The sequence below is a fragment of the Reella acinonychis genome (assembly GCF_052384575.1).
Classification (GTDB): Bacteria; Pseudomonadota; Gammaproteobacteria; order Enterobacterales; family Pasteurellaceae; genus JBQSUQ01.
In genome coordinates, this window is record NZ_JBQSUQ010000004.1 from 57,672 (window position 1) to 115,342 (window position 57,671).

At 38.6% G+C, this 57,671-nt stretch carries 55 protein-coding genes (2 of these 55 cut by a window edge); 27 read left to right on the forward strand and 28 right to left on the reverse strand.

All coding sequences use genetic code 11. From position 1 onward, the window contains the following. From lpxM to ACT2CV_RS01780, 5 genes are all read left to right on the forward strand, one after another. Positions 1-532, forward strand: the 3' portion of a protein-coding gene (gene lpxM, locus ACT2CV_RS01760) for a lauroyl-Kdo(2)-lipid IV(A) myristoyltransferase (protein WP_464972733.1). Its footprint begins 425 nt before the window's first position; only the last 532 of its 957 coding nucleotides appear in the window; the start codon falls outside the window, past its left edge; its stop codon occupies positions 530-532. A 120-nt stretch (positions 533-652) separates the two neighbouring features. Then, a complete protein-coding gene (gene apt / locus ACT2CV_RS01765; RefSeq protein ID WP_464972732.1) occupies positions 653-1,195 on the forward strand; it encodes an adenine phosphoribosyltransferase in 543 nt (180 codons plus the stop codon). Positions 1,196-1,213: 18 nt separating this feature from the next. Then, a complete protein-coding gene (gene dnaX, locus ACT2CV_RS01770; RefSeq protein ID WP_464972731.1) occupies positions 1,214-3,298 on the forward strand; it encodes a DNA polymerase III subunit gamma/tau in 2,085 nt (694 codons plus the stop codon). 208 nt (positions 3,299-3,506) lie between these two features. Continuing rightward, the gene (locus ACT2CV_RS01775; protein ID WP_464972730.1) at positions 3,507-4,436 is read left to right on the forward strand and encodes a porin; all 930 of its coding nucleotides are present in this window, start codon (positions 3,507-3,509) and stop codon (positions 4,434-4,436) included. 183 nt (positions 4,437-4,619) lie between these two features. Further along, the gene (locus ACT2CV_RS01780) at positions 4,620-5,627 is read left to right on the forward strand and encodes a porin (protein WP_464972729.1); all 1,008 of its coding nucleotides are present in this window, start codon (positions 4,620-4,622) and stop codon (positions 5,625-5,627) included. A gap of 90 nt (positions 5,628-5,717) precedes the next feature. On the opposite strand, the gene mtgA is transcribed toward ACT2CV_RS01780, so the two are convergent. From mtgA to ACT2CV_RS01810, 6 genes are all read right to left on the reverse strand, one after another. Next, the gene (gene mtgA / locus ACT2CV_RS01785) at positions 5,718-6,440 is read right to left on the reverse strand and encodes a monofunctional biosynthetic peptidoglycan transglycosylase (RefSeq protein ID WP_464974020.1); all 723 of its coding nucleotides are present in this window, start codon (positions 6,438-6,440) and stop codon (positions 5,718-5,720) included. After that, positions 6,424-6,732, reverse strand: coding sequence for a trp operon repressor (gene trpR / locus ACT2CV_RS01790; protein ID WP_464972728.1), 309 nt, complete (start codon positions 6,730-6,732; stop codon positions 6,424-6,426). Before trpR ends, mtgA begins: the two co-directional genes overlap by 17 nt. Positions 6,733-6,771: 39 nt before the next feature. Beyond that, a complete protein-coding gene (locus ACT2CV_RS01795; protein ID WP_464972727.1) occupies positions 6,772-8,781 on the reverse strand; it encodes a transglycosylase SLT domain-containing protein in 2,010 nt (669 codons plus the stop codon). After that, positions 8,762-10,918 carry a YccS family putative transporter gene (yccS, locus tag ACT2CV_RS01800; protein ID WP_464972726.1) on the reverse strand — a complete coding sequence of 719 codons (2,157 nt, stop codon included), beginning with the start codon at positions 10,916-10,918 and terminating at the stop codon, positions 8,762-8,764. The genes ACT2CV_RS01795 and yccS overlap by 20 nt, the downstream gene beginning before the upstream one ends. A gap of 91 nt (positions 10,919-11,009) precedes the next feature. Beyond that, on the reverse strand, positions 11,010-11,468 hold the full coding sequence (locus ACT2CV_RS01805) for a methylglyoxal synthase (protein ID WP_464972725.1): 459 nt from the start codon (positions 11,466-11,468) through the stop codon (positions 11,010-11,012). An 86-nt stretch (positions 11,469-11,554) separates the two neighbouring features. Next, entirely contained in the window at positions 11,555-12,220 is a 666-nt protein-coding gene (locus tag ACT2CV_RS01810) for a curli polymerization inhibitor CsgI-related protein (RefSeq protein ID WP_464972724.1), read from the reverse strand. A 168-nt stretch (positions 12,221-12,388) separates the two neighbouring features. Between ACT2CV_RS01810 and ACT2CV_RS01815 the strand changes: the two genes are divergently transcribed. From ACT2CV_RS01815 to hypE, 4 genes are all read left to right on the forward strand, one after another. After that, the gene (locus tag ACT2CV_RS01815; protein ID WP_464972723.1) at positions 12,389-12,661 is read left to right on the forward strand and encodes an acylphosphatase; all 273 of its coding nucleotides are present in this window, start codon (positions 12,389-12,391) and stop codon (positions 12,659-12,661) included. Between the two features lie 107 nt (positions 12,662-12,768). Beyond that, positions 12,769-13,560 (forward strand): hydrogenase nickel incorporation protein HypB, encoded by a 792-nt coding sequence (hypB, locus tag ACT2CV_RS01820; protein ID WP_464972722.1) that lies wholly within the window; start codon positions 12,769-12,771, stop codon positions 13,558-13,560. A gap of 12 nt (positions 13,561-13,572) precedes the next feature. After that, positions 13,573-14,685: a hydrogenase formation protein HypD gene (gene hypD, locus ACT2CV_RS01825; protein ID WP_464972721.1), complete on the forward strand. Its 1,113-nt coding sequence runs from the start codon at positions 13,573-13,575 to the stop codon at positions 14,683-14,685. 1 nt (position 14,686) lies between these two features. Continuing rightward, positions 14,687-15,700, forward strand: a complete 1,014-nt coding sequence (gene hypE / locus ACT2CV_RS01830; RefSeq protein ID WP_464972720.1) for a hydrogenase expression/formation protein HypE — start codon at positions 14,687-14,689, stop codon at positions 15,698-15,700. A gap of 37 nt (positions 15,701-15,737) precedes the next feature. Here the strand turns inward: hypE and cmoA are convergent, their stop codons facing one another. Next, positions 15,738-16,463: a carboxy-S-adenosyl-L-methionine synthase CmoA gene (gene cmoA / locus ACT2CV_RS01835; protein ID WP_464972719.1), complete on the reverse strand. Its 726-nt coding sequence runs from the start codon at positions 16,461-16,463 to the stop codon at positions 15,738-15,740. Between the two features lie 107 nt (positions 16,464-16,570). Here cmoA and aspS point away from each other — a divergent pair, with 107 nt between their 5' ends. From aspS to ruvB, 8 genes are all read left to right on the forward strand, one after another. Next, entirely contained in the window at positions 16,571-18,337 is a 1,767-nt protein-coding gene (gene aspS / locus ACT2CV_RS01840; protein ID WP_464972718.1) for an aspartate--tRNA ligase, read from the forward strand. A gap of 3 nt (positions 18,338-18,340) precedes the next feature. Then, positions 18,341-18,799 (forward strand): dihydroneopterin triphosphate diphosphatase, encoded by a 459-nt coding sequence (gene nudB / locus ACT2CV_RS01845; RefSeq protein ID WP_464972717.1) that lies wholly within the window; start codon positions 18,341-18,343, stop codon positions 18,797-18,799. Between the two features lie 78 nt (positions 18,800-18,877). Beyond that, positions 18,878-19,618, forward strand: a complete 741-nt coding sequence (locus ACT2CV_RS01850; RefSeq protein WP_464972716.1) for a YebC/PmpR family DNA-binding transcriptional regulator — start codon at positions 18,878-18,880, stop codon at positions 19,616-19,618. An 87-nt stretch (positions 19,619-19,705) separates the two neighbouring features. Continuing rightward, complete coding sequence (locus ACT2CV_RS01855; protein ID WP_464972715.1) at positions 19,706-20,170, forward strand: hypothetical protein; 465 nt, start codon at positions 19,706-19,708, stop codon at positions 20,168-20,170. Positions 20,171-20,240: 70 nt separating this feature from the next. Beyond that, positions 20,241-20,810 carry a crossover junction endodeoxyribonuclease RuvC gene (ruvC, locus tag ACT2CV_RS01860; RefSeq protein ID WP_464972714.1) on the forward strand — a complete coding sequence of 190 codons (570 nt, stop codon included), beginning with the start codon at positions 20,241-20,243 and terminating at the stop codon, positions 20,808-20,810. Between the two features lie 61 nt (positions 20,811-20,871). Beyond that, positions 20,872-21,483, forward strand: coding sequence for a Holliday junction branch migration protein RuvA (gene ruvA, locus ACT2CV_RS01865; RefSeq protein WP_464972713.1), 612 nt, complete (start codon positions 20,872-20,874; stop codon positions 21,481-21,483). 9 nt (positions 21,484-21,492) lie between these two features. After that, a complete protein-coding gene (locus ACT2CV_RS01870) occupies positions 21,493-22,965 on the forward strand; it encodes a protein adenylyltransferase SelO (RefSeq protein WP_464972712.1) in 1,473 nt (490 codons plus the stop codon). A gap of 24 nt (positions 22,966-22,989) precedes the next feature. After that, on the forward strand, positions 22,990-23,997 hold the full coding sequence (gene ruvB, locus ACT2CV_RS01875) for a Holliday junction branch migration DNA helicase RuvB (RefSeq protein WP_464972711.1): 1,008 nt from the start codon (positions 22,990-22,992) through the stop codon (positions 23,995-23,997). A 58-nt stretch (positions 23,998-24,055) separates the two neighbouring features. Here ruvB and apbC read toward each other — a convergent pair whose 3' ends face one another. Then, positions 24,056-25,168: an iron-sulfur cluster carrier protein ApbC gene (gene apbC / locus ACT2CV_RS01880; protein WP_464972710.1), complete on the reverse strand. Its 1,113-nt coding sequence runs from the start codon at positions 25,166-25,168 to the stop codon at positions 24,056-24,058. Between the two features lie 241 nt (positions 25,169-25,409). On the opposite strand from apbC, the gene metG reads away from it, so the two are divergent. Beyond that, the gene (gene metG / locus ACT2CV_RS01885; RefSeq protein ID WP_464972709.1) at positions 25,410-27,455 is read left to right on the forward strand and encodes a methionine--tRNA ligase; all 2,046 of its coding nucleotides are present in this window, start codon (positions 25,410-25,412) and stop codon (positions 27,453-27,455) included. Positions 27,456-27,529: 74 nt separating this feature from the next. Here metG and ACT2CV_RS01890 read toward each other — a convergent pair whose 3' ends face one another. Continuing rightward, positions 27,530-28,576 carry an extracellular solute-binding protein gene (locus ACT2CV_RS01890; protein WP_464972708.1) on the reverse strand — a complete coding sequence of 349 codons (1,047 nt, stop codon included), beginning with the start codon at positions 28,574-28,576 and terminating at the stop codon, positions 27,530-27,532. A 261-nt stretch (positions 28,577-28,837) separates the two neighbouring features. Here ACT2CV_RS01890 and deoD point away from each other — a divergent pair, with 261 nt between their 5' ends. Further along, on the forward strand, positions 28,838-29,548 hold the full coding sequence (gene deoD / locus ACT2CV_RS01895) for a purine-nucleoside phosphorylase (RefSeq protein WP_464972707.1): 711 nt from the start codon (positions 28,838-28,840) through the stop codon (positions 29,546-29,548). Positions 29,549-29,590: 42 nt separating this feature from the next. On the opposite strand, the gene ACT2CV_RS01900 is transcribed toward deoD, so the two are convergent. Next, positions 29,591-29,926, reverse strand: a complete 336-nt coding sequence (locus ACT2CV_RS01900) for a zinc ribbon domain-containing protein YjdM (RefSeq protein WP_464972706.1) — start codon at positions 29,924-29,926, stop codon at positions 29,591-29,593. A gap of 141 nt (positions 29,927-30,067) precedes the next feature. Here ACT2CV_RS01900 and ACT2CV_RS01905 point away from each other — a divergent pair, with 141 nt between their 5' ends. Next, positions 30,068-30,628 carry a YtfJ family protein gene (locus tag ACT2CV_RS01905; protein ID WP_464972705.1) on the forward strand — a complete coding sequence of 187 codons (561 nt, stop codon included), beginning with the start codon at positions 30,068-30,070 and terminating at the stop codon, positions 30,626-30,628. A gap of 58 nt (positions 30,629-30,686) precedes the next feature. Here ACT2CV_RS01905 and ACT2CV_RS01910 read toward each other — a convergent pair whose 3' ends face one another. After that, positions 30,687-31,415, reverse strand: coding sequence for a nitroreductase family protein (locus ACT2CV_RS01910; RefSeq protein ID WP_464972704.1), 729 nt, complete (start codon positions 31,413-31,415; stop codon positions 30,687-30,689). A gap of 93 nt (positions 31,416-31,508) precedes the next feature. Then, on the reverse strand, positions 31,509-32,810 hold the full coding sequence (locus ACT2CV_RS01915) for a nucleobase:cation symporter-2 family protein (RefSeq protein WP_464972703.1): 1,302 nt from the start codon (positions 32,808-32,810) through the stop codon (positions 31,509-31,511). A 233-nt stretch (positions 32,811-33,043) separates the two neighbouring features. On the opposite strand from ACT2CV_RS01915, the gene ACT2CV_RS01920 reads away from it, so the two are divergent. Further along, positions 33,044-33,631: a hypothetical protein gene (locus ACT2CV_RS01920; protein WP_464972702.1), complete on the forward strand. Its 588-nt coding sequence runs from the start codon at positions 33,044-33,046 to the stop codon at positions 33,629-33,631. A gap of 142 nt (positions 33,632-33,773) precedes the next feature. Here the strand turns inward: ACT2CV_RS01920 and ACT2CV_RS01925 are convergent, their stop codons facing one another. From ACT2CV_RS01925 to glnA, 11 genes are all read right to left on the reverse strand, one after another. Then, a complete protein-coding gene (locus ACT2CV_RS01925; RefSeq protein WP_464972701.1) occupies positions 33,774-34,205 on the reverse strand; it encodes a methyltransferase family protein in 432 nt (143 codons plus the stop codon). A 54-nt stretch (positions 34,206-34,259) separates the two neighbouring features. Continuing rightward, positions 34,260-35,351 (reverse strand): redox-regulated ATPase YchF, encoded by a 1,092-nt coding sequence (gene ychF, locus ACT2CV_RS01930; protein WP_464972700.1) that lies wholly within the window; start codon positions 35,349-35,351, stop codon positions 34,260-34,262. 24 nt (positions 35,352-35,375) lie between these two features. Then, positions 35,376-35,960 carry an aminoacyl-tRNA hydrolase gene (pth, locus tag ACT2CV_RS01935; RefSeq protein WP_464972699.1) on the reverse strand — a complete coding sequence of 195 codons (585 nt, stop codon included), beginning with the start codon at positions 35,958-35,960 and terminating at the stop codon, positions 35,376-35,378. Between the two features lie 123 nt (positions 35,961-36,083). Continuing rightward, positions 36,084-36,770, reverse strand: a complete 687-nt coding sequence (artM, locus tag ACT2CV_RS01940) for an arginine ABC transporter permease ArtM (RefSeq protein ID WP_464972698.1) — start codon at positions 36,768-36,770, stop codon at positions 36,084-36,086. Next, complete coding sequence (gene artQ / locus ACT2CV_RS01945; RefSeq protein ID WP_464972697.1) at positions 36,770-37,441, reverse strand: arginine ABC transporter permease ArtQ; 672 nt, start codon at positions 37,439-37,441, stop codon at positions 36,770-36,772. The genes artM and artQ overlap by 1 nt, the downstream gene beginning before the upstream one ends. A 3-nt stretch (positions 37,442-37,444) precedes the next feature. Then, positions 37,445-38,167, reverse strand: coding sequence for an arginine ABC transporter substrate-binding protein (locus tag ACT2CV_RS01950; protein WP_464972696.1), 723 nt, complete (start codon positions 38,165-38,167; stop codon positions 37,445-37,447). 11 nt (positions 38,168-38,178) lie between these two features. Further along, a complete protein-coding gene (gene artP, locus ACT2CV_RS01955; RefSeq protein WP_464972695.1) occupies positions 38,179-38,913 on the reverse strand; it encodes an arginine ABC transporter ATP-binding protein ArtP in 735 nt (244 codons plus the stop codon). A gap of 130 nt (positions 38,914-39,043) precedes the next feature. After that, positions 39,044-39,628 (reverse strand): D-sedoheptulose 7-phosphate isomerase, encoded by a 585-nt coding sequence (gene lpcA, locus ACT2CV_RS01960; protein ID WP_464972694.1) that lies wholly within the window; start codon positions 39,626-39,628, stop codon positions 39,044-39,046. Positions 39,629-39,682: 54 nt separating this feature from the next. Then, positions 39,683-43,138 (reverse strand): transcription-repair coupling factor, encoded by a 3,456-nt coding sequence (mfd, locus tag ACT2CV_RS01965; RefSeq protein ID WP_464972693.1) that lies wholly within the window; start codon positions 43,136-43,138, stop codon positions 39,683-39,685. 123 nt (positions 43,139-43,261) lie between these two features. Further along, on the reverse strand, positions 43,262-43,633 hold the full coding sequence (locus tag ACT2CV_RS01970) for an MliC family protein (RefSeq protein WP_464972692.1): 372 nt from the start codon (positions 43,631-43,633) through the stop codon (positions 43,262-43,264). Between the two features lie 89 nt (positions 43,634-43,722). Beyond that, entirely contained in the window at positions 43,723-45,150 is a 1,428-nt protein-coding gene (glnA, locus tag ACT2CV_RS01975) for a type I glutamate--ammonia ligase (protein ID WP_464972691.1), read from the reverse strand. A gap of 208 nt (positions 45,151-45,358) precedes the next feature. On the opposite strand from glnA, the gene typA reads away from it, so the two are divergent. After that, positions 45,359-47,206: a translational GTPase TypA gene (typA, locus tag ACT2CV_RS01980; RefSeq protein ID WP_464972690.1), complete on the forward strand. Its 1,848-nt coding sequence runs from the start codon at positions 45,359-45,361 to the stop codon at positions 47,204-47,206. A gap of 45 nt (positions 47,207-47,251) precedes the next feature. On the opposite strand, the gene ACT2CV_RS01985 is transcribed toward typA, so the two are convergent. From ACT2CV_RS01985 to ACT2CV_RS02000, 4 genes are all read right to left on the reverse strand, one after another. Beyond that, on the reverse strand, positions 47,252-48,262 hold the full coding sequence (locus ACT2CV_RS01985; RefSeq protein ID WP_464972689.1) for an ABC transporter ATP-binding protein: 1,011 nt from the start codon (positions 48,260-48,262) through the stop codon (positions 47,252-47,254). 1 nt (position 48,263) lies between these two features. After that, positions 48,264-49,916 (reverse strand): ABC transporter permease, encoded by a 1,653-nt coding sequence (locus ACT2CV_RS01990; RefSeq protein WP_464972688.1) that lies wholly within the window; start codon positions 49,914-49,916, stop codon positions 48,264-48,266. Between the two features lie 113 nt (positions 49,917-50,029). Continuing rightward, positions 50,030-51,040, reverse strand: a complete 1,011-nt coding sequence (locus ACT2CV_RS01995) for a Fe(3+) ABC transporter substrate-binding protein (protein ID WP_464972687.1) — start codon at positions 51,038-51,040, stop codon at positions 50,030-50,032. 188 nt (positions 51,041-51,228) lie between these two features. Continuing rightward, positions 51,229-51,573 (reverse strand): DUF496 family protein, encoded by a 345-nt coding sequence (locus tag ACT2CV_RS02000; RefSeq protein ID WP_464972686.1) that lies wholly within the window; start codon positions 51,571-51,573, stop codon positions 51,229-51,231. 201 nt (positions 51,574-51,774) lie between these two features. On the opposite strand from ACT2CV_RS02000, the gene serC reads away from it, so the two are divergent. From serC to recR, 5 genes are all read left to right on the forward strand, one after another. Then, positions 51,775-52,857, forward strand: a complete 1,083-nt coding sequence (gene serC / locus ACT2CV_RS02005) for a 3-phosphoserine/phosphohydroxythreonine transaminase (RefSeq protein ID WP_464972685.1) — start codon at positions 51,775-51,777, stop codon at positions 52,855-52,857. A gap of 114 nt (positions 52,858-52,971) precedes the next feature. After that, a complete protein-coding gene (gene hisC, locus ACT2CV_RS02010) occupies positions 52,972-54,072 on the forward strand; it encodes a histidinol-phosphate transaminase (protein WP_464972684.1) in 1,101 nt (366 codons plus the stop codon). Between the two features lie 17 nt (positions 54,073-54,089). Then, positions 54,090-55,391 (forward strand): 3-phosphoshikimate 1-carboxyvinyltransferase, encoded by a 1,302-nt coding sequence (gene aroA, locus ACT2CV_RS02015; protein ID WP_464972683.1) that lies wholly within the window; start codon positions 54,090-54,092, stop codon positions 55,389-55,391. Positions 55,392-55,468: 77 nt separating this feature from the next. Then, entirely contained in the window at positions 55,469-55,798 is a 330-nt protein-coding gene (locus ACT2CV_RS02020; protein ID WP_464972682.1) for a YbaB/EbfC family nucleoid-associated protein, read from the forward strand. Between the two features lie 374 nt (positions 55,799-56,172). Continuing rightward, complete coding sequence (recR, locus tag ACT2CV_RS02025; protein ID WP_464972681.1) at positions 56,173-56,775, forward strand: recombination mediator RecR; 603 nt, start codon at positions 56,173-56,175, stop codon at positions 56,773-56,775. 31 nt (positions 56,776-56,806) lie between these two features. On the opposite strand, the gene ACT2CV_RS02030 is transcribed toward recR, so the two are convergent. Beyond that, positions 56,807-57,671, reverse strand: partial view of a leucyl aminopeptidase gene (locus ACT2CV_RS02030; RefSeq protein WP_464972680.1) — the 3' portion only. The gene runs 590 nt beyond the window's last position; 865 of the gene's 1,455 nt are visible here — the last part of the coding sequence; its start codon lies beyond the right edge, outside the window; the stop codon is at positions 56,807-56,809.

Below are 57,671 nucleotides of genomic sequence, written 5' to 3' on the forward strand. Positions count from 1 at the left end.
GCCACACAGTTGGGCAATTGATGCATCGGGTATTATTCTGCATACCCATGGTATGCCAATGACCTCTATGTATAATCCCCATCGTAATCCGTTGGTGGATTGGTTATGGACTGCGGTTCGTGAGCGTTTTGGCGGCAAAATGCACGCAAGACAAAATGGCATTAAACCTTTTCTTGCTGCGATTAAAAAAGGCGAAATGGGTTATTATTTGCCTGATGAAGATTTTGGTGCTGAAGCCAGCGAATTTGTGGACTTTTTTGCCACCTATAAGGCGACTTTGCCGGGTTTAAATAAAATGGCGAAGTTAAGTAAATCTGTGGTTATTCCAATGTTTCCACGCTACAACGCGCAGCTCGGCAAATATCAAATGGAAATTCATCCTTGCATGGAACTGAGTGATGATCCTCAGCAATCCGCTCGTGCCATGAATGAAGAAATTGAACGTTTTGTTACGCCAAGTCCTGAACAATATGCATGGATTTTGCAACTATTAAGAACGCGTAAAAACGACGAGAATATTTATAAATCATAATAACAATAAATCGTAAAATTTATCCGCATTTTTTGTTTTTTCTATGATACTATTTCTCCGCTGATTAATCCTAAGTTAAAATTCGCTTAATTTTAACCGCACTTTTTAAGATGACTAGTTATGAACGAATTACAACAACTCATTAAATCTTCCATTAAATCAATTCCCAACTATCCAAAAGAAGGAATTATTTTCCGCGATATCACCAGTTTAACCGAAGTGCCTGCTGCATTTTCTGCCACAATTAATTTAATTGCAGAAAAATTTAAACAGAGTGGTATTACTAAAATTATCGGCACTGAATCGCGAGGTTTTATTTTTGGTGCGCCTGTTGCTGTGGCTTTAGGATTACCTTTTATTTTAGTGCGCAAGCCAGGCAAATTACCACGTGAAGTGATCTCACAAAACTATCAATTAGAATATGGTGAAGATACGCTAGAAATCCATTCCGATTCGATCCAAGCAGGCGATAAAGTATTAATTATCGATGATTTATTAGCCACAGGCGGCACAGTAGAAGCTTGCGTTAAATTGGTACAACGCTTAGGTGGCGAAGTGAAGCATGCCGCTTTTGTGATTAGCTTGCCAGATTTAGGCGGAGAAGAACGCTTACGCCAATTGGGTGTTGAGCCTTTCACTTTAGTGGATTTTGAAGGTCATTAATTTTTATCAGGAATAAGCATGAGTTACCAAGTTTTAGCACGTAAGTGGCGACCAAAAACATTTAGTGAAGTGGTTGGGCAACAGCACGTTTTGGCTGCGCTGTCCAATGGTTTGCAACAAAACCGCTTACATCATGCTTATTTATTTTCTGGTACGCGTGGTGTGGGTAAAACCTCCATTGCTCGCTTATTTGCAAAGGGGTTAAATTGCATTAAAGGCGTAAGCGCGGATCCTTGTGGCGAATGTGAACATTGTAAAGCCATTGAAGAAGGGCATTTTATCGATTTAATTGAAATTGATGCCGCTTCTCGTACTAAAGTCGAAGATACTCGCGAGCTTCTTGATAATGTGCAATACAAACCAGTACAAGGCAAGTATAAAGTCTATCTTATCGACGAAGTGCATATGCTCTCGCGCCATTCCTTTAATGCCTTATTGAAAACTTTAGAAGAACCGCCAGAATATGTGAAATTTCTACTGGCGACGACGGATCCGCAAAAATTGCCTGTAACGATTTTATCCCGTTGTATGCAATTTCATTTAAAAGCATTAGAGCCGCAGCAAATTAGTCATCATTTAGCTGAAATTTTAGAGGCGGAAAAAATTCCTTATGAATTAACCGCACTTGATAAGCTCGGCAAAGCAGCGCAGGGCAGTATTCGTGATAGTTTAAGTTTGACTGACCAAGCAATTGCGTTATCCAATGGCAATGTGAGCGTTGATGTAGTTAATGCGATGTTAGGTTTGCTTGATGACAACCAACCTATTGAATTGTTATATGCTTTGCAGCAAGGCAATGGCGAACGCTTAATGCAAGTGGTACAAGCGGTGGCTGAAAAAGGGGCGGATTGGGAACAATTGCTTATTGAGCTAGCCGATTTGTTACATCAAATCGCAATGAAACAATTGCTACCAAATCAAGCCAATGATGAAAGCCAAATAAGCTTTTTAGCCAAACATATTGCGCCAGAAGATGTACAATTTTTCTATCAAACCATATTAATGGGACGCAAAGAACTCGCTCTTGCGCCAAATCGTCGTGTTGGCGTGGAAATGACTTTGTTACGAGCCCTTGCTTTTCATCCTAAATTAAGTGTTAGCCAAGCTTCTGCTTCAACACAAAACGAAGTATCTCAAAGTGCGGTGCAAAAAACAGAAAAATTGGTTGATATGCCAGTGGTGTCGCAATCGATTAAATCAAGTTATGTGGCACAGCATCAGCAACATAGCTCAACATCTGATGTGGCGAATAATGTGCCAACGAGCCCTGCGTTGAAAGCTTTACAACAAATGGGCAAATTAAAAGCTAATACTCATTCCTCGCAAGAAATCGAAAAAAAAAACAATAGCGTAGTAGCGCCCGAAAAACCTGCATTAGAATTACCTGTGGTGGATCTTGCAGCAAAAAAGCCATTACAGGCGGCAGCTAAATCAGAAACAATTGTTGAAAAATCTGCTAATTATATAACACCAAAGGAACCACAGCCCCAACGCATACAACCAACTTCATCAAATGAAACCACAAGTGCGGTGCAAAATCAGCAAGATTTTTCTGATAATAATGAGGCAACGCAAGAGGACGAAGAATATCGTTGGACTTGGCTCAACCCTGATCTTGAAGAACAAAACAATATTGTTCGTCCTTCCGAAATTAAGCAAGCGATTTTAGCCAACCGAACCGAAGAATTAGATCGCAAAATTACCCAACTTGCCGCAGAACGCGATCCTTGGGCGAAATTAATTGAACAATTAGATTTAAACGGTTCTCATTTAACCAAATTGTTCGCTTTAAATACGACAATTTTGGAGCAAACAGAAAATAAGCTTGTTTTAGCATTAGATAATACTCACCAACATTTAGCACGTGATAATGCCGTTAAGCTTTTAGCTGAGCGCTTAAGCCAATATTTTCAACAAACAATGAAATTACACATTGAGTTGAAGGATACACACTCCGAACTCACTCCATTTGCTCATCAGCAGCAAATTTATCATCAATTAGCGCAACAAGCACAACAAGATTTATTGGAAGATCAACAACTTAATATGTTAAAAGACAGCTTTCATGCGCATTTAGATTTAGACAGTATCCGTCCCGTTTAACAAATGTTTGGTTAAAAAATAGTCATCTTTGTTGAAAAAATGTGATCTACATCATCATTTCGAAAATTTCTTATCTTTTGTATTTGACCGTTCTCTTTTTCTTTGGCAATATTGCCTTGCTTTTAGTAAAGCGAGCTTTGACTATTCATTTTACGAATAGTTCAATTCTTGATTGTTATAATAATAGATTTCTAATAAGGAATTAACTATGAAAAAGACATTAGTAGCATTAGCAGTTGCAGCAGTAGCAGCAACTTCAGCAAACGCGGCAGTGGTTTATAACCAAGACGGTACTAAAGTAGAAGTGGGTGGTTCAGCACGCTTAACTTTAACTAAATATACAGATGAAAGAACAGATTTAAAAGATCAAGGTTCTCGTTTAGTAGTTAGAGGTACTCAAGACTTAGGCGAAGGTTTAAGTGCACTTGCGAATTTAGAAGTTCGTTTTACCAAAGGTGGTAACGTAGGTAATGAAATTCATACTAAGCGTTTATTCGCAGGGTTCAATTTAGAAGATGTTGGTATGTTAACATTTGGTCGCCAATTAACTGTTGGTGATGAAGTGGGCTTAGCTAACTACACTTATGAATTAAATGGCATTAACAAAATGGTTGATGCTGGTGACAAAGTAGTTCATTTCCGTTCTGCAACTTGGAATGGTTTCGGTTTTGGTGTTGACTATGTATTCGGTTCTGCTGATAAAGATATGGTTAACCAAAATGCTTGGGTTGTTGGCGCATTCTATGCACAACAATTTGGCGATGTAGGTTTCAAAGCTGAAGCTGGTTATAGCCAATTAAAAATTGTAGATAACGTACATCGTAAAGCATTTACAGTAGCTGGTGAATTAAGCTATGGTCCAGTAGCATTCGCGGTAGATTATTCACAAGCTAAAACAGCTTCAATTAAAGAAAAAGCTGTATTATTCGGTTTGAAATACCAAGCAACAGATGCTACTAAACTATATGCAACTTATGAGCTTCATAAAGTAGGTGATCTTAAAGCTAACGCGTTTGCATTAGGTGTTGGTCACCAAGTACATAAAAATGTTGAAGTATTCTTAGAAGGCGAAAGAGCGCGTATTAAAGGTGGCGATAAAGGATATCGTACACACTTAGGTTTCCGCGTACACTTCTAATCTAACGATATAGAATATTGATATAAAACCAGTATTTCGTCAGAAATACTGGTTTTTTATTGACAGCCAGTTCTTTTTTTGTCAATATCAGGCTGTTTCTTAAAGAAACTGAGTTTGGACAAATTGTTTTTAACAAAGTTCAAGTTACATTACATAATAATTAATTCTGAAAGGAATGAAACTATGAAAAAGACATTAGTAGCATTAGCAGTAGCGGTAGCCGCTACTTCAGCAAGCGCAGCAACAGTTTATAACCAAAACGGTGCAAAAGTTGATATCGACGGTTCTGTTCGTGTTTTCTTAGGTAAAGAAGGTAAAGAACAACGTGGTGATTTACGTAACGACGGTTCTCGTCTTATCGTAAATGCAAGCCAAGACTTAGGTAATGGCTTCGGCGCATTAGCAGGTTTACAACTTCGTTTTGATGAAACAAAAGACAAAAACAAAAATACTTTCGGTGATGTACGTGTAGAAGATTTATTCGCTGGTTTCAGCTATGAAAATCTCGGTACATTAACTTTCGGTCGCCAAGCAACTAATAGCGATGATGTTCAATTAGTTGACTATACTTATCGTTTCGGTGGCAATAATAACTTAACAGACCATGCTGATAAATCAGTGAAATTCCGTTCTGCAGAATGGAGTGGCTTCAGCTTCGGTGTTGACTATTTATTTGGTAACGCTGATAAGAAAGCAGAAGGTGGCAAATATGGTTATGGTGTAGCAGCATTCTATACTCGTGATTTAGCAGAAGGTTTAACATTCAATCTTAACGCTGGTTACACAGTAGATAGAGAAGAATCAGTTGGCTCATCAAAAACAACAGCTAAAACTGAAGGCTGGCGTGTAGCTTCAGAAGTGGTTTATGGTCCATTCTCTTTCGGTGCAGAATATGGTCAATCTCGTGAGAAAGAAGGTCATGATGTTGTTGGTAAATCACGCTTCGTTGAAGTGGGTGCGAAATACCAAGTTACTGAGCCATCTGCAGTTTACTTACAATGGCAACGTAATGAAGATGTGAAAGACTCAGTTCAAAATGTTTACATTGCAGGCGTAGATTACAAATTCAACAAAAACGTTGTAACCTATGTTGAATATGCTCATGCAAAAACTCATGAATATGTACCGAATGCAGAACCAAACAAATCTAAAGAAAATAAATTTGGTGTTGGTTTACGCGTATTCTTCTAATCTTTGGATTAGTTAATAAAAACCCGAACGATTGTTCGGGTTTTTTCTTTGTGGATATTTAAAAAACTGCGGTAGAAAATACCGCAGTTTTTATAGTTTGGTTAAATAATTCAAACCTAAATTATCCATTTGATCCATAATCCAAGCTTGCTTTTTTCGCGTGTGTAAATTGGGTTTGTCAACCTTATAAATAAGCGGATTCGGTAACACTGAAGTTAATAAGGCAGCTTCGCTTTTGCTCAGTTGTTTTGCTGATTTTTTAAAGTAATGTTGGCTTGCGGCTTCCACGCCAAAAATTCCCTCGCCAAATTCCGCAATATTGAGATAGACCTCTAAAATACGTTGTTTCGACCATAATAATTCCAAGCTGAAAGTAACGGGAATTTCTATGCCTTTGCGAAGCCAACTTTGTCCATGCCATAAATAGAGGTTTTTTGCGGTTTGCTGCGTAATGGTTGATGCACCACGAATTCGTTTGGATTTTTGATTATGTTCCAAGGCTTTCTCAATGGCATCTAAATCAAGCCCATAATGTTGTGCGAAACGTTGGTCTTCACTAGCAATAACCGCAAGCTGCATATATGGTGAGATTTTATCTAAACTCACCCATTGATATTTTGTGTCGTAAGCAAAATCAAGCTGAAACAAATGCGCTATTTTCTCTTGTACCATATAAGCAGAGAAGGGCACAGGAATAAATCGAAGAGATAGGGTTACTAAGAAATATATCAGTAAAAAAACACGAAAAAATCGACCGCACTTTTTGAGCAAAGTGCGGTTGAATTTGGGGAAGTATTTATTTATTTTGTTGATGTTCATCTACTTGTGATTTTACCCAACCTAAAAATTCAGGATCCATCAATTTCAACATATTTGATCCCCTTGTAATTGTCGCAGCACTGGTATTTAAGTTCTGCTGAATTTCTCGTTGAGGGATATTTTTATTAAGTAGCTGAGCCACAATTTGTAGGCGTAAACCTAAGGCATCTCGTTCATCTGCAGTGAGCAATAACATGAGGTAATCTTGCTCTTTACCTTGTTCAAAGGCGACACGTAAGGTATCAACAAATTGAGTCCATTGCGCCATATCACGACTAATATACATATCGGCTCCCTATGTGAAATACTATTAAACTAGTGTTATCTAGTATAAACGATCTTTTTCCGATTTTGAAAATAAAAGTTGGGGTTGTTGCTGCAAAATTTGGTAATAAGCGTCGTAAGCCAATACATTTTGCACATAATTACGGGTTTCATAAAATGGAATACTGGCAATAAATTCCGCCATATTTAGCTTACCTTGGCTTTTAGCAAGCCATTTATCCACACGATGAGGCCCCGCATTATAAGCCGCTGCAATTAGAATACGATTATCACCATATTTATCATAAAGTTGCTGTAAATGCGCTGTGCCTAACATAATGTTGTAGAACGGATCAAACAATTGGCTTTCGTTGCGATAGGGAAGCTTGGCTTGAGTGGCCGTTTGTTGCGCTGTTTGTGGTAATAATTGCATTAAACCACGCGCATTGGCATGGGATTTCACGTTAGCTCGCCATGCACTTTCTTGACGTGCGATTGCCATTGCAAAAGTGCGGTTAATTTTGAGATTGTTTAGGTGCAAATCAAACCATCGTGGATAGGCATTAGGCAAGCGTAATCTGACATAGCTCCAGGCTTTCGCTTGAATAGTCGCTTCTACAGCTAAATCGTACCAATTTTGTTTTAAAGCATAATCAGCAAGCACGAGCTTTTGCCCAAAATCTACTTGTTTGAGCACATTAAACCATTCGCTATTTGCATAATCCGTTGCATTGAGCGCCTTTAATTCGTGAATTCTTGCTAACGGTTGTGCAAAAACTTCTTCAACTTTTGCTTCTGGTATTTTTTCTTTGCTATCGCTGGCAATAGGCGTTTCTGCTTTATTCTCCAAATCATCCATTATGGGTTGATAAGGCACATTTAATTGGCTAGCCGCTAATAAACCATAAAAGCTTCGCGTTTGGCTTAACTGCTTTAATTTGCCTTGGGCGATTTCCTTTTTTTCATATTGCGCTGTCCAATATTGCCATTCTTCTTTTTGTAAGGCTTTTTCGGACAACAAGGCTAACCAAGGTTGTAAAGGTTGTTTTTCTCGGATTGCCATGCGAATTCGGCGTTCTGTTAATTTATCTGATTTAAGCAGTTGTAATTGCTGATCACGCCAATGTTGAAAATCGCTATTTTCCACATCAAAAAAATGGCTTAGATAATCCTGTTTCCATTGATTGAGTTGCTCAGACGACGATTTCCACTCTGTTGCCCATTGTTCAAATTGGGCAATATCTTCCATGAATTTCCAGTTATCACCTGCTTTAAGCGTTTTTATGTAGGCTGGCATAATATGATGGAGAATTCGCCCTTCTAATAAGTTTTTCTCGGTTTCTGAGGTTGATTGTTCTGAAATATAATCCGTTAATTTTTGCGGTGAATTCAATAGCTCAATTAACATTTGCGTGAGCTTAAGGGATTGTTGTTCTAACGGATATTGCAACAAATCATTCAGCGCCGAGCGGTTATTTTGCTCAAAGGCAAGAATAGCCCGTTGTTGCATTAATTCAGCACTGATTCCAGTTTGTTCTTGCCAAATGTTGAATAGCTGATTACAGGCTGGAGCAAAATTATTGCCCGTTAACCAAAGTTGTTCAAGCTGTTGTTGCGGTAAAAGTGCGGTGGATTTTTGCGTTGTTTTTTCTTGTTCCCATTGCGCTAATAAAAGTAAGCACTGATTCGCTTTTGTATTGGGAATCTGGTTTGCCTGTTGCAAAATGGCTTGCCAATTCTGTTGATTAAATTGTAGGCGTAACCAATTTTCTTTGAGGCGTTCGGCAAAGGGCAAATCCGCATTTTGTTGTTGATAATTTAAAATTTGTTCAAAGCTAAGATTGGCAATATCCTGATTAAGCACCCAATATTGCGCATAAGGATAAAGTGGATAGCCTTCAATCTGCGCTAACATTTGCTTTGCAAGTTTTGTTGTGGCTTCGGACTGAGAAAGCACAGTGATCTCTTGTATTTTCTGATAAGTGGTGCGTTGTGCTGGCAAATCCAAGCTATAACTAGAAAAGCTGCACAACAGACCAAGCAATGCAATTTTAAGCCGATGTAATCTCATTTTTGTGTTCCATTTTTTGTTGGCTTGCAACATAAAGTGCAGGCAGCAATTGACTGATTAAAAAGAGTTGCTGCATTGGCATATAGAATGTCGCATTGCTTTCATTTTTGTCATCATTTTGCTGAAGGCGTTGTTTAATTTGTTGGAAAATATGGTTGAATTCTGTTTCACTCAGCTGGTGAATATGCTCTAACAAATACACCATTTTTTTCGCAATTGGATAGAATTCAGCTAGGGAATGATGTTCTTTGATTGCATCTTGAATATGGTGGCGATAAGCGCCCAGCGCGGAAATATAGCCTAAAAGTGCGGTGTTTAATCGTAATAATTCAAATCCTTGCTGCAAGTAAGGTGCGTATTTGACTGGTTCATTATTCATATTGGTCATGGTTGAGCAAAGTGCTGTGGCACTGTCTTGTGCATTATTGCGTGCAATACGGTATTTGAAATTATCCCCTTTCCCAAATTCAATGTAGGCGATGATATGCAATAAATAACGAGCGTCATGTGCAATGGCTCTGCGAATTACTTTGCTAAGCTGCAAATATTTCCAATCAGGCCATAAGAAACTAACAGCAAACCATGCAAGAATAATGCCAATTATGGTGTCCATTAAACGCGGTAAGGTCGCATCATAAATATTGAAGCCCATAATATCGAAAGTGGCAAGCACTTGGATAGTAATGAAAAAAGTAGAGAAGCTATAATTGTTGACGCGGAAGAAATAAAACAATGTACTTGTGATGACCACCACTCCTAATTTCATTTCTACTGTAGGAGCGATATAAGGCAGGCATGAGCCGACCAACACGCCAAGTACGGTGCCAATCATTCGTTGTTTTAATCGTTGTTTAGTAGCGGAATAGTTAGGCTGACAAACAAAGATGACAGTTAATAAAATCCAATAGCCACGTTCTGATTGAAGCTGGAAAATCTCAACCATGCAACAACAAATAAACACCATAATTGATAAGCGTACAGCATGGCGGAATAATTGCGATTGTAAGGTGAAATTGCTAGTAATGGCTTCAATTATGCGTTTAATACCTTTGGTATCCTCAAGGTTATTTTCTAACTGATCAACCTGTTGTGGTAAGGTGGACTGTTGCGACAGGGATTGCAATTGCCAATGGGTGTTTTTCAAATTATCAATCAGTGTTTTGACATTTGAACGCACTCTGGCGTTATGGTTGTGCTGACAAAATAACTCGAAAGATTGCGTAATGCCGCTGATGGCGCGCTCTAAGCGACTATTGGTTTGGAAATCACGCTTTTGTTGCAAACATTGGGCAATATCTCGGCAAGCTTGGGCTTGCAATTCTAATAGACGTAACACGCGGAAAATTAAATCGGTATTTTTTAGATGTGAATTTAATAATTGATAGTCAAAATGGCTTGAATTGGCGCGTTCGTGAATATCTTGTGCAGCAAAAAAATAGCGGCTCATTTGTGTGGTGTAAGAATGACGATTATTGCCTCGCATACGATAAAATAATGCGGTGCGACAATCATTAAATGCGCTGATTAATTGCCCACTTTTGAGGGCTAAATTGAGTTGTTTTTGTTCAATTTGTTCAACATCATCAGGATCAAAGAATGCAGCTTTGGCATCTAAATAATCCGCTAATAGCATAAAAGAACGGCTAACACGTTCTTGTACTGGGCGATTAGGGAAAAATAAATGCACAATGATGGTTACAAAGCTATATAGCAAGGTGCCTGATAAAATCATCAATGGATTGAAAAACCAAGGCATTGATGGGAAATAGGTCAGGGTGGTATACAGGGATACTGTCAGCGCACCGAAAGCAATAGTGCTATAACGTTGCCCAATCGCACCAATCATAGTAAAGAGGAAGGTCATTCCTGTCATTGACAAGATGAAAAGTGCTCCCCGTTCCAGAAAATATTGTGTGGTAATGGAAGAAATAGAAAAAGCAATTAAGGTATAGAAAATATGTTTTAACCGTCCTGATAGGCGATTATCTTGGTCCACTAATCCCGCAGCAATAATACCCAAAAATAAAGGGGTGCTTTCTACGACAATATTGAGTAACCAAACCAACACCGCGGCAATATTCATCGCAATGAAGATAGGCAACGCAGTAAGAATTTTTTCATTGAGCTTAATTAACATTGGCTTTTTTGCTTCCTTCCAAATCTGTTTTTCAGTCAAATGTAAATATGGCTACTGCGTATTATCCCTAAAAGTGCGGTGTAAAAAAACATTATTTTAGTCGTTCACGTAAATAGCCTTGGTAATCGGGAATTTCAATGGATACTTCTTGGTTAAATGATGGCGAGGAAATTAAAAAGTCAGCGCTCGCGGTATTCATTGCGATAGGAATATTCCAGACGGTTGCAATGCGTAATAAGGCTTTGACATCAGGATCATGAGGGGCCGCATTCATTGGATCCCACAAAAAAATCATTAAATCAATTTTTCCTTCAGCAATCATTGCGCCTAGTTGTTGATCACCGCCCATTGGGCCGCTTAATAAAGGCTGAACCTGTAATCCCGTTTCTTTTTGTAGAAGATTTCCTGTGGTGCCTGTCCCATATAAATCGTGATTTTCTAATAAAGTGCGGTGATTTTTAACCCAGTTTATTAAATCTTGTTTGCGGTGATCATGAGCCACTAACGCAATTTTTTTGCTTTTGTTTAACATTCTGCTGGTGGTTTGCATTGTTTGTCCTTGAACGAGGTTGTTTCAAAAGAGAGACAAAATAAAAGTGAGCAATGCTCACTTTTATATTTGAATAGATTATGGGATTATTTTTGCGATTTTGCCCAATTTAAGAAACGTTGTTGTGTTTCTTTATCTGCTTGTTGGAACCAATATTGCAACATTTGCTCCGCTGCATTTTCACCTTGAACAGTCACTTTGTTTTTCGATACTTTACCGCTCGCATCACGTGTTGCCATTGTTGCTGGTAAGGTAACTGAAGCTAAGCCAGCAACAGAAGCTGCTGCACCAGATGAATTATAGTCAGATAAATTATCAATTAAGTTAAGACCAGGGAAAAAGCCTTCTTGTTTTAACACATCTTGTTTAGTTTCAACTGCTTGACCTGAAGCGGATTTCACCACAATGGTTGGATTTTTCTTGAATTGTTCAACATCATTTTGGCTACTTAAGCGAGGTGCTGAAATTTGGATATCTTCATTCGAGCCTTTGAATGTAATAATGATGGGATCACTTTCGAATAAAGTACGATCTGAACCAGCGCGTACAATCTCAGAAACACGAACAACCACTTGGTGTGTATTGTTATCACTCACATTGAATGAACGCACATCTTTTAACAATGATTTTGTTGCTTTTTGACCATCAATTGCAAGAAAATCAATATTAGATGAGCTAGTAACAACACCAGCAAAACTTGCTGAAGTAGCTAATAATGCGGTTGCAGCGATTGTAGCAAGACGAAATTTCATATTTACTCCTTTCTTCAGGAACGATTAAAACAAATGGATAGATTTTCACTTTATGATGAATAAAGTAATCCCTAGTATGCTATGCTAATTTTGCTTAAATGGAAATAGTCAAAGAGAAAAAAATAACAGATTCAGCAAAAATAAATAACAAATTGATAAGGGAAAACAATGATAACAAAACAATTTACAGTTTATGGTCGTGTTCAAGGCGTGGCCTTTCGTTTTTATACTTTGCAGCAAGCAAAAAAATTAGGTGTTCGAGGCTATGTGAAAAATCTTGTTGAGGGTTCAGTATTAGTTGTTGCGGAGGGAAGTGAAGCGCAGCTAGCAGAACTGGAAAGATGGTTACATCAGGGCTCGCCTAGTGCAAAAGTCACAAACGTCATCACACAATCTTATCAAGGACAACGCCAATTTAATACATTCAGCATTGAGCGTTAAAAAATTTTGTTAAATTTTTGTTTTGTGATCTCTATCAATATCAGTGCCAAGAATAAGTGCTATATTAGCCAACACTATTTATCCATTATTTTTTAGGAGGGATCCTTATGTGTACAACCTGTGGTTGTGGACACCCTGATCAAGTGCGAATTGGCGCACTTCCACATTCTCATGACCAATCTAATACAAAAAGTGCGGTGAAATTTCCTGATTTTTCTCATTCCACTTTTCATTCGGAAGAACAACAAGCGCACCAAAAACGCTTATTAAGAGTAGAGCAGGATGTATTAGGTAAAAATAATCAATTGGCTGATATTAACCGTCAATTCTTTGCTAAACATCAGATTTCTGTGTTCAACCTTGTTTCGAGTCCGGGCTCTGGTAAAACTACTTTATTAACAACCACCTTAAACGCGCTAAAAGAGCAACGTGCTTGCTATGTGATTGAAGGGGATCAGCAAACTGAAAATGATGCAGATCGTATTCGTGCAACAGGCGTGCCGGCATTACAAGTGAACACAGGCAAAGGCTGCCACTTAGATGCTCAAATGATTGGTGATGCGCTGGTTAAACTTTGTCCTCAACCAGAAAGCTTATTATTTATTGAAAACGTGGGCAATTTAGTTTGTCCGTCTGAATTTGATTTAGGTGAACAAGCGAAAGTCGTGATTCTTTCTGTTACTGAGGGAGAAGATAAACCGTTAAAATATCCGCATATGTTTGCTGCATCTAAGTTAATGATTTTAAATAAAATTGACTTGTTGCCATATTTGAATTTTGATGTGCAAAAATGCGTGGATTATGCAAAACAAGTGAACCCTGATATTGAGATTTTAATGCTTTCAGCCACAACAGGAGAAGGTTTGCAAGCCTGGTTAGATTGGTTAAATCAGAAGTAATTGGGGGCAATAATGCAGTTTGTTGATGAATTTCGCGATCCCGTATTAGCCAAAAAACTCGTTGAGCGTTTGCAAAAACTCATGCAAAAATTACCGCAGTTTACGGAAAAAAATCCTTTGTATTTAATGGAAGTGTGCGGTGGGCATACACATACGATCTTCAAGTTTGGTTTAGATCGCCTATTGCCACCAAGCATTGAGTTTATTCATGGACCGGGTTGCCCTGTTTGTGTATTACCCATGGGGCGTATTGATTTATGTATTGAAATTGCACAACGTCCTGATGTGATTTTCTGTACCTTTGGTGATGCCATGCGTGTGCGTGGTCGTTCGGGATCTCTGTTGGAAGTGAAAGCGAAAGGAGCTGATGTACGCATTGTTTATTCTCCTCTTGATGCACTCAACATTGCGCTAAATAATCCCGATAAAAAAGTGGTTTTCTTCTCGCTCGGTTTTGAAACGACTATGCCAAGTTCTGCCATTACGTTACAAAAAGCCAAAGAACAAGATGTGCAAAATTTCTGGGTGGTTTGCCAAAATATTACCATTATCCCAACTTTGCGCAGTTTACTATCTCAGGAGCAAGTGAAAATTGATGGCTTTATTGCACCGGGTCATGTAAGTATGATTATTGGTACAGAGCCTTATGAAGATTTATGTCATACTTATCATAAACCTTTTGTGGTAACAGGATTTGAGCCATTAGATTTGTTACAAGCCATTGTTATGCTGGTGGAACAATTTGTGGAGCAACGTTGCGAAGTTGAAAATCAATATAAGCGTATCGTTAATTCAAAAGGTAATTTATTGGCTCAACAAGCTTTAGCAGAAGTTTTCCAACTGAAAGCCAGCAGTGAATGGCGAGGTTTAGGTGAAATCGCTGAATCCGGCGTAGAATTGACTGCAGCTTATCAGCGTTTTGATGCAGAACGTTATTTCAATGCGGCACCTCAACAGGTGGCGGATGATCCTTTATCACGTTGTGGCGATGTGCTAGTGGGTAAATGTAAGCCCATTGATTGCGCATTATTTGGCAAACAATGTACGCCAGAAAATGCTTATGGCGCATTAATGGTATCTTCTGAAGGGGCTTGTGCCGCTTATTATCAATATAGACGAGAGTAATATGACAGATTTTATTACCATGGCACAGGGTAATGGCGGTGCCGCAATGCAACAATTGATCCAAGATTATTTCTTGGCTGCGTTTGATAATGCGATTTTAGCGCAAGCAGAGGATCAAGCACGTTTACCCTTAAATGAATTCACTGCTTTAGGGCAACAATTGTCTTTTAGTACAGATAGCTTCGTGATTGACCCGATTTTCTTTCCCGGTGGAAATATTGGTAAATTAGCGGTTTGTGGGACGTTGAATGATGTGGCAGTTTGTGGTGCGATTCCTCGTTATTTATCTTGTGGTTTCATATTAGAAGAAGGTCTGCCATTAGCGGAATTAAAACAAATTATTCAAGCCATGGCGGAAACTTGTCAAAAGGCGAATGTGCAAATTGTCACTGGAGATACCAAGGTCGTACCGAAAGGCGCTGTTGATAAAATTTTTATCAATACCAGTGGAATCGGCGTGATTCCAACAGGCATTGATTGGGGGGCTCATCGCATTGAAGTGGGCGACCAAATTATTGTCAGCGGTACCATTGGCGATCATGGAGCAGCTATTTTGAATTTACGCGAGAATTTAGGTATTCAAACCGATTTACAAAGTGATTGTGCGGTATTGTCGCCATTAATTGATCAAATTCGTTCGTTTTCAGGTGTGAAAGCTGTACGAGATGCAACGCGTGGTGGGGTGAATGCTGTATTACATGAATTTGCGCAAACTCAACAACTTGGTATTCATATTGAGGAAGAATCGCTCCCAATACGCACCGAAGTGCGTGGCATTTGTGAACTGCTTGGTTTGGAAGCATTAAATTTTGCCAATGAAGGTAAATTAGTGATAGTAGCTGATAAGCAACAAACACCTGAAATTTTAACCGCACTTAAACAGCATGAATTAGGTAAAGATGCGGCGGTAATTGGCGAAGTGACAGAAGACAAAAAAGTCCGTTTAATTGGTATTTTTGGACAAAGTCGTTTGTTAGACTTGCCTTCAAATGAACCCTTACCAAGAATTTGTTAAAGATAAATAGAAAAGCTCACCAATGGTGAGCTTTTTGTTATTTTATGGCAATCATTGAGCCAAAGTTGAAACATTGAAACCAAAGTTCCACATGAGAAAATCCAACGTTTTTTAACCGCTCTTTATGGGTATCAATACTATCAATTCGCATCACATTTTCTAAAGCGGCACGTTTTTGGCTCACTTCTAATTCGCTATAACCATTGGCACGTTTGAATTGGTGATGCAAATCAATAAGTAATTCATTCGTTGTGTTATCTTCGAAACGGAATTTTTCTGACAACACCAATAACCCATTTGGATTTAACCCTTGGTAAATTTTTTCTAATAATGCTTTGCGATCTTCTGGTGGAAGAAATTGCAAAGTAAAGTTAAGAATGACCATTGAGGCATTTTCAATAGAAATATTGCGGATATCATCGCATAAAATTTCGACTGGAATTTCACTGTGATAAGCATTGATATGCTGGCGACAGCGTTCAACCATAGGCGCAGAATTATCCACTCCAATCATTTTGACATTAGGTTGATGAATATGACGACGAGCAGACAATGTCGCCGCTCCGCGTGAACAGCCCAAATCATACACATTACTATTGGCGGTAACAAAACGTTCTGCCAACATCCCGATTGCCGTAATAATATTGGAATAGCCTGGCACCGAGCGCTGAATCATATCGGGAAAGACTTCCGCCACATTCTCATCAAAAGTGAAATCGCCCAAATTCTCAATGGGTACAGAAAAAATCGTATCTTTAATCATAATTTTATAAATTGGTAAAAAAGTGCGGTTATTTTAGAGGAAGTTTGACAAATTTTCAGCTATAATCTGCCAGTTATTTTTAAATTAAATCTGAAGGAATACAGAATATGATGCGTACGAATTATTGTGGAGCATTAAACCGCGAACATATTGGTAAAGAAGTGATTTTAAGTGGTTGGGTAGATCGTATTCGTGATTTGCCTAATGTGGCTTTCGTTTTATTGCGTGATCGTGAAGGTATCGTGCAAGTCAGCGTAGATAAAACCGATGCAGCAAATGCCGCTATTGTAGCAGGATTGCGTAATGAAGCTTGTATTCAAGTGAAAGGCACTGTGGCAGCGCGTAGTGAAAATAATATTAATCCAAATATGGCGACAGGCGAAATTGAAATTTTGGTCAGCGCATTAACGGTTTATAACAATGCAGAAGTATTGCCTTTAGACTTCAATCAAAATAATACAGAAGAACAGCGTTTAAAATATCGTTATTTAGATTTGCGTCGTCCAGAAATGGCACAACGCCTGCGTACTCGTGCGAAAATTACCAGCTTTGTTCGTCGTTATATGGATGACAATGGTTTCTTAGATATTGAAACCCCAATGTTAACTAAAGCGACACCAGAAGGTGCGCGTGACTATTTAGTACCAAGTCGTGTGCATAAAGGTAAATTCTACGCCTTACCTCAATCACCACAATTATTCAAACAGTTGTTAATGATGTCTGGATTTGATCGCTATTATCAAATTGTAAAATGTTTCCGCGATGAAGATTTACGTGCAGATCGTCAACCTGAATTTACTCAAATCGATGTGGAAACCACCTTTATGACGGCGCCAGAAGTGCGTGAAGTAATGGAAAAAATGATCCACGGCTTATGGCAAGAAATTATCGGTGTGGATTTAGGTAAATTCCCAATGATGACTTGGCAAGAAGCAATGCTGCGTTTTGGCTCGGACAAACCCGATTTACGCAACCCGTTAGAAATTGTAGATGTTGCTGATTTAGTGAAAGAGGTTGAATTCAAAGTCTTTAACGAACCTGCCAATAGTGACAATGGACGCGTTGCTGTTATTCGTGTCCCAAATGGTGCCACATTAACGCGTAAAAATATTGATGAATATACGCAGTTTGTGGGCATTTATGGTGCCAAAGGCTTGCCTTGGTTAAAAGTTAATGATGTGAATGCGGGATTAGAAGGCGTACAAAGTCCAATCGCAAAATTCCTCTCAGAAGACGTATTAAAAGCATTATTGGCTCGTGTGAATGCGGAAAATAACGATATTATTTTCTTTGGTGCTGACAAATGGAATGTCGTCACTGACGCATTAGGTGCATTACGTTTAAAAGTGGGACGCGATTTAGGTTTGACCAAATTAGATGAATGGAAACCATTGTGGGTTGTGGATTTCCCAATGTTTGAACGTGATGAAGAAGGTAATTTAGCCGCAATGCATCATCCATTTACTTCACCAAAAGATTTCAGCCCAGAGCAATTAAAAGCCGATCCAACAAGTGCAGTGGCAAATGCTTACGATATGGTAATCAATGGTTATGAAGTGGGCGGTGGCTCAGTTCGTATCTTTGATCCGAAAATGCAACAAACCGTATTTAGCATTTTAGGTATTAATGATGAAGAACAGCGTGAAAAATTTGGCTTCTTATTAGATGCGTTAAAATTTGGTACACCACCACATGCCGGTTTAGCTTTCGGTTTAGACCGCTTAACCATGTTGTTAACCGGCACTGATAATATCCGCGATGTGATTGCATTCCCGAAAACAACAGCAGCCGCTTGTTTAATGACAGACGCACCAAGCTTTGCAAATCCGCAAGCATTACAGGAATTAGCGGTACAGGTGTTGAAATCAGAATAATCCATGCAATATAAAAATCCCAATTCGGTTTTAGTTGTTATTTATGCGGAAAATACGCAGCAAGTATTGATGTTACAACGCCAAGATGATCCGACATTTTGGCAGTCTGTAACCGGATCGCTTGCTTTAGGCGAAAAGCCTTATGAAGCGGCATTACGCGAAGTGAAAGAAGAAATTGGGATTGATATTGTTCAACAAGGATTAAAGTTGATTGATTGCCGAGAATGGATAGAATTTGAAATTTTTCCTCATTTTCGGTATAAATACGCACCCAATATAACGCACAGTAAAGAGCATTGGTTTTTATTGGCGTTACCAGAGCAATGGCAGCCATTATTGACGGAGCATTTGGCTTATCAATGGTTGCCAGCACAGCAGGCTGCTCAACTCACTAAATCGTGGAATAATCGAGCGGCAATTGAAAAATATGTAATAAATCAAAGTGCGGTTAAAATTTCGTGATTTTTCACCGCAGTTTTAAGGTAATTGCTTTCTTTTATATGAATAAAGAAAGAACATAAATAAAAAAGGAAAAGACAAATGGCAGGTCATAGTAAGTGGGCTAACATTAAACACCGCAAAGCAGCACAAGATGCACAACGCGGTAAAATTTTTACTAAATTAATTCGTGAATTAGTTACCGCTGCGAAATTAGGTGGTGGTGACGTGAGTGCTAACCCGCGTTTACGTGCAGCGGTAGATAAAGCGCTTTCTAGCAATATGACTCGTGACACCATTAATCGCGCAATTGAACGCGGTGTAGGTGGTGGCGATGATACCAATATGGAAACCAAAGTTTATGAAGGCTATGGTCCAGGTGGTACAGCTGTAATGGTTGAATGTTTAAGTGATAATGCAAACCGCACCATCTCACAAGTGCGTCCAAGCTTTACAAAATGTGGTGGTAACTTAGGTACTGAAGGTTCTGTGGGTTACTTATTTAGCAAAAAAGGACTTATTTTGATTGCTTCAGGCGATGAAGATAGCATTATGGAAGCGGCGATTGAAGCGGGTGCAGATGATGTTCAGCCACAAGATGATGGTAGCTTTGAAGTTTATACTGCTTGGGAAGATTTAGGTAATGTGAGAGACGCATTAGAAGCTGCAGGCATTAAAATTGATAATGCAGAAGTGACAATGATTCCATCAACCACAGTGGATTTAGATGCAGAAACAGCACCTAAATTATTGCGTTTGATCGAGATGTTAGAAGATTGTGATGACGTGCAAAATGTGTATCACAATGGTGAAATTAGTGACGAAGTCGCAGCTCTATTATAAATAATTTATTTTATGCGGAACTTTTTACGGAATACAGCGTCAAAGTATCCGCATAATTTATGCAGTATATTTTATTTAGGAGAATTTATGAAATTAACCAAACTTTTTGCTGGCTTAATGGTTGCTGGCGTATTAGGCGCTTGTACTCAAAATGCAAATTCAGAAATGAATAAAGTTGAGAAAGCCACACAAGAAGTGAAAGAAGTTGCGGGTCAAGTTCAACAAGCTATGGGTTCAACTCAACCAGCTTTAGAAACAGCTGCTTATTTCTGTGATGTACAAGGTAAGAAAAAACAAGTTGTTTCAGTGACTTATGCATTTGTAAACGGTAAAGCTGACAGCGCAACTGTAACAGTTAGAACTGGCAACAAAAAATCAATTCATGAATTAAAAGTGAACCCTTCTTACACAGACGGTACACAATTCGTTGATGGCAAAAAAGTCTTCACTTTAGATGAAGGTTTTTCTGCACAAACTGTAAACAAAACAGTTCCTGTTATGTTAACGATTAAAGATAAAATCATCGCTAAAAATTGTACGATGGCAAATTAATTTATCCGTTTAGGTAAAAATGAATGGATCTATAGTAAAATATAGGTCCATTTATTTTTTGAGGGCACAAATGGCAATTATTTTAGGTATCGATCCTGGCTCAAGAGTGACAGGCTATGGTGTGATTAGGCAAAGTGGTAAGCAGTTGGAATACCTTGGTAGTGGTGTTATTCGTACCTCTGCTGATGATTTACCCACAAGACTTAAACGCATTTATGCTGGTGTCAGTGAAATTATTACTCAATTTCAGCCAGACATGTTTGCCATTGAAGAAGTGTTTTTAGCCAAAAATGCCAATTCAGCCTTAAAATTGGGTCAAGCAAGAGGCGCAGCTATTGTTGCCGCTGTGAATCAAAATTTGCCAGTTTTTGAATATGCCGCACGTTTGGTGAAACAAACGGTGGTTGGTATTGGTTCTGCCGATAAAGTACAGGTGCAGGATATGGTTACTCGAATTTTAACATTATCAGAAAAACCACAAGCAGATGCAGCTGATGCACTTGCCATTGCCATTACTCATGCTCATTCCATTCAACATTCTTTGTTGGTTTCTCATTCTGCCACCAATGAAACTTCCACAAAATCCACCGCACTTTTACGTACCCGTTATAGCCGAGGGCGCTTTCGCTTAAAAATTTAAGTGGATATTTATCCAGTTTTGCTTTATGCTATGCCAAATTATTTGAGCAAAAGGAAAGCAAATGATCGGTTATTTAAGCGGACAATTAATGGAAAAGCAGCCACCTGAAATTTTATTAGACGTACAAGGTGTAGGCTATGAATTATTGCTACCCATGACCAGCTTTTATAACTTACCAGAAGTGGGTCAACCCGTTTCGTTATTTACTCATCTTGTCGTGCGTGAAGATGCCCATCTTTTGTTTGGATTCTCACAAAAAACAGACCGCACTTTATTTCGTGAATTAATCAAAACCAATGGCGTAGGGCCGAAACTGGCGCTAGCGATTTTGTCCGCAATGTCGGTCAATGAATTTGCTTATGCTATTGAGCGAGAAGAATTATCAAAATTAGTAAAAATTCCAGGCGTGGGCAAAAAAACAGCTGAACGTTTGCTGGTGGAACTTAAAGGTAAATTTAAAGGCACAGGACAAACGGATTTCTTTGTTGAAAGTCCGCATATTCCAACACAAAGTGCGGTGCAAAATTCGGAAGATCCTAGCCAAGAAGCAATTTCTGCTTTAATGGCGCTCGGTTATAAAGCAACAGAAGCAGAGAAAATGGTGAAGAAAATCGCGAAACCTGAGCTCTCCAGCGAACAACTTATTCGTGAAGCCTTAAAAGCTGCTTTATAGGGAATGTGCATGAGTTCGTCATTAAATTGGAATTTATCTCATACTTATCGCAGTTTACCGCAAAAGTTTTATTCGGAAGGGCAGAGCGCTGATTTTCCTGCGCCCGAAATTGTGGTTTTTAATACCGCACTTGCGCAAGAATTAGGTTTATTAACAGAGCTTCATAACTATATTGACGCAAATATTTTTGTGGGCAACCAATTTCCTGATAATAGCTTGCCAATTTCTCAAGCCTACGCAGGTCATCAGTTTGGTTACTTTAATATGCTGGGTGATGGGCGAGCTACATTAATTGGTGAACAATGTACGCCGCAAGGTGATCTTGTTGATATTCAATTGAAAGGCAATGGCAAAACGCCTTATTCACGTCGAGGCGACGGTAAAGCCGCTTTAGCACCAATGTTAAGAGAGTATTTAATCAGCGAAGCCATGCATGCTTTGGGGATTCCCTCAACCCGAAGTTTAGCGGTTACTACAACGGGAGAACATGTTCAACGCGAAAATATGCCTAAGGGAGCGGTATTAACTCGTACTGCAATGAGTCATATTCGTGTAGCGACTTTTCAGTTTGCTGCACAATTTGGTGATCTATCCGATGTAAAAGCCTTGGCTGATTACAGTATTCAACGCCATTTCCCCGCGCTTTTATCGCAAGATAATCCTTATCAATTATTTTTACGCGCAGTGATACAGAAGCAAGCACAATTAATTGCTAAATGGCAGTTAGTAGGCTTTGTGCATGGTGTCATGAATACCGATAATATCAGTATTGCTGGTGAAACCATTGATTATGGTCCATGTGCGTTTATGGATATTTATCATCCTAAAACGGTATTCAGCTCCATTGATTATGAAGGTCTTTATCGTTACGAAAATCAACCTTTCATTGCAAAATGGGCGTTGGCTCGTTTGGCAGAAGTATTGTTGCCACTATTACATTCAGATATTTCTTTAGCCGATGAAGTGGCAAAGCAAGAATTGCAACAGTTTATGCCACTTTTTGAATCTTATTATAATGAGGGCATGGCGAAGAAATTAGGGATAATGACATATCAATCTTCTGATAAAGCACTGCTTGAACAATTACTTGAGTTAATGCAAAAGTATAAAGCGGATTATAGCAATACTTTTGTTCGTTTAACGTTAGATAGGCGAGAAGAAAATGGCGATTATTTAGAGGCAACAGAAACATTATTTTCTGCTGCTGAATTCCAACAATGGAAACAAAGCTGGTCGGAACGTATTAATTCACAACATATTGATAAGCAAAAAATTGTACGAGTAATGCAAGCCAATAATCCATTTGCGATTCCTCGTAATGCCTTGGTTGAAGAGGCATTACAACAGGCAGAGCAAGAAAATTTGCAAAAATTCACCGCACTTTTACATGTATTACAACAGCCATTTTATTATCATCAGGCCGTTACTGATTATCAGAAAGTTATCGTGCAACCGGGGTACCGCACATTTTGTGGCACATAGAGATGAACAGCAAGGAATAAACCAATGATAGAAGCAGATAGAATTATTAGTGCCAGTGCGAAATTGGATGATGAATATGTGGATCGCGCCATTCGTCCGAAATTATTGGCGGATTATGTGGGGCAACCACAAGTGCGATCACAAATGGAGATTTTTATTCAAGCAGCCAAATTGCGCCAAGATGCTTTGGATCATTTATTGATTTTTGGCCCCCCAGGTTTAGGAAAAACTACTTTAGCGAATATCGTAGCAAATGAAATGGGCGTTAATATTCGGACAACTTCGGGGCCTGTGTTGGAAAAAGCAGGGGATTTAGCGGCAATGCTAACTAACCTTGAACCACATGATGTACTGTTTATTGATGAAATTCATCGATTATCGCCGGCCATTGAAGAAGTGCTTTATCCCGCAATGGAAGATTACCAGCTAGATATTATGATTGGGGAAGGTCCAGCTGCGCGTTCGATTAAATTGGATTTACCACCTTTCACCTTAATTGGTGCAACCACAAGAGCAGGGTCTTTGACCTCACCTTTGCGTGATCGTTTTGGTATTGTGCAACGGCTTGAATTTTATTCTGTGGAGGATTTAACATCCATTGTTTCCCGTAGTGCAGCTTGTTTAAATCTTGATATTGCCGATGAAGCGTCTTATGAAATTGCCCGTCGTTCACGTGGAACACCTCGTATTGCTAATCGTTTATTACGTCGAGTTCGTGACTATGCGGATGTGCGCAATGGCGGATTGATTTCCGAAGATATTGCCAAAGCAGCATTGCAAATGCTGGATGTGGATGATGCAGGGTTTGATTATTTAGATCGTAAATTATTAAGCGCGGTTATTGAACGTTTTGATGGTGGACCGGTTGGATTAGATAACCTTGCCGCCGCAATTGGTGAAGAGCGAGATACCATTGAGGATGTGTTAGAACCTTATTTAATCCAACAAGGCTTTTTACAGCGTACACCAAGAGGGCGTATTGCTACTTCAAGAACCTATCGCCACTTTGGATTAGAAAAATTAACAGAATAAGAAAGGGAGGATTTTATTCCTCCCTTTGCATAAAAGTGCGGTGAATTTTTTCTATGTTTTAATTCACTTCTTTAAACATGATTTCGCCTGGAATGACGGAACCTTGCCAATATAATTCGCTCGATACTTTTTCTGCTAATTGCAGATAAGCTTGTTTAATTTCTAAGTTTGAATTTGAAATTACGGTTGGTGTGCCTTTGTCTAAATCTTCGCGTAGGCAAATATGCAACGGTAATTGACCTAAAACCTGAGCACCATATTTTTCTGCAATTTTATTTGCGCCACCTGTACCAAAAATCGCTTCATGATGACCGCAGTTTGCACAAATGTGCATAGACATATTTTCAATAATACCTAGCACTGGTACTGAAACCTTATTGAACATCGAAATCCCTTTTACCGCATCAAGTAAGGCAATATCTTGTGGTGTAGTAACAACCACAGCACCTGTTACAGGAATCTGTTGAGAAAGTGTAAGTTGAATATCGCCTGTACCTGGTGGCATATCAATCACTAAATAATCTAGTTCATTCCATAATGTTTCGTTCAGTAATTGGTTTAAAGCACTGCTTGCCATTGGTCCTCGCCAGATGGTTGCGTTATCTGCATCCATTAAGTAACCGATGGAATTTGTTGATAAACCATGAGCAATAATCGGATTAATATGTTGGTTATCTGGTGATGTTGGGCGTTGATCTGCTGCGCCCAACATATGTGGAATAGATGGACCATAAATATCAGCATCTAAAATACCCACTTTAGCACCCTGTGCTTGTAAGGCTAATGCAAGATTAACTGTTGTAGTTGATTTACCCACACCACCTTTACCTGAAGTGACGGCAATAATATTTTTCACTCCTTTTACAGCTGGGTGATTATTAGCACGTTTTAAGGTGGCAATTTGGTAATTCATTATCCATTTAATCTGTTTGACTTCTGCTGCTGCGAGAATTTGCTCTGTCACTGCATGTTGTAATTCAATGAATGCTGTATTCCAAGCAAATGGCATTTGCATTTCAATGCGTAGAGTATCGCCACCTTTTTCAATTTTTTTCACCGCACTTAAGGCAATTAAATCTTTTTGTAGGCTGCTGTGGGTGAAAGATTGGAAGATTTGAATAAGCTGAGCTTGTTGCTCATTGGTTAAATTGTTAGAAAATTGAGTAGCCATAGTACATCCTATGTGAATAAATGGTAATTTAAAATTTTCGTTTATTAAAGCACGATCCCATTTTTCTGTTAAGCGAAATATGGTTGAACTGGAAAAAATACCGCAACTCAGGTAAAATCAAGCCAATTTTACTGATTAACTCATCTTCAAAATTACTGATGAATTTACCGAATGTTGTTGATTATACGCCAGTTTTATTTTTTAGGCATTCGATAAATTAAGCAATTACAAGGAAAATAGAATGTCAAAGCAAAATCGTCAAATTTTGGTTACCTGTGCCTTACCTTATGCTAATGGCCCTATTCATTTAGGTCATATGCTTGAACATATTCAAGCGGATATTTGGGTGCGTTTTCAACGTATGCGCGGTAACGAAATTTATTTTGTTTGTGCCGATGATGCCCATGGTACACCGATTATGTTAAAAGCAGACCAAATGGGGATTACGCCTGAGCAATTAATTGCGGATGTGCAAAAAAGTCATTATGCTGATTTTTGTGGCTTTAATATTAGTTTTGATAATTACCATTCAACTCATAGCGAAGAAAATCGCGAATTATCAGAAATGGTATATAACCATTTGAAACAAAATGGTTTTGTTAAAAACCGTACTATTTCACAATTGTTTGATCCCGAAAAAGAAATGTTCTTGCCAGATCGCTTTGTAAAAGGCACCTGTCCAAAATGTAAAGCGGAAGATCAATATGGCGATAACTGTGAAGTTTGTTCTGCTACTTACAGCCCGACTGAACTCATTAATCCACGTTCCGTTGTATCTGGCGCGACGCCGATTGTAAAAGAAAGTGAACATTTCTTCTTCGACTTACCAAGTTTTGAAGCAATGTTAAAAGAATGGAATCGTTCAGGTGCATTACAAGCAGAAGTGGCAAATAAAATGCAAGAATGGTTTGATTCTGGGTTGCAGCAATGGGATATTTCACGTGATGCGCCTTATTTTGGTTTTAAAATCCCAAATACAGAAAATAAATATTTCTATGTATGGTTGGATGCGCCAATTGGCTATATGGCATCTTTCAAAAATTTATGTCAGCGTGAGAATATTGATTTTAACCATTTCTGGCATAAAGAAAGCAGCACAGAGCTTTATCATTTTATTGGTAAAGATATTATGTATTTCCACAGTTTATTCTGGCCAGCGATGCTAGATGGCGTGGGTTTACGTAAACCAACCAATATTTTTGTTCATGGCTATGTGACGGTTAATGGCGAAAAAATGTCAAAATCGCGTGGTACCTTTATTCAAGCTGCGACCTATTTGAAACATTTAGATCCGGAATATTTACGCTATTACTATGCGGCAAAATTAAGTAATCGTATTGATGATTTAGATTTAAATTTAGAAGATTTTGTGCAACGCGTGAATACGGATTTGGTCAATAAATTGGTGAATTTAGCTTCTCGTAACGCAGGTTTTATTCAAAAACGTTTTGAAGGTAAATTAGCAGATAAATTGGATGATCAAGCATTATTTGATGAATTTATTGCACAATCGGCACAAATCGCGACTTATTATGAAAATCGTGAATTTGGCAAAGCTGTACGTGAAATTATGGCATTAACTGATAAAGCCAATAAATATGTGGACGATAAAGCCCCTTGGGTGATGGCAAAACAAGAGGGTATGGACGCAGAATTACAAGCCGTTTGTTCGCAAGGTATCCAAATGTTCCGCGTATTAATGGGCTATTTGAAACCAGTGTTGCCACAATTAGCATCGCGTGCTGAAGCCTTTTTACAAACGGAATTAACTTGGGATAATTTATCTCAACCGTTATTAAGTCATCAAATTGCGCCATTTAAAGCCTTATTTAACCGTATTGATCCAAAACAAATTGAAGCAATGGTAGAAGCCTCTAAGGTGGAAAATGCGGCAACACAAGCACCAAAAACTGTGAAAAAAGACACCGCACTTTCAGCAGATTTTGAACCTGTTGAAGCGGAAATCAGCATTGATGACTTTGCTAAAATTGATTTACGTGTGGCAAAAGTGATCAGCTGTGAAGCAGTACCTGAGAGTAATAAATTACTGAAATTCCAATTGGATTTAGGTTTTGAAACTCGTCAAGTATTGTCTGGTATTAAAGCTGCTTATGATAAGCCAGAGGATCTTGTTGGTCGCCATGTAATTATGGTAGCAAATTTGGCTCCGCGTAAAATGAAGTTTGGGGTTTCTGAAGGTATGATTTTATCAGCAGGCACAGGTGGTGCGGATTTATTCTTACTTGATGTGGATAATGGTGCAAAAGCAGGTAGCCGAGTGAAGTAAAATAATAAATAAGTGAAATAAAGACAGTAAAAAAGGGAGGTATTGCCTCCCTTTTGTTTTATGCGCTTAAGCCATTATTTATTGACTTTTAATTGCTGATAATATTTTTCATATATTTCAGTGGCATCGCCCACATCTAACTGCCATTGGCTACGATCAAGCACATCTTGTGGTAAGAAAATGGCTTTATCTTCGGTCAGTTCTTTTGGTAAGCGTTCAGCTGCAACCTTGTTTGAGGTTGGATAACCAATATTTAAGGTTAATTTTTCTGCCACTTCTGCACTGAGTAAATAATTAATCAGTTTATGTGCATTTTCCACATTCTTCGCATTGGCTGGAATAGCGAGGTTATCAATCCAAAGCATAGTGCCTTCTTTTGGATAAACCATATCAATTTTTGCGCCTTCATTTTTCGCAATACGCACAGAGCCATTCCATAATAACCCAAGACTTGTTTCACCTGAAATAAAGGTGCTTGCAGGGTTGTCTGAGTTAAATGAAAGAATATTTGGGCTAAGTTTTAATAGCTCATCATAGGCTTGTTTGATGACCTCAGGATCCTGTGTATTTGGATCTTTGCCGATTTTTAATAAAGCAATATTAAATAATTCGCGAGGATCATCTAGCATTTGTAAGCTTGATTGAAACTCAGGTTTCCATAAATCAGCCCAAGATTGAAAATGCTCTGGATTTTGTGTTTCGGTATTGTAAGCAATACCAGTTGCACCAAATAATTGAGGCAAGGAATATTTATTGTTTGGATCGTATGGACGATTCAACATATTCGGATCTAACTCCGCAATCACAGGCAATTTACTGTGATCTAGAGGTTGTAACATGCCTTCTTTCACCATTTTAGACACAAAATAGCTTGTTGGTGCCACAACATCATAACCCACATTTTTACCTTGGGTTTTTATTTTGGCGACCATTGTCTCGTTGGATTCAAGACTTGAGGTAAACACCTTAATGCCTGTTTGCTCGGTAAATTTTTCCAATAAACCTTCAGGCACATATTCCGTCCAAGTATAAAGATACACTTCATTACTATCGGCATTTGCAACTTGGTTGACACCAAGGAACAGGATTCCAGCGCTTAATACGCCAGTCATTTTTTTCATAAAAAACACTCCCAAATTAAGAGTAAAAAATACGTTAGCCATTACGCTAACTCGACATCGCCGAATGGGTACGGACATTGCGGATTGTAGGATAGATAAATGTTAATGTAAATCAATAGTTACTGCCAAAAAGGAAAAAGTGCGGTATAATTTGGGCGATTTTTAGGAGTAGCACCACGACTTTGTTCGTGGTGTTGTTGTATTAGGCCAAGTTAAACGTTTGCTATTTTATAGCAACGACATTCAATAAGGATTTCATTTATGACACCACATATTAACGCACCTGCAGGAGCATTCGCCGACGTTGTTTTAATGCCCGGCGATCCACTTCGTGCGAAATACATTGCTGAAACATTTTTACAAGATGCCAAATTAGTCACTGATGTTCGCAATATGTTTGGTTACACAGGCACATATAAAGGGCGTAAAATTTCTGTTATGGGGCATGGCATGGGAATTCCATCTTGCTCCATTTATGCGAAAGAATTAATTACCGAATATGGCGTGAAGAAAATTATTCGCGTAGGTTCTTGCGGTGCTGTGCGCCATGATGTGAAAGTACGTGATGTAGTGATTGGTTTAGGTGCTTGTACTGATAGCAAAGTCAATCGTACGCGTTTTAAAGATAATGATTTTGCTGCTATTGCGGATTTTAAATTAACACAGAACGCAGTTCAAGCAGCGAAAAATAAAGGTGTTGCAGTTAAAGTCGGTAATCTCTTTTCTGCTGATTTATTTTATACACCAGATATGGAAATGTTTGATGTCATGGAAAAATACGGCATTCTTGGTGTGGAAATGGAAGCCGCGGGGATTTATGGTGTCGCGGCAGAATATGGTGCGCAAGCCTTAACCATTTGTACTGTATCAGATCATATTCGTACAGGAGAACAAACTTCTGCAGAAGAACGTCAATTAACTTTCAATGATATGATCGAAATTGCCTTAGAAAGTGTTTTATTAGGCGACTAAGTTAAAACAAAAACTGCGGTGAAATTAACCGCAGTTTTTTTGTTAAGCCTTCTTCAAAAATTCTGATTTCAAAGAAAAAGGTTGACCATCAATTTTACAATCTACATCATGATCACTATCAACTAAGCGAATATTTTTCGCTTTGGTGCCTTTTTTCAACACAATTGATGAGCCTTTCACTTTCAAATCTTTAATTAAAATAACATCATCGCCATCTTGTAGAATATTGCCATTACTGTCTTTCCAGACTTTTTCTGCATTTTCTTCTGCCATTTCTTCGCCTGACCATTCATGTCCGCAATCTGGGCAAACAAAATTAATGCTATCATGATAGACAAATTCGCCTTTACATTGAGGGCAATTTGGCATTTGTTCCATTTTTCCTTCCTTTAACTAATTGAAAACAGCGGAATTATAGCAAGAAAAGGCGTTTTGCTAAAGTAATTGCAACAGATCTGATTTGTGTGAAAGCATTATTTACGTAAAATAAAGAGATTTTATTTATTTAATGAGAAGATTATGAAAAAAACACAACTTATCTTAGCCCTGTCGGCTAGTTTATTTTCTACTTTTACCTTTGCTCACAATATTCAGGTGAATGCTTCGTTACCTGCAGTAAAAGTGGCTCAAGATGGCGAAATTAAAGTGAATGGGAAAGAAGTTCAATACCAACAATGGAACTCATCTCAATTAGTCGGCAAAGTACGCATTGTTCATCATTTTGCCGGAAGAACTGCAGCAAAAGAGAAAAATGAAGCCTTAATTTCTGCGATCAAACAAGCGAAATTTGATCGTAATAAATACCAAACCACTAGTATTATAAATGCAGATGATGCTGTTATTGCCACTGGTATGTTTGTGAAAAGCAGTGCAGAAGATGGAAAAAAATCAAATCCGCATAGCCAAGTGATTTTAGATCAAAAAAGTGCGGTGAAAAATGCATGGAAATTAAGAGAAAAAGACAGTGCAGTGATTGTGTTGGATAAATCAGGCAAGGTGCAGTTTGTCTCTGAAGGTAAATTGTCGAATGATATGATCAAAGAAGTGATTGAGTTAACCAATAAATTGATTGCTCAATAAGCGCGAAATAAGCATAAATAAAAGGCGTATTTTTGAAATACGCCTTTTTTGTCAGATTTTATTTTGAACGATAAACTTGCTCAAAAGGAACTCGATAGCGATCTCCCCAAATGCCATGATTAGCTTTACGAATACCACAGGGTAAAATCATATTAATTTCACAATCGTGCGGTAAATCTAATAGTTTTTTCACTCTTTTACTGTCGAATCCCTCCAATGGACAGGTATCATAACCTTGTTCTGCCATGGCGAGCATAAAGGTTTGCACCACCAATGCACAACTTTTATGTGTGACAGCTACGATATCCGATTCTGAAACTTCTGTACAAATTGGTCGTCGTAGACTAATAATCTTGGTTAATAATTTTCTGAACAAACCAAGTACACCAAAGCAACGAGTATAAACAAATGGCATTAATTTGCCATAATAGGCTTTTTTATCCTTGATACGTTTAGCTTGGCGCTCAGCTGAACTATGGCGTTTTACGTTTTCTATTTCAAATTGTAAGACTTGTTCAGCGCGTTGTTTATGTAAATCTTGTCGTGTGACAAATACCACCATTTGTTGTGCAGTTGTCGCCGCACGTTGATTTAAACAGGCTTCAGCAAGTTGGGCTAACAAAGTGCGGTCTAAAATATGATAGAATTCATACAGTTGCATATTCGAGCTGGTCGGTGCGAGGGTGGCGAGTTGTAAACAATGTTTCACTTTTTCTGCATCAATGGGTTGCTCTGCATCAAAATGACGTACCGCACGACGATATTGGAGTAGATCTGACAAAGACATGGCAATATTCCTTGTAACAAGGGGATAACTAATTTCGCATTATAAATTGGAAAGAAAAGAAAGGCACAATAATTGTGCCTTTTCTTGTGATTATTATTGTTCTTCTACTTTATCTTCAGGTAATACCAAGTTTAAGATTAATGCAAGTAATGAGCCTACTGTAATGCCTGAACCCAGCACCTCTTTGAAGAAGCCTGGTAGTTTGTCTAATAATTCAGGGCGGGTTGTTACAGCTAAGCCACAGCCAATAGAAATGGCAATAATCAAACCGTTACGACGACTACGTTGAATATTATCAAGCATTTGAATACCCGCAGCGATAATCATTGCGAACATCATTAAACCTGCACCACCTAATACAGGCAATGGAATGGACACGATCAATGCACCAAATACAGGGAATAGTCCAGCCAATACTAATAATGCGCCAGTCAGCGCGACAACATATCGACTTGCTACGCCTGTGAGTGAAATTACGCCGATATTTTGTGAGAAAGAAGAGAATGGGGTGGTTGACATGATAGCCGCAAGCGCAGAACCAAGCCCGTCACAAAGTACACCACCGCGCAAATGTTTACCTGTAATTTCCGTTTGTGTTGCATTGCCTAAAGCGAGGAAGTTACCACTTGATTCAACAATGGTCACTAAGTAAGCAATAGACATTCCAATAATGCCAGAAATCGGGAAAGCCAAACCAAAATGAAGTGGTTGTGGAACAGCGAAAACTTGCGCCTCTTTTACGCCATCAAAGCTGACCCAGCCTAAAGCAAGTGCGACAATATAGCCCGTCATCATACCGATAACAATGGCTGCAGCTGAGAAAATTCCTTTGCCCCATTGTACTAAGGCAACTACAATCACTAACACGAAGGTTGCCATCATTAAATTCTCAGGCGTAGCATAGTGTGCATCACCACGTTGACCACCAGCAAACCAGTCAACCGCAACAGGAATGAGGCTTAAACCGATCATCATTACCACAGTACCTGTGACAACAGGTGGAAATAGTTTGCGGATATAAGGCATAAAGAAGCTACCGATGATCATGACCAATGAACCGACTAATGAGGCACCAAGAATACCCGCCACGCCTGCATCACTAAAGCCAATAGCAAGTGCTGCTGCAACAAAAGTAAAACTGGTTCCCATCACGCTAGGTAAGCGAATACCAATAGGGCCAATGCCTCGGCATTGAATAATGGTTACAATCCCCGAAATGAGCAACGCGGCATTAACAAGGGTTATAGTGTCTTCTGTGGGTAATTTTAAAACATTACCAATCACCAGCGGAACAGCGATAATTCCACCAAGAGCAGCAAGCAAATGTTGTGCAGCAAGTAATAAACTGAGCATAAAAGGTGGTTTATCTTCCACCGAATAAAGTAATTTTTGCATAATGGTTCCTTAATGAAAAATAGGGACGAATTATACCGCAAACGTTTGCGTATTGTCATAAAAAAGTGCGGTGAAAATAATGTGAATTTTCCCATTTTGATATCTATGTATATAAAATGCGAATAAGGTCGCAAATTTAACATTTGGTCGTTTTTAGTGCTTATTAGTTATGTTATAAAGTCGATATTAATCTTTTCTACATGCCCTATATTTAGAAAACGTGAGGTGTTGTGATGAGTCATAATATTTGGGATAAGTTGAAACAGCATGTTTCAAAACATCCCTATTGCTATATTTTTCTTATGTCTCCATTCCTATTACTATTTCTTTGCTTTTATGATCTGTTTTTCGCTCGAATTATTACACCTTTCCGTTGTGATATGTGGAAAGGGAAAGAAGTAGAAGTTTTTTTAACGCCTGAAGAATGGCGAAAGTTATCGGGTGTTAGTGAATCTTTAAAAGATACTGAATGGATATACTATCCTACCCTTGAAGGAGAACCAGAAACGGATCCTTTTTTTATAAAAAATCAAGGATTATATCAACCAACAATGTCTTTTAATGGAAATAAACATGATTTAAGAACAGTTAATAGTAAATATCCTTACTTAAATATATATAAATATATATATCCAAGGACAATTTTTGGTCATAATACCTTTGTATTATACGATCAGAACCTTAAAAAGGTTATAGTGCAGTATCATTTAATTGCAGGGTATTTCCGAAACCCTCTTTCTGGATTAGCGGAAAGTTTTAAATGCAATGAAAATGATATGTCGGAAGGTTCTGATTTAATGGATAATTATTTAAATAACTAGCGAGGTTAAATGATGTCTAAAATAGATTATTTCCTCTTTTAAAAGAAGCCATCTTTTATCAACTCGTACTTTAATATTTTCAAGCGCTTAAATCTTTGTTCTGTTACTACATAATGTTACTAATTTCCACCGCGCTTTTGTTCTAAATCCAGCGTCTTACGGATTTTTTATATGCTAAGAATTGTTGCCCAAATTTTTCTGTTAGGATTTTTTCTTCGGGTTGAATTTGAAAATGGGTTAAATACAGCATAAAGAGCCAAATAACAAGGATACCTAAAGAGCGCTGCGACATAATGCTCCAAGCCATAAGCCAACAAACGAGACTTAAGTACATCGGATTGCGACTAAAACGATAAATGCCTTGTGTGACTAATACGCTTGTTTGCTCTAACTGTTTGGGATGAATGGTTGTTTTTGCTCGATAAAAGGCGTAAAGGCTGAGGAAAGCGATGATAAGTCCAATGATGAAGAAAATAACACTACACCACAAAGGAATAATTGCATGCTGAGGTAAGCAAACAATCATACCAAGCGCGATAAGAAATAATAACGGGGGAGGAATTTTTAGAGCCATAAATTCGCGTAAAAATAACCGCACTTTTAAAGTGCGGTTAAAATTTTAGACGTTTTATACATTGAAGCGGAAGTGCATCACATCGCCATCTTGTACGACATATTCCTTCCCTTCTAAACGCCATTTGCCTGCTTCTTTCGCGCCAGCTTCACCTTTGAATTGAATGAAATCATCGTAAGCGATCACTTCTGCACGAATAAAGCCTTTTTCAAAGTCAGTATGAATAACGGAAGCGGCTTTAGGGGCGGTTGCTCCGATAGATACGGTCCACGCACGCACTTCTTTTACGCCAGCGGTGAAATAGGTTTGTAAGTTGAGCAATTTGTAGCCTGCACGAATAACGCGGTTTAAACCGGGTTCTTCAATGCCAAGATCTTGTAAGAATTCCACTTTTTCTTCATCATCTAACTCTGCAATCTCAGATTCAATCGCTGCACAAACTGGCACAACAACTGCGCCTTCTTTTTCTGCAATTTCACGTACACGATCTAAGTATGGATTATTTTCAAAACCATCTTCGTTGACGTTTGCAATATACATGGTTGGTTTTAAGGTTAAGAAGTTATAGCCTTTGATTGCGTGTAATTCTTCTTTATCTAAATCAACTGAGCGAATCATGCCTGCATTTTCTAGTACAGGTAAGATTTTTTCCATAATAGAGAGTTCAAATTTTGCTTCTTTATCGCCACCTTTTGCACGTTTTTGTAAACGCTGAATCGCACGTTCACAACTTTCTAAGTCTGCAAGGGCTAACTCAGTATTGATGGTGTCAATGTCATCAGCAGGATCAATTTTACCCGCCACATGTACAATATCATCATTCTCAAAACAACGAACCACATGACCAATCGCATCCGTTTCACGAATATTGGCTAAGAATTTATTGCCTAAACCTTCGCCTTTGCTTGCTCCAGCTACTAAACCAGCAATATCCACAAATTCCATGGTAGTTGGTAACACGCGTTCTGGATTAACAATTGCTGCTAATGCATCAAGGCGAGGATCTGGCATTGGCACTACGCCTGTATTAGGTTCAATTGTACAGAACGGGTAGTTAGCTGCCTCGATTCCTGCTTTAGTTAGTGCATTGAAAAGGGTTGATTTTCCTACATTGGGTAAACCCACGATACCACATTTAAATCCCATAATTTTTCCTTATTAATTTATTCTTTATGCTTTAAACGCATTTAAACGGTTTGTTGCTTTGGTAATGCCTTCTTTGATTAATATTTCGACACAATCAGTGGCTTCATCTAACGCGCGGTCAATTAATTGCCAATCAGTTGGCGAAGGTTTGCCAAGTACATAAGCGGAAACAAGATTCTTATCACCAGGGTGACCAATGCCAACGCGTAAACGGTAGAAATTTTTATTATTGCCCAGTTGCGCAATGGTATCACGCAATCCATTGTGCCCACCATGTCCACCGCCTTGCTTAATTTTAGCAACACCGGGTGGCAGATCTAATTCATCATGAATGACTAAAATTTCTTCAGGTTTAATACGATAAAAATTCGCTAATGCAGAAATCGCTTTACCACTCAAATTCATAAAGGTGGTTGGAATTAGAAAGCGCATTTCTTGTCCATTAAGCATTGCTCTTGCGGTTTTTCCAGAAAATTTCGCTTCAGGGGTGAGCGTTAAGTTCAAGCGACGCGCTAGGCGTTCAATCAACCATTCGCCCGCATTGTGACGCGTATCTGCATATTTCTCGCCGGGGTTACCTAAACCGACAATTAATTTAATTTCAGACATATTGTTTCCTTCAATAAAGTCGGCAGATTATAGCTTAAAATCCGAATGGTTGCCACTTGCGATTGATCTGCACGCTGCTTTGGCTAAAAGTGCGGTGTAAAAAAAGCGAGATTTTACTCTCGCTTAGTTAGATTTGCTGACTTCTAATCGCTCGAAACGTAAAACATAGCGTTCTAATCGGCGTAAAAGAATGGTTGCAATGCCAGTGATAACTAAATAAATAAGACCGGCAATACCATAGATGGTAATAGCGTCATATTCGGTGCCATAAAGTTGTCTTGCATATCCCATGATATCCATAATTGTAATGGTGGAAGCGAGGGATGTCCCTTTAAACACCAAAATGATTTCATTGGTATAGGAAGGTAGTGCCCGTTTTAGTGCATAAGGAATGAGCAGTTTTAAGGTTTGCATGCGATTTAAACCTAATGCTGCGCAACTTTCCCATTGTCCTTTGGGAATGGCTTTCACTGCGCCATGGAATAATTGTGTTGAGTAAGCGGCACTATTTAACGCAAGGGCTAACATAGCACAGAACCAAGCGTTTGATAATAATGACCAAAGTGGGCTATTTGTGATCCAGCTGAATTGTCCGGGCCCTGCATAAATCAAGAAAAATTGCACTAACAGTGGCGTGCCAGTGAATAAAACTAAGTATAAATTCACCGCACTTTTTACCCATTTATTTTCCAACGAAAGTAAAAAAGTAAAAGCCAATGCTAAGACAAAAGCGATAGCCAGTGAAACAGCAGTGAGTGCTAAGCTAGTTGGAATACCTTGAGCGATGATAGAAAAATAGTCTTGAAACATTATTTAACTCCTCGTTCAAAGCGAGTAAAACGGTGCTCTAATTTACGAATAAATACTTGGCTGATTAATGTAATAGCTAAATAAATCATTGCCGCAAAACCATACCAAGTGAAAGGTTGGTGCGTATTTGTATTGATTAACTCGGCTTGACGCATTAAATCACTGACACCAATTAAGGAAACAAGGGCAGTATCTTTGAGTAGTACTAGCCATTGGTTTGTTAATCCTGGCAATGCGTGGCGCCAAACCTGTGGCATGATAATACGCAAAAAAGTATAGGGGCGGCTTAATCCTAAAGCGGCTGCACTTTCCCATTGGCCAAGAGGGATTGCTTGAATGGCTCCGCGCAATGATTGAGAGGCATAAGCTGCGAAAATAAGTGAGAGCGCGAGTACACCACAACTGAAAGCACTAAATTCAATATATTCACCAGTGAGTTTTTCCACTAATTCCGTTGATCCGAAATAAATCAGTAATACAACGATAATTTCTGGTAATCCTCTGAGCAGGCTAACAAAAATGGAAGTGGGTTTGCGCACACAAATGAGCTTGTTCATTTCGAGTGAAGTAAAAATTAACGAAAAGAACAAGCCAACAAGTAATGAACAAACCGCTAACCCTAAGGTCATTAGGGTAGCGGAATACATTAAGGGGAGATAATCAGAAAACATAGATTATTTTACAGTCATCCATTTGTCATAGATTTTTTGATATTCGCCATTGGCTTTAATGGCTTCTAAACCTTTGTTGAGATCTTCAATAAGTTCTTTATTTTTTAAGTGTGTTGCAATGCCTAAACCATTACCAAAATATTTTTGGTTAGTGACTTTATCGCCAACGAAAGCTAAGTTAGGCTCTTTGCTTAACATATCAGCTAATACCGCTGTGTCACCAAAAATTAAATCAATGCGTCCATTTTTTAAGTCTAAAATCGCGTCTTGTAATGAAGCATAAGATTTTGGTGCATATTGTTTGGTTTCAGCAACAACATATTGTTGGAATGTGGTACCGTTTTGTACACCGACATTTTTCGCACTATTTAAATCAAATTTATCTTTGATTGTGATAAAACTTGCAGAACTATCGTAGTAAGGCGCGCTAAAAGCGACTTGTTTCGCGCGAGATTCAGTAATATCAATCGCAGAAATGGAAGCATCAAAACGTTTTTGTTTTAAACCAGGAATTAATGCATCAAAGGCTTGGTTTTTGAAAGAACAGTTAGCTTGAATTTCTTTACAAATTGCGTTTGCAATATCCACATCAAAACCGATGATTTCGCCTTTTTCATTTGTTAATTCAAATGGCGGATAGCTTGGCTCCATTGCAAAGGTAATATCTTTAGCCTGTGCTGCGACGCTAGTAGCAGCGATAAGTGCGGTTAATAATAATTTTTTCATTATGTTGTGTCCTATTCTGAATGAGAAAGATATTGTTTAAATTGTTCAGTTTGTGGGTTTTCAAAACAACTTGCATCACCCATTTCAATAATGTGACCTTGCTCCATATAGACGACCTTATTGGCGACTTTGCGAGCAACGCCAACTTCATGAGTTACAATAACCTGTGTAATCCCTGTTTGTTGCAACTCTTGAATAATTGACACAATTTGTGCCGTAATTTCAGGATCTAATGCAGCAGTAGGTTCATCAAATAATAAAACCTGAGGTTTCATCATTAATGCTCTTGCTATGGCAACACGCTGTTGCTGACCACCTGAAAGCTGTAATGGAAAACGATCGGCGAATTCTTTTAAACGTAAGCGTTCAAGTAATTCTAGCGCTTGTTGTTTCGCTTCTTTTTCATCTAACCCAAGAATTTTTCTTGGTGCTTCAATCAGGTTTTCAATAACAGTTAAATGAGGCCACAAATTATATTGTTGGAACACCATGCCAACATTTTTACGTAGCTGTAAAATTTGCTTTGGATTGCTTTTTTGTGATAAATCAAAATGGGTGCCAGCAATATCTAATTGCCCTGATTGCGGCATTTCTAAAAGGTTAAATGTACGAATTAATGTACTTTTTCCCGCGCCACTTGGACCGAGCAATACAACGGTATCGCCATCTTCAAGTTGAAGATTGATATCAAATAAGGCTTGGTTTGTACCGTAGAAAAAATTAAGATGTTGAACACGAATAGTCATTGGAATGTTCGCTGAGTAATTTAAATTGAAAATATATTAATATTTTTTGCATAACTATGCAATATAAAAACAAATTCACGCATAAAAAATCCCTAGCGATGGGCTAGGGATCCAAAAAGTGCGGTGGACATTACGCTGATTTTGCCATTTCAAATTCAATTAACATCATCAGAATATGAATCACTTTAATATGAATTTCTTGGATTCGATCAGCATAACGGAAATGGGGTACACGAATTTCGACATCTGCTAATCCTGCCATTTGGCCACCGTCTTTTCCTGTCATTGCAATAACTTTCATGCCTTTTTCTTTTGCTGCTTTAATGGCATTTAACACGTTTTTGGAGTTGCCAGAAGTGGATAAGCCAAATAATACATCGCCTTTTTGTCCAACGGCTTCTACATAACGAGAGAACACATAATCATAGCCAAAATCATTACTCACACAGCTTAAATGGCTGACATCGGAAATCGCAATTGCAGGGTAGCCTGGGCGGTTTTCACGATAGCGACCTGTTAATTCTTCAGCAAAATGCATGGCATCACAATGGGAGCCGCCATTTCCGCAAGAAAGCACTTTACCGCCTTGTTTAAAACTATCTGAAATTAACAATGCTGCTTGTTGAATTAATTTAATGTTGTTTTCATCACTGATGAATTTTTGTAATACATCCTGTGCTTCAAGTAATTCAGATTTAATTTGTTCTAAATACATATTTTCTCCTTTATTAATAATAATTGATTGAGCAAATTTTATCACTCTATGGGTTTAGTTCAATAAAGAATTCAGCAAATTCATAACAAATTCTAACCGCGCTTTTGCTTGTTCTAAGTTACAGGTAAAGCGGAATTTTGTAGGACCATCAAATTTAAACACTGCGGGTTGTTGTTGAATTAAGACTAAGAATTTGAGCGGATCAATATCTGCCGTTGGGTTAAATTCAATAAAGCCGCCATGTAAAGTCGCGTCAATTTTGATCACTTTTAATTGTTTTGCTAATAAACGTAACTCAGCAATTTGCATGAGGTTTTTCGTTGGTTCTGGTAAAAGTCCAAAGCGATCGATTAATTCCACTTTCAGTTCATCTAACATTTGTTTATTTTCAGCGGCAGCAATGCGTTTGTAGAAAGATAAACGCATATTAACATCACCTAAATAATCCTCAGGTAATAATGAAGGTACACGTAAATCAATTTCAACCTGCTGTTGAGTTAATTCATCTAAACTCGGCTCTCTGCCTTCTTTCATGGCTTTCACCGCGCTTTCTAGCAATTCCATATATAAACTAAAGCCAATGCTTTCAATTTGCCCGCTTTGTTCACTACCTAATAATTCGCCAGCACCGCGAATTTCTAAATCATGGGTTGCTAAAATAAAGCCTGCGCCTAAATTATCCAAACTTTCCAAAGCTTCAAGGCGTTTTTGTGCATCTTTCGTCATTAATTTGGATGGGGGCGTGAGCAAATAAGCATAGGCTTGATGGTGGGAGCGCCCAACTCTGCCTCGCAATTGGTGTAATTGTGCTAAACCAAAATTGTCTGCACGCTCAATAATAATGGTATTTGCAGTTGGCACATCGATGCCTGTTTCAATAATAGTAGAGCAAACCAAAACATTAAAGCGTTGATGATAAAAATCAGACATAACGCGTTCTAATTCCCGCTCGCGCATTTGTCCATGCCCAATAATAATACGTGCCTCAGGCACAAGTGCGGTTAATTTTTCCGCACAATTTTCAATGCTCGCCACATCATTGTGTAAATAATAAACTTGTCCACCACGTAAAATTTCGCGCAGAATGGCTTCACGAATAACCACATCATCCGTCTGGCGAACAAAGGTTTTGATACTTAAACGACGCGCAGGTGGTGTGGAAATAATGGATAAATCACGAATTCCATTCATCGCCATATTTAGCGTTCTCGGTATTGGTGTGGCGGTTAAGGTTAAAATATCAATATTGGCGCGCAATTGTTTTATTTTTTCTTTTTGGCGCACACCAAAACGATGCTCTTCATCAATGACTAATAATCCAAGATCATGGAATTTTACATCCGACTGAATTAATTTGTGCGTGCCAATTAAAATATCCACTTTACCTTCGGCTAAATTGGCTAAGATTTGTTTTTGCTCTTTGGCGGTCTTGAAGCGAGAAAGCACCTCGACATTAATCGGTAAATTAGCGAAACGATCGCGAAAATTCTCATAATGTTGTTGTGCGAGCAATGTGGTTGGCACCAGCACTGCTACTTGTTTATGATTCATGACTGCTAAGAAAGTTGCACGCATCGCCACTTCTGTTTTGCCAAATCCCACGTCGCCACAAACCAAGCGATCCATGGCTTTTGCTTGGCACATATCAGAAATCACCGCATTAATTGCCATTTCTTGATCAAGGGTTTCTTCAAATGGGAAGGTGGCAGCAAATGCTTGGAATTCATCGCGATCATATTTAAAGGCAAATCCTTTCTGAGCTTCTCGTTGTGCATAAACATCTAACAATTCAGCTGCCACATCACGAATTTTCTCTGCGGCTTTTGAGCGCGCTTTTGCCCAAGAATCACTCCCTAATTTATGTAATGGTGCGCTTTCATCGTTGCCACCAACATAACGGCTAATTAAATGTAAATTGGCGACAGGCACATAGAGTTTAGCTTCGTTCGCATAAGTGAGTAAGAGATATTCTGCTTTTATTCCTGCATTTTCTAAGGTCACCAAACCGCCATAGCGTCCCACACCATGATCTAAATGCACCACTGCTTGACCTATTTTTAATTCAGCCAGGTTGCGAATTAAGGTATCAGGGTTAATGCCTTTGCGTTTATCCCGTTGACGTAACTGTACGCGTGCGCCTAATAATTCTTGCTCAGAAATAATCGCAATTTTCACCGCACTTTCATTGTCCAAAATAAAGCCATGATCTAATGCGCTGATATGTAAGCTGAATTGCTGACTTAATGCTTCATCATATTGTTTGATTTGTTTAGGTTTAATTTTTAATGGTGCCAATAAATCAAGTAGGGTTTCTCGTCTGCCTTCCGTTTCTACCGAGAAAATAATACGTCCGTCAAATTGTTCAATAAATTGACGCAATAATTGCAAGGGTTCTTTTTGTTGCGATTGAATTTGTAGCTCTGGCAATGGTGAAACGGGCAAGTTTTTTTGGCGTACAGATGAACGAACTTTTTCTTGCTTTAATGTAATGCGTGGATATTGCTTTAAAGTGCGGTTAATTTCATCGATCTTTTGCCAAAGCTGACTTGGTGGCAATAACGGACGCATCGGATCCACTTTGCGGCTTTCATAACGCTGTTCAATATCCTGATAAAATCGTTCTGCGTAGGTTTGTAAACCATCCATTTCCACAAATAGCGTATTTTGTGGCAAATAATCAAATAGTGTAGCCATTCGCTCGAAAAATAGCGGTTGCCAATATTCAATACCTGAAATTAGCGTACCTTTTGACACCTGTTGATAGATATGTTCAGGATCGCGACGAATTTCGCCAAAAGTAGCACGAAATTGTGTGCGGAAAAATTCAATGCCTTGACTGTCCGTTGGAAATTCATGAGCGGGTAATAAATTAATGTTATCAATTTCTTGCAAAGTACGTTGCGTATCTACATCAAAGGTGCGAATACCATCAATTTCATCATCAAAAAAATCTAAGCGAAAAGGCACCGCACTTCCCATTGGAAACAGATCTAATAAAGAACCTCGTAGCGCAAATTCTCCAGCTTCTAACACTTGTTCAACGGCACGATAACCCGCTTGCTCTAACTGCAAGCGTAATTTCTCAATATTGAGTTGATCGCCTTTTTTGATTAACAACACATGCTGGCTAAAAAAATCAGGCGGACAAACGCGTTGCATTAAAGTGCTGATAGGAAGCACAACAATGCCTTGTTTGGCTTGTTGCAAGTAAAATAATGTACTTAATCGAGTTGAGATGATGTCTTGATGAGGAGAAAAAGCATCATAAGGCAAGGTTTCCCAATCTGGAAAAAAACGCACATCAGATTGGCTTTCCGATAAAAGTTTGTCTAAACGCACCGCACTTTTTGTGTCTGTTGTGAGGATAACGGTTAAACCTTTATGTTGTTTTGCATATTGTCGCGCAATTTCAGCAATAGCAAAGCAATCAGCTCCGGGCAAGACATTCGCTAGAATTTTATGATCGCCAGCCGTAAATGGGATATCAAGGTTAAAGTCGTTCATCTTCATAAAGTGCGGTGTAAAAAAGTGATATTTTGAAAGGGAGTAGTTTAGCAGAAAATCGAAAGGGGGGAGGATTATTTTAAGGACTAATCACAGTATTGTTTGGAATTAGTCCTTTTATAAACTTAATTAATATTTTTGGCAAGCGGTGGTCGAAAGTTTGCCTGTTGAAGCATAATCTTTATCAGGATAAGTAAGAGTATTACGTCCTTGTTGTTCTTGCCATTTTAATGTCTTTTTGTCGTTGACGTAAAGAATGTTGCTACCTGAAGATTGATTATTGAGGTAGGTCACATAGCTGTCTTTACCATCGCTAAATGCCATGCTTATTACGCCATTATCACGTTGTTTAATCGACCCTTTGTAGCCATTATCACAACGGAACTTGGTTAATTTTCCTGATGATTGGCCTAAGCCTGCAATTTCAACGCCGTCAAGGCTGAGGCAGCCTGCAGTAGTTAATGCCATAGCGAATGGGAGTAATTTTTTTACGATATTCATAAAAGACCTTATTTATTAAAATGAAATTGGCTCCCCTAATATGGAGAGCCGAATTGATTAAGAATGTATATGTTACGCTATTTTTTGCGTTATGCATAATACATTTCAAATTCCACTGGATGTGGAGTCATGTTTAAACGTTCCACTTCTTTACGTTTAATGCCAATAAATGCTTGTACAAATTCTTTTGAGAATACGCCACCTTGGGTTAAGAATTCATAGTCATTTTCTAATGCATTTAACGCTTCTTCTAATGAGCTTGCAACAGCTGGAATATCTTTTAATTCTTCAGGTGGTAAATCATAAAGATTTTTATCCATCGCATCGCCTGGATGAATTTTGTTTAATACGCCATCTAAGCCAGCCATTAATAATGCGGCAAAGCATAAGTATGGGTTTGCCATTGGATCCGGGAAACGCGCTTCTACACGTGTCGCTTTTGGACTGGTAACAGCAGGAATTCGGATAGAAGCAGAACGGTTGCTTGCTGAATAAGCTAATAATACGGGTGCTTCAAAGCCTGGAACTAAACGTTTGTAGGAGTTTGTTGTTGGGTTTGTGAAGGCATTTAATGCTTTCGCATGTTTAATAATACCGCCGATATAGTAAAGTGCTGTGTCAGATAAGCCAGCATATTTATCACCCATAAATACATTTTTGCCATCTTTACTTAAGGACATATTGCAGTGCATACCAGAGCCATTGTCACCTGCAAATGGTTTTGGCATAAAGCATGCGCTCTTACCATGTTCTAAAGCAACATTTTGCACCACATATTTATAGATTTGTGTTTCATCAGCTTTTAAGGTCAAGCTATTGAATTTAGTTGCGATTTCATTTTGTCCCGCAGTTGCCACTTCATGATGGTGTGCTTCGATGACCAATCCCATTTCTTCTAAGATTAAACACATTTCAGAACGAATATCGTGTGCGCTATCAATAGGCGCTACGGCACAATAGCCAGCTTTTTTCAGAGGACGATAGGCGTTGTTGCCGTTCTCAAATTTACGATTTGTGTTCCACATGGCTTCAACATCATCAATACGATATGACACGTTGTTAGCTTCAGTTGAGAAACGGACATCATCAAATAAGAAAAATTCAGGTTCAGGACCAAACATAACGCTGTCTGCAATGCCAGTTGATTTTAAGAAGTTTTCTGCACGAATCGCGATAGAACGCGGGTCGCGATCATAACTTTGCATTGTGTTTGGATCGTAAATGCTACAACGAATAGAAAGCGTTGGAATATGAGCGAAAGGATCTACCACCGCAGTTTCAGGAATAGGCATTAAAAGCATGTCTGCTTTATTAATGGCTTTCCAACCTTCTACTGATGAGCCGTCAAACATTTTACCTTCTTCAAACAGATCTTCTAAATCGTCAGCAACTAAGCTCACAGGTAAAGAGACGCCATGTTCTTTCCCTTTAATATCAGTAAAACGAAGAAGTACAAATTTAATGTCATTGTCACGAATTAATTTCGCAACATTTGCAATCGCATTAGCGTTAGTCATGGAGATTCCTTAATGGGTAGTGGTGAAATTTTAAGTGCAAGATTTTACCCTATTTTTCATCAATATTTAATAGGGTGTAGTGAATTATTTAATAGCTCATTGAGCAAAAAAGTTGTATAATTCGCCACCTTTTACCGCTATACCTCATAAAGTGCGGTGGAATTTTCATCAATTTTATTGACAAAACAAATTTAAGTAAGAATATTCAATGGCAGATTTAGATATTAATAAATTGCGTAATATCGCAATTATTGCGCACGTTGACCATGGTAAAACAACTTTGGTTGATAAACTTTTACAACAATCAGGCACTTTAGCCGCCGCGCGTAATGGCGATGATGAGCGCGTGATGGATAGCAATGATCTTGAAAAAGAACGTGGTATTACTATTTTAGCGAAAAATACCGCAATTAACTGGAACGATTATCGTATTAATATTGTGGATACCCCAGGGCACGCGGATTTTGGTGGAGAAGTTGAGCGTGTGCTTTCTATGGTGGACTCAGTGTTGTTGGTGGTGGATGCCTTTGATGGTCCAATGCCACAAACCCGTTTTGTGACACAAAAAGCGTTCTCACATGGTTTAAAACCTATCGTAGTCATTAACAAAGTGGATCGTCCTGGTGCACGTCCTGATTGGGTTGTTGACCAAGTGTTTGATTTATTCGTGAATTTAGGTGCGACAGACGAACAATTAGATTTCCCAATTATTTATGCTTCTGCGTTGAATGGTGTGGCTGGTTTAGAGCATGAAGATCTTGCTGAAGATATGACGCCATTATTTGAAGCTATTGTGAAATATGTACAACCACCACAAGTCGAATTAGATGCACCATTCCAAATGCAGATTTCTCAGTTGGATTACAACAACTATGTTGGCGTGATTGGTATTGGTCGTATCAAACGTGGTGCTGTAAAACCAAATCAACCTGTTACCATTATTGATAGTGAAGGTAAAACACGTCAAGGTCGAATTGGTCAAGTGTTGGGACATTTAGGTTTACAACGTTATGAAACAGAAACCGCTTATGCAGGCGATATCATTGCGATTACGGGGTTAGGCGAATTAAATATTTCCGATACTATTTGTGATATTAACAATGTTGAAGCCTTGCCTGCATTAACAGTTGATGAACCAACAGTAACGATGTTCTTCTGTGTAAATACTTCGCCATTCTGTGGTAAAGAAGGTAAATTTGTAACTTCTCGTCAAATTTTAGAACGTTTGAACAAAGAATTAGTACATAACGTTGCATTACGTGTAGAAGAAACACCAAACCCAGACGAATTCCGCGTATCCGGTCGTGGTGAATTGCATTTATCGGTATTAATCGAAAATATGCGTCGTGAAGGTTATGAACTAGCTGTATCTCGTCCTAAAGTTATTTACAAAGAAGTGAATGGTAAAAAACAAGAGCCATTTGAGCAAGTAACCATTGATATTGAAGAACAACATCAAGGTTCAGTGATGGAAGCTTTAGGTATTCGTAAAGGCGAAGTGAAAGATATGATTCCAGATGGCAAAGGGCGTACACGTTTAGAATATGTTATCCCTAGCCGCGGCTTAATTGGTTTCCGTAACGAATTTATGACAATGACATCTGGTACAGGTTTACTTTATTCAACCTTTAGCCATTATGATGATGTGAAAGCGGGCGAAATTGGTCAACGTAAAAATGGTGTGTTGATTTCTAATGCAACAGGTAAAGCCCTTGCTTATGCGTTATTTGGTTTACAAGAGCGTGGTAAGTTAATGGTTGATCATGGTGTGGAAGTTTATGAAGGTCAAATTATTGGTATTCATAGTCGTTCAAATGATTTAACCGTCAACTGTTTACAAGGTAAGAAATTAACCAATATGCGTGCATCTGGTAAAGATGATGCGATTGTATTGACTACGCCTGTGAAATTCTCATTAGAACAAGCTATTGAGTTCATTGATGATGATGAATTAGTTGAAGTAACGCCGGCATCAATCCGTATTCGTAAGAAATTATTAACGGAAAATGATCGTAAGCGTGCAAATCGTACAACAACAAGTACGAGTACCCACTAATAAAAACACCGCATTGAAAAGTGCGGTGTTTTTTTATCTTGTTTTTTAATCAAATAAAACCAATTCACGACATTGGAAACCAACGGAAACTTTATCTCCCAGAGCTAAATCCCCTAAGTAATAAGCGGTCAGTTCTGTGCCATTTATTGCAATTTTATAGCGGTGGAATTGCCCTAAAAAGAGTTTTTCCACCACTACGCCTTTTCCACTTTCATCTTGTTTAATCACAATCTGCTCTGGGCGAAGTAGCCATTGATATTGCCCTTTTTCATAAGGCATTTCAGGGAATTGGTAGCTGCCAATAGGGCTTTCGATCCAGTTATTTGATTGTACTTCACAATTCAAGTAATTCGATCCACCTAAAAAATCTGCCACAAATTTATTGCTTGGCAAATGGTAAAGGCTTGTTGGCGTACCAAATTGCACGATCTTGCCTTGATCCATTACCGCAATTTTATCCGCAAAAGCAAAGGCTTCTTCTTTACTGTGAGTTACGAAAATCGCAGGCACATTTTGGCTTTTTAAAATTTGTTTGATCTCTTGGATCATTTCATAGCGAGTTTGGCTGTCGATATTTGAAAACGGCTCATCTAACAATAAGAGCTGCGGTTTGCAAGCCAAGGCTCGTGCAATCGCCACACGCTGTTGTTGTCCGCCTGAAAGTTCGTGTGGGAAACGCTGTTCTAAGCCAGTGAGCTTCACAACTGCCAACATTTGTTCTGTGATCTGCTGCTGTTCTGCTTTTGGTAACTTACTTAAACCAAACTGAATATTATCTGTTACGTTCAAATGGGGAAAAAGTGCATAGTCTTGGAAAATCAAGCCAATGTGACGATTTTCCACCGCGGTTTCGGCTAAATCCTGCCCTGCTAGCGTAATTTTCCCCTGATGAATAGGCAAAAGCCCTGCAATTGCTTTGAGTAAAGTGGTTTTTCCACAACCACTTGCCCCCAATAAACAGATAATTTCATTATCACAGACTTCTAAATCGAGTGATTTTAAGATTTCATTCTGATCAAACTTACAACTAAGCTGTTGAATATCAAGAATTTTCATTTTAACGTTCTTTTTGTGATTGAGAAATTAATGAGCGAGTTAGCCAAATCACAGGGATCAAACCAACCAACACTAATATAATGGCAGGCATTGCTGCACGTTCTAGCTGCTCATCTGATGTAAAAGTAAAAACGTGGGTTGCTAAGGTGTCAAAATTAAATGGACGTAGCAATAAAGACGCATTCAGTTCTTTCATACTTTCGATAAATACCATCAATGCTGCGGTAATCAACCCTTTTGAAATCAATGGGATATGGATATTTTTAAACATTGTCAGTCCATTTTTACCCATTGTTTGACTTGCCATATCAAGTGATGGTGGTACTCGTCCTAAACAAGCATCTAAACTACCAATAGCCATTGCTAAAAAGCGGATAGTATAAGCCATTACTAAAGCAAACATTGACCCCGAGAAAATCAGCCCCACTGGTGAAAGCTCTAAACTTTTCAAGAAAGCGTGCAGGCTGTGGTCGGCAAAACTGAGCGGCGAAAGCAAGCCGATTGCCAAAACGGTGCCGGGAATAGCATAGCCCAAAGAAGAAACCTGCAACGACAAGCGGGTCGTTTTGTGCCAAAATTTGCGATTTTGTGATAAACGATGAGCAAAGTGTAGCAATAAGGCTACTGATACTGTCGTAATCGACGCAATTATCGACACTTTTAAGCTATTTAATGCAAATTGAACGAAGTCTAAATTCCAAGACTGCTCAAAATATTCATAGGACCAAAAGAGCAAACGCCCCAACGGAATGAAAAAGGCAAGGGCTAATAAGCCCCAACACCAAAGCTGAGCAAGACATAATTTCCACCCTTTTAACTGTCGGAACGATGTTTTCTTTTCATAGCCTCGTTGATAGTTTTTCTGTTTACGGCGGCTATATTGCTCAAGACTGATGAATAAAAAGATCATCAGTAACATTACCAACGAAATACGACTTGCGGTGCCAAGATCGTGGAAGCCTAGCCACGAATCGTAAATTGCGGTAGTTAGCGTTGGTACGGCAAAATAAGATACCGTGCCGAAATCACCTAAGGTTTCCATTGCGATCAACGCCATCCCCACTGCAATAGCAGGACGCATTAAAGGAAACGTGATTCGCATAAAAATCTGGCGAGAATTTGCCCCCATCATTTTCGCACTGTGCATTAAATTTTCAGATTGCTCTAACAATGCCACACGCACTAATAAAAACAGATAAGGGTAAAGCACTAACGCTAACACAAAACAAGCACCATACAATGTGCGAATCTGCGGAAACCAGTAATCTTTCGGACTTTGCCAGCCGAAAATGGCTCGCAACATTTCTTGGAAACTACCTGAATAATCAAGCAAATCGGTATAAAGGTAAGCAATTAAATAGGCTGGCATTGCCAGCGGTAAACAAAGTAACCATTGCAATGTTTTTTGCCCATAGAATTGATAATTTGCCACAATCCACGCGGACGGTACGGCGAAAATCAGCGAGAGTAAAACCGTCCCAACCACTAGCAATAATGAGTTGAGCACATAGTTACCTAACATTGTTTGCCATAAATGGACAAGATTTTCCAATTCCCCGCTCAATGCGTGGTAGCTGATGGCTAACAAAGGCAATAAGATCAAAAAAGTGGCACATAATGCCAACATTTGCCAGCTAAGATGACGGTTTTTCATTCAAAATTTCGCTTTCTTAAAAACAGAACAGGACGCCTTGGGCAAACCCAAAGAGCGTCCAGAAAAAGTGCGGTCAAATTTTAGCAAAATCTGACCGCTTGCATCAAAAAGAATTACTCGTCAAATTTTACTTCATCAACAAGTTTTAACGCTTTTTCGTAGTTTTTCGCAATCTCTTCTAATTTGATTGCATCCGCAGAGAATGAACCCCAACCTTGAACTAATTTAGATGGTTTAACACCTTCTTTTACTGGGTATTCGTGGTTAAGTTCTGCGTAAAGTGATTGTGCTTTATCGCCACTTAAGAACTCAATTAATTTCACTGCATTGGCTTTGTTTGGTGCATATTTCGCAACCGCCACCGCACTGATATTTACGTGTGTACCAAATTTACCAGCTGGGAAGTTGATGATTGCTGATTCAGCCCAAGCTTTTTGTTTTTCATCATCTAACATTTTACCGTAGTAGTAGCTGTTACCTAATGAGTAATCACAGATACCTTCTTTGATTGCTTTCACTTGATCACGGTCGCCACCTTGTGGTTTTTGTGCCAAGTTCGCTTTTAAACCTTCTAAGAATTTTTTGGTTGTTTCTTCGCCGTAGTGAGCGATCATTGAAGCAAATAATGATACGTTGTATGCGTTTTTACCTGAACGTACGCAAACTTTGCCTTTGTATTCAGGTTTTGCTAAATCTAAGTAATCGAAACCTGCAGGTAATTTACCGACGCGATCTTTTGATGTATAGATTGCACGTGCACGCGTTGTTAAACCGTACCAGTCGCCGTTTGAATCGCGGAATTGTGCAGGAATATTTTTCTCAAGCACTTTTGATTGAACTGGTTGTGAAACGCCTGCTGCAACAATTTTCATTACGCGGCTAATATCAACCGTTAAAAGCACGTCTGCTGGGCTTAATTCGCCTTCTTGCTTAACGCGTTCTTCTAACCCTTTATCAGCGAAGATCACGTTTACTTTGATGCCTGTTTGTTTTTCAAAATCTTTGAGCATTGGCTCAATTAAGTATGGTTGGCGATATGAATAAACATTCACTTCATTTGCTGCTAATGCTGAAGTTGAAGCGGCTGAAGCAATTAATACAAGAGTGGTCAGTGCTTTTTTCATAATGAAATCCTTTAATAAAATTAAAAAACAATATCTAAGATTAGATAGACTAAAAGTAAGCGGAAAGAAGTGTAAAGAGAAATTTGATTTGTGTCAATTGATAATTATTCTTATTTCATTGTTTTTGTGAGTTACATCACAAAAATCCCCAAATAACAGGTTATTTGGGGATAGGGGAAGCTTTAAAATTATTTAGCCGCTTTTGCCATTAATGCCGCATGCGCTTTGTTTTGTTCTTTCATTTTAGCTTTAATATCACGACGTTGTTTAGAAAGTTCAGCATTTTTGATCATATAATCATCAACGCGACCTTCATAGTCATCACGCATATTTTCAATAATTGCACGAACATCGGCAATAGTCATATCATCACGAATATAATCATTTAAGTTATCAAGTAATAACACGCGTTTGCTATTATCGCGAATTTTACGATCATTATCTGTAATTTCACGCAATAATTTATTACGTTGACGGTATAAACGTACATATTCTAAAACATCTTGGAAAGATTGTTTGCTTGCTTGTTCCATAGTTAAACTCTCTTATATAGTAGGGATATTGAATAATTTATCCTTTTTTCCCTATTTCGTCAAAGAGTTAATCCATATTTTACAATGCAAGGAAAATTTTTCTTATGGAGACGGAAATATTCATTGCTTAGAACCGCTTGTGGTGGTAAAACTAACCTCACACTTTATTTTATACAACATAAAAACACAGGAAAGGAAACAATGTCACAAGTATTTAATTTTAGTGCAGGTCCAGCAATGATGCCTCGCGCTGTATTGGAAAAAGCACAATCAGAATTATTAAATTGGCTAAATCAAGGCACTTCTGTGATGGAAGTTAGCCATCGTGGTAAGTTGTTTATGGAAATGATTGCGGATTGTGAAAAAGATTTTAGACAATTATTCCATGTGCCAGATAATTATAAAGTGTTGTTTTTACAAGGCGGAGCAAGAGGGCAGTTTGCAGCTATCCCAATGAATTTAGGTAATAATAAAGGCAAAGCACTTTATTTAAATGATGGACATTGGTCAGCAACCGCAGCGAAAGAAGCACGTAATTTTATTGAAGTTGATGAAATAAATATCCTAAATTCTGACCGCACTTTGAAAGTCGAACGCCTTGATTTTAGTGATGTGGCAGAACAATATGACTATGTTCATTATTGTACTAATGAGACTATTAGTGGAGTGGAAATCTTTGATGTGCCAAATGTCGGTAATGCAGTGTTAGTTGCTGATATGTCATCAGATATTCTTTCTCGTCAAATTGATATTAGTAAGTTTGGTGTTATCTATGCAGGCGCTCAAAAAAATATGGGACCTTCAGGTATTACGTTGGTGATTGTTCGTGAAGATTTATTAGGCAACGCACGTAAAGATACGCCATCAATTTGGAATTATGCAGTACAAGCTAATGCTGATTCCATGATCAATACGCCACCTACATTTGCTTGGTACCTTTGCTCATTAGTGTATAAACATTTATTAGAAAATGGTGGATTAAGTGCAGTAGAGCAACGCAATCGTGCTAAAGCAGAACGCTTATATCAGTATTTAGATCAAAGCGATTTCTATCATAACTATGTGGCTAAAGAAAATCGTTCTTTAATGAATGTCACTTTTACGACAGACAATGATGAACTCAATGCGAAATTTGTTGCAGAAGCAACTGCGGCAGGATTGCAAGCATTGAAAGGCCATAAAGTATTAGGCGGTATGCGTGCTTCCATTTATAACGCAATGCCAATTGAAGGTGTTGAAGCATTAATTGCCTTTATGCAGAAATTTGCTTTGGAAAATGCGTAGTCTTTTGCCTTTCTAAAGAAGTGAGTTTTATCTTAATTTTCCCCCTTTATTCAAGGGGGATTTTATACTCGGAAAGTGAAAACTTATAACAATAAATAAAATAGGAACAACATAATGTCTTTTCTACAACTTGCGAACAAAGGGGTTCAATCGCTCTCGCCTTACCAAGCAGGTAAGCCGATTGAAGAATTAGAACGTGAATTAGGAATCAGTCATATAATTAAATTAGCGTCCAATGAAAACCCATTTGGTTTACCAGATAGTGCTAAAGCGGCAATCCAAACGCAATTGTCTTATCTCACGCGCTATCCTGATAGCAATGGCTTTGAATTGAAAAAAGTGATCGCGGAGAAATTTAACTTACAGAGTAATCAAATCACTTTAGGTAACGGATCTAATGATTTACTTGAATTGGTGGCGCATACTTTTGCTAGTGATCAGGATGAAATTATTTATTCACAATATGCGTTTATTGTGTACCCGCTGGTGACTAAAGCGATCAATGCCATTGCGAAAGAAGTGCCTGCTAAAAATTGGGGGCACGATTTAAGCGGTTTTTTAGCAGCGATCAGCGATAACACGAAGTTAATTTATATTGCGAATCCAAATAATCCGACGGGAAATTTTTTAACTGAGGCGGAATTAGACGCTTTTCTTAGCAAAGTGCGGTCAAATATTATTGTGGTTTTAGATGAAGCCTATACGGAATTTACGGCTGAGCATGAGCGTGTTAATTCGTTTGCATTATTAAAAAAATATCCTAATTTAGTGGTATTACGCACCTTATCCAAAGCTTATGGCTTGGCAGGTTTACGTGTGGGGTATGCGGTTTCTCATCCTGAAATTGCGGATTTATTTAATCGTATTCGTCAACCTTTTAATGTCAATAGTTTGGCGTTAGCAGCCGCAAGTGCGGTGTTAAAAGACGACGATTTTGTCAACAAAGTTGCTGAAAATAATCATCTTGAAATGCAAGCCTATCAAGACTTTTGTCATAAATATGGATTGGATTATATTTCATCCAAAGGCAATTTTATCACTATTGATTTTAAGCAACCAGCGCAACCTATTTATGAAGCTTTATTGCGTGAGGGCGTTATTGTACGTCCTATTGCGGGTTATGGTATGCCACACCATTTACGCATTAGTATTGGCTTGCCAGAGGAAAACCAGCGATTCTTCAATGCGTTGATTAAAGTATTAAACCTAAGTTAATGGATTACACAAATCATATGGAAAAAATAACATTAAACCCAATTAGCCACATTGAAGGGATAATCAATTTGCCCGGTTCAAAAAGTTTGTCTAACCGCGCTTTATTATTAGCTGCTTTAGCAAAAGGCACAACAAAGATCACCAACCTTTTGGACAGTGACGATGTTCGCCATATGTTGAACGCATTGAAACAATTAGGTGTAAATTATCAATTATCACAGGATAAGTCGGTTTGTGAAGTTGAAGGGCTTGGTAAGGCTTTCCAATGGCAAGGTGGATTAGCGCTATTTTTAGGCAATGCGGGTACTGCAATGCGTCCGTTAACTGCCGCACTTTGTTTGGCAAATGCTAATTCTACGCTATCAGAAATTGTCTTAACTGGTGAGCCACGAATGAAAGAACGTCCAATTCAGCATTTAGTGGATGCGTTACAGCAAGCGGGAGCAGACATTCAGTATTTAGAACAAGAAGGTTACCCACCAATTGCTATTCGTAATACTGGATTGCAAGGCGGCAAAGTGAAAATTGATGGTTCCGTTTCTTCGCAATTTTTAACCGCACTTTTAATGGCAGCACCTATGGCACAAGGGGACATGGAAATTGAAATTATTGGAGAATTAGTGTCCAAGCCTTATATTGATATTACTTTAAATATGATGGCGACCTTTGGTGTTCAAGTTGAAAATCAACATTACCAACGTTTTTTGATCAAAGGTAATCAGCAATATCAATCGCCTGGGCAATTTCTGGTAGAAGGCGATGCCTCTTCTGCTTCTTATTTTTTAGCAGCGGCTGCCATTAAAGGAAAAATCAAAGTTACGGGCATTGGAAAAAATAGTATCCAAGGGGATCGCCTTTTTGCTGATGTATTGGAAAAAATGGGGGCGAAAATTACTTGGGGAGATGATTTTATTCAAGCTGAACAAGGTGAGCTAAAAGGCATTGATATGGATATGAATCATATCCCTGATGCAGCAATGACCATTGCAACCACCGCTTTATTTGCACAAGGTGAAACGGTAATTCGTAATATTTATAATTGGCGAGTTAAAGAAACAGATCGTCTAACAGCAATGGCAACAGAATTGCGTAAAGTGGGTGCAATAGTCGAAGAAGGAGAGGATTTTATTCGTATCCAACCACTTGAATTGTCACAATTTAAGCAAGCGGAAATTGAAACCTATAATGATCATCGAATGGCAATGTGTTTTGCGTTAATTGCGTTATCTAACACATCCGTTACCATTTTAGATCCAAATTGTACGGCAAAAACCTTCCCCACCTTTTTTAATAAATTTTTAGCGATAGCAAATAATTGATGTTAAAGGCGCTGGCTTGTCGAATTTTTATCAATAAGTTAGAATACGCCCGTTATTTTTAATATAAGGAAAGAATCATGTTTGGAAAAGCTGGATTAGGCGGCTTAATGAAGCAAGCCCAACAAATGCAAGAACGTATGCAGAAAATGCAAGAAGAAGTCGCACAATTAGAAGTGACAGGCGAATCGGGTGCAGGCTTAGTTAAAATTACCATCAATGGTGCGCATAACTGCCGTCGCATTGAAATTGATCCAAGTTTGATGGAAGACGATAAAGAAATGTTGGAAGATCTTATCGCTGCTGCATTTAATGACGCTGTACGTCGTGCAGAAGAATTGCAAAAAGAAAAAATGGCAGCTGTAACTGCTGGTATGCAGTTACCACCTGGGTTTAAAATGCCGTTTTAATATTTACTCTCTTTGCTTGTGCAAAAAAAGTAACAAAGAAACACCCCAAACTTCACCGCTATCCTGAACTTTATTACCATTTTCTTAACGGTAAATTTCTAAACTCACTTCGTTCGAACAGACGAAATTTACCTAAAAATGATAAGTCGTTCAGGCGGTTCAGATAGGGGAATTAGGTATGAAGTTCATCCTATTTATATTGTGTTATATGCGTTGCTTTTTATTTAGCTAAAGCAAAATCAGAACAATATTTGAACATTAAAGTGCGGTGGAATTTTGTGAAATTTCACCGCAGTTTTCTGTTATAGCAAGACAATTTGCCAGCCTTAAGTGATGAGTTCTTTCTTAATTTATGAAAGAACAAAGAGGATAATATGCAAACAAGCCCTTTATTAGAAAATTTAATTGAACATTTGCGTTGCTTGCCAGGAGTAGGACCAAAATCCGCACAGAGAATGGCTTATCATCTACTACAACGAGATCGTAGTGGTGGAATGAATTTAGCGCGAGCTTTGACAGAAGCAATGTCAAAAATTGGGCATTGTGAGCATTGCCGAACATTTACCGAAGAAGACATTTGTACGATTTGTGCTAATCCCCGTCGTCAAAATTCAGGTTTGCTCTGTGTGGTGGAAATGCCAACGGATATCCAAGCTATTGAGCAAACAGGACAATTTTCTGGGCGTTATTTTGTATTAATGGGGCATTTATCTCCTTTAGATGGTATTGGTCCAAAAGAAATTGGATTGGATCTGTTACAACAACGTTTGCAACAAGAACAATTTAATGAAGTGATTTTGGCGACTAATCCAACCGTTGAAGGAGAAGCTACCGCAAATTATATTGCGGAAATTTGTGTTCAATTAGGCATAAGGGTGAGTCGCATTGCTCATGGTATTCCTATCGGTGGTGAATTAGAAATGGTAGATGGAACCACATTGACCCATTCTTTTTTAGGTCGTAGAGAAATTCGTTAGTATAAAGGGCGTTAGAAAACGCCCTTTTATTTTACGCTTGATTAATTAAATATTGTGTTAATAAGGCGACAGGTCGTCCTGTTGCACCTTTGTTTGCGCCCTGTAGCCAAGCGGTGCCGGCAATATCTAAATGTGCCCATTGGTATTTTTGCGTGAAATTGGATAAGAATGCCCCTGCGGTAATTGCTCCGCCCCAACGCCCGCCAATATTGGCTAGATCAGCAAAGGGTGATTTTAATTGTTCTTGATATTCTTCACTTAATGGTAAACGCCATGCTTTGTCTTGGGTTTGTTGAGAAGCTTGGAAAAGCTGCTCTGCAAGTTCATCATCATTCGTGATTAATCCGCTGTTATGTTGCCCCAAGGCAACAACACAAGCACCCGTTAAGGTGGCAATATCAATGACAGTTGCTGGTTCAAAACGTTCTACATAGGTTAAAGTATCTGCTAAAACTAAACGTCCTTCTGCATCGGTATTAAGCACTTCAACAGTTAATCCATTCATGGTATTAATGATATCGCCAGGGCGGTACGCATTACCATCAGGCAAGTTTTCACAACCAGCCAGCACACCAATGACATTTAAAGGTAATTGCAATTCAACTAACGCATTCATTACACCATAAACCGCCGCCGCACCGCACATATCGTATTTCATTTCATCCATTTCTGCTGCCGGTTTGAGTGAAATACCCCCCGCATCGAAAGTTAATCCTTTACCCACTAATACGATAGGTTTTGCATCAGGATTTGGATGATTTTTATACTCTAATATAGAAAGTTTTGCTTCATTTTGTGAACCTTGAGACACTGCTAAATAGGCTTGCATGCCTAATTCCGCCATGTCTTTTTCACCTAATACCGTTGTGGTTAAAAGTGCAGTGCGTTTTGCCAAA

Coding starts and splice junctions, on each gene's coding strand:
- hypD (WP_464972721.1), top strand. CDS start 13,573: ATGCAGTTTGTTGATGAATTTCGCGATCCCGTATTAGCCAAAAAACTC.
- ACT2CV_RS02020 (WP_464972682.1), top strand. CDS start 55,469: ATGTTTGGAAAAGCTGGATTAGGCGGCTTAATGAAGCAAGCCCAACAA.
- deoD (WP_464972707.1), top strand. CDS start 28,838: ATGACACCACATATTAACGCACCTGCAGGAGCATTCGCCGACGTTGTT.
- ACT2CV_RS01985 (WP_464972689.1), bottom strand. CDS start 48,262: ATGAAAATTCTTGATATTCAACAGCTTAGTTGTAAGTTTGATCAGAAT.
- aspS (WP_464972718.1), top strand. CDS start 16,571: ATGATGCGTACGAATTATTGTGGAGCATTAAACCGCGAACATATTGGT.
- mfd (WP_464972693.1), bottom strand. CDS start 43,138: ATGAAGATGAACGACTTTAACCTTGATATCCCATTTACGGCTGGCGAT.
- typA (WP_464972690.1), top strand. CDS start 45,359: ATGGCAGATTTAGATATTAATAAATTGCGTAATATCGCAATTATTGCG.
- ACT2CV_RS01920 (WP_464972702.1), top strand. CDS start 33,044: ATGAGTCATAATATTTGGGATAAGTTGAAACAGCATGTTTCAAAACAT.
- ACT2CV_RS01870 (WP_464972712.1), top strand. CDS start 21,493: ATGAGTTCGTCATTAAATTGGAATTTATCTCATACTTATCGCAGTTTA.
- ACT2CV_RS01890 (WP_464972708.1), bottom strand. CDS start 28,576: ATGAAAAAAATGACTGGCGTATTAAGCGCTGGAATCCTGTTCCTTGGT.
- aroA (WP_464972683.1), top strand. CDS start 54,090: ATGGAAAAAATAACATTAAACCCAATTAGCCACATTGAAGGGATAATC.
- pth (WP_464972699.1), bottom strand. CDS start 35,960: ATGTCTGAAATTAAATTAATTGTCGGTTTAGGTAACCCCGGCGAGAAA.
- artQ (WP_464972697.1), bottom strand. CDS start 37,441: ATGTTTTCTGATTATCTCCCCTTAATGTATTCCGCTACCCTAATGACC.
- recR (WP_464972681.1), top strand. CDS start 56,173: ATGCAAACAAGCCCTTTATTAGAAAATTTAATTGAACATTTGCGTTGC.
- ACT2CV_RS01900 (WP_464972706.1), bottom strand. CDS start 29,926: ATGGAACAAATGCCAAATTGCCCTCAATGTAAAGGCGAATTTGTCTAT.
- ACT2CV_RS01950 (WP_464972696.1), bottom strand. CDS start 38,167: ATGAAAAAATTATTATTAACCGCACTTATCGCTGCTACTAGCGTCGCA.
- ACT2CV_RS01995 (WP_464972687.1), bottom strand. CDS start 51,040: ATGAAAAAAGCACTGACCACTCTTGTATTAATTGCTTCAGCCGCTTCA.
- apt (WP_464972732.1), top strand. CDS start 653: ATGAACGAATTACAACAACTCATTAAATCTTCCATTAAATCAATTCCC.
- ACT2CV_RS02000 (WP_464972686.1), bottom strand. CDS start 51,573: ATGGAACAAGCAAGCAAACAATCTTTCCAAGATGTTTTAGAATATGTA.
- apbC (WP_464972710.1), bottom strand. CDS start 25,168: ATGGCTACTCAATTTTCTAACAATTTAACCAATGAGCAACAAGCTCAG.
- hypB (WP_464972722.1), top strand. CDS start 12,769: ATGTGTACAACCTGTGGTTGTGGACACCCTGATCAAGTGCGAATTGGC.
- metG (WP_464972709.1), top strand. CDS start 25,410: ATGTCAAAGCAAAATCGTCAAATTTTGGTTACCTGTGCCTTACCTTAT.
- ACT2CV_RS01810 (WP_464972724.1), bottom strand. CDS start 12,220: ATGAAATTTCGTCTTGCTACAATCGCTGCAACCGCATTATTAGCTACT.
- ACT2CV_RS01850 (WP_464972716.1), top strand. CDS start 18,878: ATGGCAGGTCATAGTAAGTGGGCTAACATTAAACACCGCAAAGCAGCA.
- ACT2CV_RS01910 (WP_464972704.1), bottom strand. CDS start 31,415: ATGTCTTTGTCAGATCTACTCCAATATCGTCGTGCGGTACGTCATTTT.
- ACT2CV_RS01855 (WP_464972715.1), top strand. CDS start 19,706: ATGAAATTAACCAAACTTTTTGCTGGCTTAATGGTTGCTGGCGTATTA.
- yccS (WP_464972726.1), bottom strand. CDS start 10,918: ATGTTAATTAAGCTCAATGAAAAAATTCTTACTGCGTTGCCTATCTTC.
- ACT2CV_RS01795 (WP_464972727.1), bottom strand. CDS start 8,781: ATGAGATTACATCGGCTTAAAATTGCATTGCTTGGTCTGTTGTGCAGC.
- ruvC (WP_464972714.1), top strand. CDS start 20,241: ATGGCAATTATTTTAGGTATCGATCCTGGCTCAAGAGTGACAGGCTAT.
- ACT2CV_RS01775 (WP_464972730.1), top strand. CDS start 3,507: ATGAAAAAGACATTAGTAGCATTAGCAGTTGCAGCAGTAGCAGCAACT.
- artP (WP_464972695.1), bottom strand. CDS start 38,913: ATGACTATTCGTGTTCAACATCTTAATTTTTTCTACGGTACAAACCAA.
- serC (WP_464972685.1), top strand. CDS start 51,775: ATGTCACAAGTATTTAATTTTAGTGCAGGTCCAGCAATGATGCCTCGC.
- ACT2CV_RS01970 (WP_464972692.1), bottom strand. CDS start 43,633: ATGAATATCGTAAAAAAATTACTCCCATTCGCTATGGCATTAACTACT.
- ACT2CV_RS01990 (WP_464972688.1), bottom strand. CDS start 49,916: ATGAAAAACCGTCATCTTAGCTGGCAAATGTTGGCATTATGTGCCACT.
- dnaX (WP_464972731.1), top strand. CDS start 1,214: ATGAGTTACCAAGTTTTAGCACGTAAGTGGCGACCAAAAACATTTAGT.
- glnA (WP_464972691.1), bottom strand. CDS start 45,150: ATGACTAACGCTAATGCGATTGCAAATGTTGCGAAATTAATTCGTGAC.
- ACT2CV_RS01925 (WP_464972701.1), bottom strand. CDS start 34,205: ATGGCTCTAAAAATTCCTCCCCCGTTATTATTTCTTATCGCGCTTGGT.
- ACT2CV_RS01805 (WP_464972725.1), bottom strand. CDS start 11,468: ATGCAAACCACCAGCAGAATGTTAAACAAAAGCAAAAAAATTGCGTTA.
- ychF (WP_464972700.1), bottom strand. CDS start 35,351: ATGGGATTTAAATGTGGTATCGTGGGTTTACCCAATGTAGGAAAATCA.
- ruvB (WP_464972711.1), top strand. CDS start 22,990: ATGATAGAAGCAGATAGAATTATTAGTGCCAGTGCGAAATTGGATGAT.
- nudB (WP_464972717.1), top strand. CDS start 18,341: ATGCAATATAAAAATCCCAATTCGGTTTTAGTTGTTATTTATGCGGAA.
- hisC (WP_464972684.1), top strand. CDS start 52,972: ATGTCTTTTCTACAACTTGCGAACAAAGGGGTTCAATCGCTCTCGCCT.
- lpcA (WP_464972694.1), bottom strand. CDS start 39,628: ATGTATTTAGAACAAATTAAATCTGAATTACTTGAAGCACAGGATGTA.
- cmoA (WP_464972719.1), bottom strand. CDS start 16,463: ATGATTAAAGATACGATTTTTTCTGTACCCATTGAGAATTTGGGCGAT.
- trpR (WP_464972728.1), bottom strand. CDS start 6,732: ATGTATATTAGTCGTGATATGGCGCAATGGACTCAATTTGTTGATACC.
- artM (WP_464972698.1), bottom strand. CDS start 36,770: ATGTTTCAAGACTATTTTTCTATCATCGCTCAAGGTATTCCAACTAGC.
- ACT2CV_RS01815 (WP_464972723.1), top strand. CDS start 12,389: ATGATAACAAAACAATTTACAGTTTATGGTCGTGTTCAAGGCGTGGCC.
- ACT2CV_RS01780 (WP_464972729.1), top strand. CDS start 4,620: ATGAAAAAGACATTAGTAGCATTAGCAGTAGCGGTAGCCGCTACTTCA.
- ruvA (WP_464972713.1), top strand. CDS start 20,872: ATGATCGGTTATTTAAGCGGACAATTAATGGAAAAGCAGCCACCTGAA.
- hypE (WP_464972720.1), top strand. CDS start 14,687: ATGACAGATTTTATTACCATGGCACAGGGTAATGGCGGTGCCGCAATG.
- ACT2CV_RS01915 (WP_464972703.1), bottom strand. CDS start 32,810: ATGCAAAAATTACTTTATTCGGTGGAAGATAAACCACCTTTTATGCTC.
- ACT2CV_RS01905 (WP_464972705.1), top strand. CDS start 30,068: ATGAAAAAAACACAACTTATCTTAGCCCTGTCGGCTAGTTTATTTTCT.